Source organism: Variovorax xiamenensis (genome assembly GCF_050916385.1).
Classification (GTDB): domain Bacteria; phylum Pseudomonadota; class Gammaproteobacteria; order Burkholderiales; family Burkholderiaceae_C; genus Variovorax.
Window position 1 is genome coordinate 6,027,946 of record NZ_CP139038.1, and the last position, 53,647, is coordinate 6,081,592.

Sequence of the window (53,647 nt, forward strand, 5' to 3'; positions counted from 1 at the left end):
GGCCTTCCACCTCGACATCAGCATCACCGACGAGACCAACACCAAGGCCGAGAAGGCGCGCTACCTGCGCGAGGTGCATGCGGCCATGGCGAAGATCAGGCCGGACCTGCACGAGGTGTCGTACATCCACGTGATCGACGCGCGCGGCGCGGCCTACGGCTACGGTGGCAAGACTCAGGAGTACCGCCATCAACAAGCCGGGGTCTGAGCCGCGTCGTTGAAGCATCCCCGGGGGCATGGCACCATGCCGCCATGCCCTCCGGAAAATCTTCCGCCGACAGCCTCGGCAACCCGCTCACCCTCGACGATGCCGCCAGCCTGCCGCTGGTCGACGACTTCGTCATGGGCTTCATCTCCAGCGAGGCCCGCGCGGTCAATTTGCTCGCGGCCGCCGAAGCCGATGCGAGCCCCATCGTGCAGGCCTACTGCGCCACGCTGCACCTGTTCGCCGAATCGCGCGAGGCCGTGGCCAATGCGCGGCCGTTCCTTGCGAAGGCCCGCGCCGGAGCCTCGCGCGCAACGCCGCGCGAGCAGCGCTACATCGCGGCCGTCGAGGCATGGGCCGACGGCGACATCGCCCGCGCCATCGCACTGCACGCCGAGCAGGCGCGCGAGCATCCGCGCGACCTGGTGTCGGTCAAGCTCGGCCAGTACCACTGCTTCAACACCGGCGACTGTCCCGGCATGCTGAAGCTCGCGCTGGCGGTGCTGCCGCACGCGGCCGACGTGCCCTACGTGCACGGCATGGCGGCCTTCGGCTACGAGCAGTGCCACCTGATGCGAGAGGCCGAGGCGAGCGCGCGCTGCGCCATCGCGATGTGCCGCAAGGAGCCGTGGGCACACCATGCGCTGGCGCACGTGATGCTCACCGAGGGCCGGCTCGCCGAAGGGCTGGCGTTCATGGAAAGCGTGAGCGACACCTGGATCGGCCTCAACTCATTCATGGTCACGCACAACTGGTGGCACATGGCGCTGTTCCTGATCGACCTCGGCCGCGACGCCGAAGCGCTCGCGGTGTACGACGAGCACGCCTGGGGCGTGGTGAAGGACTACTCGCAGGACCAGATCGGCGCCGTTTCGCTGCTCGCGCGGCTGGAGCTTGCCGGCATCGACGTGGGCCGGCGCTGGGACGACGTGGCCGACCATCTGCGGCAGCGCCAGGCCGACCACGTGCTGCCCTTTCTCGACCTGCAGTACCTCTACGGACTGGCACGCGCCGGGCGTCCCGAAACCGAAGTGCTGCTGTGCAACATCGTGGCCTTCGCGCCGAACGCGCCGGCATCGACCCGCGCGGCATGGCAGCGCGTCTGCGTGCCGGCCGCGCACGGGCTGGTGGCGTACGCACAGGGCAATCTTCCGGCGGCCATCGAAGGCCTGGGCACGGCGTTGCCGCGCATGATCGAGATCGGCGGCAGCCACGCGCAGCGCGACCTGTTCGAGCAGGTGTACCTCGATGCGCTGGTGCGCAGCGGCACGGAGTCTTCGCTGTCGGCTGCCCAGGGCATCCTGCAACAGCAGCTCAACGGACAGCCCGAGTCGCTGCGCCTGCGCCGGCAGACGGCCGCGGTCTATGCCCGGCTCGGCCTCGGACAGCTGACCGGGGGAACCGCTGCGCACGCCTGACGCCTGAACAGGCCCGCGCAGGCCCGCGTAGTTGGAGGCAGCCCATGCCTTCAGGTCATGGGGCATGGTGCAAAAGGAATTGGCGACTGCATGCGAGCGGCTCCTAGACTGGTCGCTCCCTTCAGACACCACGCCCTCGCGGGCAGGCCTTCCATGCACAAGTCGCTCGTCACGCTGGCCGTTCTCTCGGCCCTCGCGCCCTTCTCTCCCGTCCTTCATGCCGCCGATGGCGCCCCGGTCGCGCTCGACCTGCTGCTGCGCGGCGGCACCGTCTACACGGGCGACTCGGATGCGCCGGTGGTCGGCGACGTGGGCATCGCGGGCGACCGGATCGTGTTCGCGGGCAAGGCGGCACCGGCGCAGTTCGCCGCGAAGCGCGTGATCGACGCCACGGGCATGGTGGTCGCGCCCGGCTTCATCGACGCGCACACGCATGCCGACGCCGACCTGCACTCCAACGACGCGAAGCGTCGGCTGAACATTCCCTTCGTCACGCAGGGCGTGACCACCGCGGTGATCGGCAACGACGGCTTCGGCGGCTTCGACATCGCGGCGCAGGCACAGAAGCTGCGCGCCGCGCCGGTGGGCACCAACGTGGCCATGTACGTGGGCTTCGGCCCGGTGCGCATGAGCGAGCTGGGCGAGGCCAACCGGGCACCGACGCCCGAACAGCTCGAGGCGATGAAGAAGCGCGTGAGCCAGGGCATGTGCGAAGGCGCGCTGGGCCTGTCGACGGGGCTCTTCTACACGCCGCAGAACTTCTCGAAGACCGAGGAGGTCATCGAGCTCGCGAAGGTGGCGGCGCGGCATGGCGGCCTTTACGACAGCCACATCCGCGACGAGTCCATGTACAACATCGGCCTGAAGGGCTCCATCGACGAGGTGATCCGCATCGGCCACGAAGCGAAGCTGCCGGTGCACGTGGCGCACATCAAGGCGCTGGGCGTCGACGTGCAGGGCCAGAGCGGCGACATCATCAGGCGCATCGAGAAGGAACGCGCGGGCGGGCTGGACATCACGGCAGACCACTATCCGTGGACCGCGTCGAGCACGCGCTTCTCGGCCGCGCTGTTGCCGCCCTGGGCCAATGAAGGCGGCCGCGCGGCAACGCTGCAGCGCTTCGACGACGCCTCGCAGCAGGAGCGCCTGCGCAAGGACATGCGCGAGAACCTGCGGCTGCGCGGCGGCCCCGAGGCCATCCTGTTCTCGGCCGGCAGCACGAAGTACGTGGGCAAGACGCTGGCCGACGTGGCGAAGGCGTCGAACGCCGGCCCGGTGGACGCCGCCATCGCGGTGCTGCGCGACGGCGACCTGATGATCGCCTCCTTCAACCAGAGCGACGACGACGTGCGCGCCTTCATGAAGCGGCCGTGGGTCATGACCTCGTCCGACTCCTCGCTGGGCCATCCGCGCGCCTACGGCACCTTCGCGCGCAAGTACGACCAGTACGTGGTGAAGGAGCACACGATCTCGCTGGCGCAGTTCATCCGCAGCAGCTCGTCGCTCACGGCCGACACGCTGGGGCTGAAGCAGCGCGGGCATCTGCGCCCGGGCTACTACGCGGACGTGGTGGTGTTCGATCCGGCGCGCTATGCGGCGAAGGCCACCTACACGCAGCCCGCGCTGCTGTCGGAAGGCGTGACCACGGTGCTGGTGAACGGGCAGCTCGCTGTGGACGGCGGCAAGCCCACGGGCGTGGGCGCCGGCCAGCCGCTGCTGCGCACGCCGAAGGCGGGTAGCTGCGGCTGAGACTGCTGCCTCAGTCCTTGTTCTTCAGGTGCCGCGTCTGGTCGTAGGTCGGCTGCGGCGGCAGGTCGGCCAGGTGGCGTGTGTCGGCCCACTCGACGATCTCGATGTCGTCGGGCCGCTGCGGATCGGCGATGCGGATGCGGTTGAAGCCCGCGTTGGGAATCTCGCTGCGGCGCGGCCCGCTCAGGCTCAGGCCCCTGGCGGTGCGCCACACCATGTCGAGCACGCCGCCGTGCGTGACGACGATCAGGTGCTGGCCCCGGTGCTCCGAGGCGATGCCGCCCAGCGCCGCGACGATGCGCGCGTGGAACTCGCGCGGCGTCTCGCCTTCGGGCATGGCGTGGTCTTCGCGGAACTCCAGCCATTCCTCCCAGGCGCGGGGGTGCAGGCTCTGGATCTCGTCGGAGCGCATGCCCTCGACCACGCCGAAGAACTGCTCGCGCAGCGCCGCCGAAGTGGCCACAGGCAGCGAAAGCTGCTGGGCACCGGGCGCGGCGGTCTGCTGCGCGCGCATGAGGTCGCTGCTCAGGATGTGCCGCACGGCGGTCTCGCTGGCCAGCCGCAGGCCGAGGCGGCGGGCCTGCTCGTGGCCCATGTCGTTGAGCGGCACATCGGCGTGCCCCTGGAAGCGGAGTTCGCGGTTCCAGGCGGTCTCGCCGTGGCGGATGAGGATCAGGTCGGTGGTGGTGTCGGGCTTGGGCGTTGGCATTGCCGCCCATTTTCCACCGTGCGCGTGACGCTCAGGCGTTTGTCCCCACTGCCTGTTGCACCACCGCCACCGCGGCATCGACGCCGGGCGCCGCGCCCAGTCGCATCGGCGACGGCGTGAGCAGCGCCAGCACCCAGGCGATCACCACGCCGCCGACGATGGCGCAGACCACAACCACGGCGGTGTAGGCGATGGCCTTGTCTGGCGGGCACTTCATGAGCACAGGCAGCCCGGTGTAGAGCAGGTAGACGCCATAGAGCGCCGCCAGCGCGCCAAGCGCCGACAGCGAAGGCAGCAGGCTGAAGACGCCGCCGACGAAGGCCGCCGTGCTCGCATAGGCCGAGAGCTTGAGCGCGCCGATCTGGCTCCTGGTGCCTTCGAAGGTGGGCGCCATCGCGTCGATGATGAGCGCGAGCACGAACACCATCACCAGCGACAGCACGTAGCCCACGACCATGTTCGCGAGCCCCGAGGCCAGCGGCACGCGAAAGTTCACGCCGAAGGCGCCGATGCCGATGAGCGACAGGCCGATGAAGCTGGCCACCGCGGGAATCAGCGCGAGGATCATCACGTAGTTCTTGTAGAGCGATGCGGCGTCGGCCGGCTCCGAGTCGATCTCGGGCCAGGTGGCCTTCGGCTTGAGCAGGATGGCTTGGACGCGTTCGACCAGGTTCATTGCGGGGTTCCTCGGCATGGGCTTTCGAGTATGTCGGCAGCAGTGCGAGATGGCTGCTGGCCATGAGGCCTATGCCGTGACCTGAGTCGCTGCGCCGCGGGCCGCAATCGCGCAGAATCCGTGCCCATGCCCAATCTGATCCTGCTGCCCGGCCTCGCCTGCGACGAGCGCATCTGGGAAGCCCAGCTGCCCGTCCTTCCCTCCGCCTTCGGCGCGCGCGTGAGCGACGTCCAGCGGCACAACGACACCATCGAGGGCATGGCCGCAGCCGTGCTGCGCGACAACGAGGGCCCGCTGGTGCTGTGCGGCGCCTCGATGGGCGGCATGGTCGCCATGGAGGCGGCCCGCCAGGCGCCCGGGCGCATCGCCGGGCTCGCGCTGCTCGGCACCAGCGCCCGGCCCGAGACGCCCGACATGTTCACGCTGCGCGAAGGCGCCATCGAGTACTTCGAGCGCGGCGAGCTGCGCGACGTGATCGAGCCGAACGTCTACTTCGCCTTTCACCCAACGCAGGCCGCCGACGAGGCGCTGGTGCAGCGCTACCTCGACATCGTGCTCGGCGCCGGCGCGCAGCAGCTCATCAGCCAGAACCGCGCAGTGATGCGCCGGCCCGACGCCCGCCTGCACCTCGCGTCGGTGCGCGCGCCCGTGCTGCTGGTGTGCGGCAACGAGGACAGGCTCGCACCGCCCGAATGCACGACCGAGATGGCGGCGCTGCTGCCGCAGGCCGAAGTGGTGTGGGTGCCCGACTGCGGCCACATGCTGACGATGGAGAAGCCCGACATCGTCAATGCCGCGCTCAACCGCTGGCTGGCCAAGAACTTCCCCGCCTGAGCCTGAACTCTCGCGGCCGCTCAGTGCAGCTGGCCGCCGGTCTCGGTGATGTCGTGCTCCACAGCGAGCGAGGTGGTCACCGCGATGCGCAAGGCCTTGACCATGGTTTCCAGCGACATGCTGGGCGCCCCCGGAAAGCGCGCCGCCTGCTCCGGCAGGTAGGGAATGTGGATGAAGCCGCCGCGCAGCCCCGCCACCGGATGCGTCGCGATGCGGTGCATCAGCCCGTAGAAGATGTGGTTGCACACGAAGGTGCCCGCGCTGTTCGACACCGAGGCCGGCACGCCGGCCGCGCGCAGCTCGCGCACCATGGCCTTGATCGGCAGCGTCGAGAAATACGCGGCGGGCGCGCCGGGCACCACCGGCACGTCGATGGGCTCCCGGCCCTTGTTGTCCGCCGTTCGGGCGTCGTCGATGTTGATGGCGACGCGCTCCGGCGTGAACTCCGTGCGCCCGCCGGCCTGGCCGATGCACAGCACCAGCTGCGGCCGGAGCTCGTCCATGGCGGCGAGCAGCGCGTCGATGGCATCGCCGAAGACGCAGGGGACCAGTCGCGCATGGACCGTCGCGCGCCCCACCTTCCAGCCGTCCAGCGAGCGCACCGCGTCCCACGAGGGGTTGAGCACCTCCTGCTCGAAGGGCTCGAAGCCGGTGAGCAGAACGCGCAGCGGCGGCTTCGATGATGGGGAAGGCGGCGGCGGTGCTTTGGTTTTCCTGGTCATGGCGATGTCCGGCAGTATCCCGAAAGGTACTTCCCGGAAGGTACTGCAAGACGCCGGCCGCCGCGCCTCCCGCTTTCTCTTCCTACTTCTTCGGCGCCAGGTCGAGCGGGTTGGCCGGCAGGTCGGTGCGCACGGGCTCAGGCTTCTGCTCGACCTTGCAGTCCTGGTCCCTGAACGGGCCAGCCACCCGGACCCAGTCGGGGCTGATCGGGTTCTGCGAGCACAGGACCTTGCCGCTTTCCTTGTTCTTCAGCAGATAGAAGCCGCCGCTGGGCTGGGCCAGCGCGGCGCCGCCGGCGGCCAGGCTGGCGAGGACAGCAGCGTGAAGCGCTTGTTTCATCATGTTCATGCTCCTGATTCGATTAGGGGGCCGGCGCCGCCACGAGGCTGTTCGCCAGCGCGATCACCAGGTTGCGGGCCTGCGCCACGATGGAGTCGCGTCGGCCCTCGAAGGTTGCGTCGGTGATCTTCCCGTCGCTGCCGCTGCCGAAGGCCGTCATGACGGGCGTGTGGATGTGCCCGGCCGGAATGGTGAGCTTGAAGGTGTCGCGCATCAGGGTGTTGCGATAGGCGCTGGCATTGGACAGGTAGTTGCCGCCGCCGCCCGTCAGCGCGCAGTTGGTTTCCAGCGGATTCGGCGGAGCCACCAGCGCCGCGGCGGCGACCGCGTCGGAGTAGTTCTTGTACGCCACGGTGAAATCCACCCCCGGCGCGCTGAATGCGTCGATCGCCGCCTGCACCGCCGCCTGGGCCTTGTCGTAGGCCGAAGCCGCATCCGAGGCCGCCTTCGTGCAGGGGCCCACGGTGTACGGGTCGTGGCGCACCACTGCCCAGCCGCCGGTCTGGCCGGTGTCGGTGTTGAGGATGCCCGCGCCGGTGTTGGCATCGATCAGCTTCTGGAACGGCAGGGTCGCGACCGTGAACTGCGGCGATGCGTCGCGTTGCCACGGCTTGGCCGAATAGCCCAGCCAGCGCTCGGGCGGGAAGATGTCGCACTCCAGCGAAGAGGGGAATCCTCCGGCGTCGGAGCACGGCGGGTTCAGGTTGTCGTTGCCCGGGAAGGCGGCGTAGTGGTAGCGGCCGTTGTAGTGCTCCAGGTCGAACTCGCCCCCGCCCTGGCTCATGCTCACGGACGCATCGACCCGCTTGGAGCCGGGCTTGAACCAGGGCCCCAGCGCGTCTTCCTGCATGCCGGCGATGAACGGGCCGTAGTTGACCGGCAGGATGAAGGTGCGGATGACCGCGGTGGTGCCGTCGGCCAAGGGCACGGTATTGCCGTCCAGCGACAGGATGGTCGCGCCGGACGGGTTGCCGATGCGGATGGAGAGGTTGCCGTTCGTGCCCGCCGCGCCCAGGGTGAACGGATCGAAGCCGCTCACGAGGATGCGCTTGTATTTCGGCCCCTCGGGAAAGTCGATGGCGTACTGGCCGCGCGAGGCCTTCTCGAACTCGACCTGCAGGGCCGCGCGCTGGTCGTCGGTCAGCGCGAAGTCGGGCTTCCACTGGCGCAGCGCCAGCGTCATGGTGAGGCGGGCCCAGTAGAGCATGCGGTCGTCGCTCCTGGGCAGGCTGCCTTGCACGACACGCCCCTGCACGCGGTCGAGTGCCGCCTGCCAGAGCTTCTGGCCCTCGGTGTGCAGCAGGGTCACGGCATCGCCGTAGGTCGAGGCGCCGGCCAGGCCGTTGCTGCACAGCTTCGCGGCGAAGTCGGGGCCGAACCTGTCGAAGCCGCTGGCCTGCAGCAGCTGCTGCGAGAAGCTCAGGGCGTCGCTGGCCGACAGCTTGTTGGGCAGGCGCTGTTCCTCGTAGGAGGCCTGCACGGTCGTATCCATGGCGCACCTGGCCTGGATCGCCGGCGGTGCGGGCGCCGGTGCCGGTGGAGCCGGCGGTGCCGCAGCGGGTGCCGGCCCGCCGGCGGCTGCGGCCGCTGCCGCCGCGGCGATGGCCGCCAACGTTGCCGGATCGGCGCCGCCTCCTCCTCCACCGCCTCCGCAACTCGCCAGTACCAGCGTGCAGACGCCAAGTGCGGCGCCGGTCTTCAGCTGCCTTGTGATGGTCGTGCGTTTCATCGTTCCCTTTTCCTGCTGAGGTGACTTGAAGCCCGCGGTGCGCACCCCGCCCTTGGCACGACTTCTGCGAAGCCGGCAGGAATCGACGGCGGCAAGAAGACGCCATCGCGGGGGCGGGTTGCACCTCTGTTTCGGTGTGACGGCTTTATGAAAACATGCGCCCCCGAGAGCTGTCGAACGAGTTTTTGTTGAACAAATTGATAACAAAAACTCAACAAGCACCGTAACCAGGGAAGAGATTCACCAATGAACACCCGCTTTCTCGAGACGCTGGTCATGCTCGACCGGCTCAAGAGCTTTCGCCAGACGGCGCAGGTCCTGTGCACCACCCAGGCGGCGGTGTCCAAGCGCATAGAGGCGCTGGAGGAAGAGCTGGGCGTTTCGCTCGTCGACCGCTCGCAGCGCGCGCTCAAGCTCACCATCATCGGAGAGCAGGTGGTCAGCCAGGCCGAGCAGATGCTCGTGCTGGAGCGCCAGCTCAAGCTCTCGGTCCACCCCGACGCGCCACCCTCGGGCCGGGTGCGCATCGGCGTCATCGAGACGGTGGTCCACACCTGGCTCACGCAGCTGATCCAGGCCTTGAGCGAGCGGCTGCCGGCCATCGAGCCCGACATCACGGTCGACACGGCCTACAACCTGCGCGAGCAGTTCCGCCAGCGCAGGTTCGACCTGCTGATCCAGAACGACGACATGACCGAGGCGGCCGGCGACGGCGACATGGCCGTCGCGCCGCTGTGCCGCTTTCCGATGCAGTGGATCGCGCGCCCCGCGATGCTGCCGAAGGAGCGCGACCTGCTGCTGGAAGACCTGGAGCGGGTGCCGGTGCTCACCTTCTCGCGCACCTCGGGGCCCAGGGCGCACGTGCGGGCGCTGTTCGCCGGCCGTGCCGCGGAGCCGCGCGTGTGCAGCTTTCCCTCGGTGCAGTCGATCATCCAGCTGACCAAGGGCGGCTTCGGCGTGGCGGCGATACCGCCGATCTTCGTGCGCGACGAGCTGGGCGCCGGCTACCTTGAAGTGCGCGAGGGCCCCGAGCTGCCGCCGATGACGATCACCGTGGCCCACCTGCGCGACACCGCCCCGGCCGCGAACGCGGTCGCCGGGCTGACGCGCGCCATCGTGGGCGAGTACTGCGCCGAAGCGGGAGAAAGCTGGGTCAGCAACCTGACCGCCTGACGATGCCCGTCATGACGACGGGCATCTGGCCCGGTCAGGCGCGCACGGCGATGCCCTCGGCCTCCAGCCGCTCGCGGATGCGGCGCGCGAAGGCCAGCGCGTGGGCGCCGTCGCCGTGCAGGCAGACGGTCTGCGCATTGACAGGCACGACGCTGCCGTCGATGGCGGTCACGCGGCGATCGCGCACGAGCGAGAGGGTCTGCGCGAGGGACTGCTCCTCGCTCTCGATCAGCGCGCCAGGCTGGCTGCGCGGCACGAGGCTGCCGTCGGGCATGTAGCCGCGGTCGGCGAACACTTCCTCCACGGGTTCGAGGCCGGCGCGGCGGGCCGCGTCGATCATGTTGCTGCCAGCGAGGCCGAAGAACTTGAGCGAGGGATCGAAGCGGCGCACGGCCTCGCACAGCGCGTCGGCCAGTTCGGGCTCCTTCACGGCCTGGTTGTAGAGCTGGCCATGGGCCTTCACGTGGGAAAGCCTGCCGCCCTCGGCCTTCACGATGGCCGCGAGCGCGCCCACCTGGTAGAGCACGTTGGCGACGATCTCCTCGGGCGGCAGGTGCATGGTGCTGCGGCCGAAGTTCTCGCGGTCGGGGAAACTGGGATGCGCGCCGATGGCCACGCCGTTTCGCATCGCCCAGCGCACGCACTGCTGCATGGTCTTCGCGTCGCCGGCGTGCCAGCCGCAGGCGATGTTGGCGGAGCTCACCAGCGCGAGCAGCGCTTCGTCGTTGCCGGCGCCTTCGCCGAGGTCGGCATTGAGGTCGATCTGCATGGTGGGGCGTCCTTTCTTTCTCTCGCTGTCTGTCCGCTCCGGCGCAGTCTATGCCGCGCCCGGCCAGCCTGTGGCCGCAAGGCCTTGCGCCACCTGCGAGAGGTAGCGCTGTTGGCCGGCCCACGCGGCCAGCGCCTGCGGCTGGTCGACCTGCACGAGGCGCAGCCTGCCGTTGAGCGGCGCCTGCGCGAGCTTCCAGAGATCGGCGCGGATGACCACGCCGATGCGCGGATAGCCGCCGGTGGTCTGCGCGTCGCCCATCAGGATGATCGGCTGGCCCGAGGGCGGCACCTGGATCGTGCCGGGGATCACGCCCGACGAAAGCATGTCGCCGCCACGCTTGCGCTTGAGCTCGGCGCCTTCGAGGCGGCTGCCCATGCGGTTGCTCTGCGGCGTGATGCGCCAGCGCTCGGCCCAGAGCTGCTCGCGCGCGGCCAGCGTGAACAGCTCGAACTCGGGGCCGGGCAGCACGCGCAGCGCGATGGCGCCGTCGTCCTCGGCCGGGCCCCAGTCGGGGCCGCGGATGCCGAAGGGGCGGCGTTCGCGTCGCGCGGCATCGAGCACCGAGGCGCCCACCGGCAGGCGGTCGCCCTTGCGCAACGGCCGGCCTTCGAGGCCGCCGAAGCCGGCCTTGAGATCGGTGCTGCGCGAACCAAGGACCTGCGGCACGTCGATGCCGCCCGCCACAGCGAGCCAGCTGCGCACGCCGGGCTTCTTCGTACCGGAGGCGTTGGCGCCCTCGAGCCTGAGCGTCTGGCCGGCCGCGACCGGCACGCTCCAGCAGGGCCACAACGGCACGCCGTCGAGGCTCGCGCCGAAGTCGTCGCCCGCGAGCGCGATGCGCGTGTCGGCCTCGAACTGCAGCTCGCAGCCGCCCATGGTGAGCTCCAGGCCCGCCGCGCGATCGGCATTGCCCACCAGCCGGTTGGCCAGCGTGAGCGCGAGCACGTCGAGCGCGCCGCCCGGGCAGATGCCGAGCTGGCGATGGCCGTGGCGGCCCAGGTCCTGCACCGACGCGAGCACGCCGGGCTTGCGGATGGCGATCATGTCTGCACGCTCTCCGCCACGAAACGCACGCGATCGCCGGGACGCAGCAGCGTCGGCGGCTCGGCCGCGGGGTCGAACAGCTCCAGCGGCGTGCGGCCGATCAGCTGCCAGCCGCCCGGCGACACCAGCGGGTAGATGCCGGTCTGCTCGCCGCCGATGCCGACCGAGCGCGCGGGCACCGCAAGACGCGGCTCGGCACGGCGCGGCGTGGCCAGCTCGGGCGGCAGTCCGCCCATGAAACTGAAGCCGGGCAGGAAGCCCAGCAGGTAGACGACGTATTCGGCGGCGGTATGGCGCCGCACCACCTCGGCCGGCGTGAAGCCGGTGTGGGCCGCGACGTCGGCCAGGTCGGGTCCGTGCTCGCCGCCATAGGCCACCGGGATCTCGACCAGCCTGCCCGCTACCGCACCGGCGGACAGCTTCGGCCATGCTTCGAGAACATGCGCGGTGAGCGTGTCGAGATCGATCGCGGTCGGATCGAAGGTGAGCGTGAGGTTGTTCATGCCCGGCAGCGTCTCGCCGACGCCGGGCCACTGCCGCGCATGCTCGGCCAGCGCCCAGATGCGCTGCTGCTGCGCCAGCGTGGCGGGCGCGGGCAGTTCGCACAGCAGTGCTGCATCGCCAAGCAGATGCAGGCGAGGCGGTGGGATGCCGCTCATTGCGGCTTATTCACGTCCGAGGCTGCGGACTTTTGCCGCGAGCTGCTGCTCCACGTTCGGAGAGACGAACTTGTGGACCTCGCCGCCGAGCATCGCGATCTCGCGCACGAAGGTGCTGGAGATGAACTGGTACTTGTCGCTCGGGGTCAGGAAGACGGTCTCGACGTCGGGCATGAGCGATCGGTTCATGCCGGCGAGCTGGAACTCGTAGTCGAAGTCGGTCACGGCGCGCAGGCCGCGCACCATGGCCTTGCCGCCGCGCGCGACGACGAAGTCGCGCAGCAGGCCCGAGAAGCTCTCGACGGAGACCTGGTCGCTGTAGGGCTTGACGGCCTCGCGGGCCATGTCCATGCGCTCGGAGAGCGTGAACAGCGCCTTCTTGTGATGGCCCGCCGCCACCGCGACGATCACCTTGGAAAAGAGCTGGGTGGCACGGCGCACCACGTCCTCGTGACCGAGGGTGATGGGGTCGAAAGTGCCGGGATAAACCGCGATGACGTTGCTGGCCATGGTTGCTTCTTCCTCATGCTGCCGGTGCGGCTTGTCCGGCGGATTATGCAGTCCCCTGCGCGGCCGGCCTCAGCAGGTGCGCGTGGACGGCACCGGCCTTGAGATGGCGGAACTCCGCGAGGCCGAGGGCCGCGAGCTCTTCACCGCTCCAGCGGCGCGGCGCCTCGAGGTACACCGAGCCCTCGGCGCGCAGCGCGCGCACGGCGGCGCGAAGTGCCGGCTCGTAGAGCGCGATGTTGTCGAAGGGCGGATCGAGGAACACGACGTCGAGGCTGCCGGCCGGCGCGCGTTCGAGCGCGGTGAGCCCGTTGCCGCGCTCGATGCGCACGGCTTCGGCTTCGAGCTTGGTCTTCACGGCCTGCATCTGGGCGACGAGCGCGGCGTCCTGCTCGCACAGCAGCACGCTGGCCGCGCCGCGCGATGCGGCCTCGAATCCCAGCGCGCCGGTGCCCGCGAAGGCATCCACGCACTGCCAGCCCGGCAGCTCGCCGCCACCGGCACCGGCCAGGCTCGCGAGCCAGTTGAAGAGCGTCTCGCGCACGCGGTCGGGCGTGGGGCGCAGGCCGGGCTTGTCGGCCACGGCGAGACGGGTGCGCTTCCATTCGCCGCCGATGATGCGCACCTCGCTGGGCTTCGACGGGCGCTTCACCGCGGGCTGCTTGGACTTGCCGGCTGGCGCGGAACGGGAGGCTGGGGCGGCTTTCTTCTGGGGCATGCGGCGAGCTTAACGCCGCCGCATGCGCGGACCTTTCTCAGGCCCCCGTCAGCGCGCGCCGCGCCAGCATCGCCGCCAGCACGAGCATGGTGCCGCCGACCAGCGCGTCGAGCATCTGCCAGGCGCGCGGCCTGGCGAACACCGGCGCGAGCAAACGTGCGCCGTAGCCCAGCGAGGTGAACCACAGCGCGCTCGCCATGGCGGCGCCCGCGACGAACCAGACCTTGAGCAGGCCCGCGTACTGCGCGCCGGCGCTGCCCACGAGCAGCACCGTGTCGAGGTACACATGCGGATTCAGCAGGGTGAAGCCGGCCGCCTGCGCCACCACGGTCGCGCGCGACAGCGACGAAGCCCCCTGCGCCGTGGCCTGCAGCGCCGCGGGCTGGCGCGAACGCCACAGCGCCCTGAGCCCGTAGGCGCACAGGAAGGCCGCGCCGAGCCCCGCGAGCACCGTGGCCAGCATCGGCCGTCCCTGGAGCACCTGCGCCATGCCGGCCACGCCGGCGCCGATCAGCACCGCGTCGCTGGCCGCGCAGAACAGCACGACCGCGCCCACATGCTCGCGACGCAAGCCCTGGCGCAGCACGTATGCGTTCTGCGCCCCGATGGCGACGATGAGGACCAGGCTCATGAAGAGCCCGTTGGCGAAGGCGGTGGTGACGTGTACGGCTTGCATGCTTCGAGGATGCCGCCCGCACCGGATTAATTCAAACTAAACTTTCTTAAGCAGATTCAGTTTCCCTTCATTTCATCAGGCCCGCCCATGCTCGACTACGCCGCCCTGAACGCCCTCGCCGCCGTGGTGCGCGAAGGCAGCTTCGAACGCGCCGCCCGCGCGCTGCACGTCACGCCATCGGCGGTGTCGCAGCGCATCAGGCAGCTGGAGGAACGCACCGGCGGCGCGCTGCTGGTTCGCGGCCAGCCCTGCGTCGCGACCGAGGCCGGCCAGCAGCTGTGCCGGCACGTCGAGCGCGTGGGCATGCTGGAACACGAACTGCGCGAGGCCCTGCCCGCCCTCGGCATGGGCGGCGGCGAGGCGGGCGACGAGCGCGTCACGATTCGGGTGGCCGTCAACGCCGACACGCTCGCGACCTGGTTCATCGCAGCCGCGTCGGCCTTCGCCGCGCAGGAGCCGGGCGCGCTGCTCGACCTCACGGTGGACGACCAGGACCACACAGCCGAGCGCCTGCGCAGCGGCGCGGTGCTCGCGGCGGTCACCGCCCTGGCCCAGCCGGTAGCCGGCTGCAACAGCGAGCCGCTCGGCACAACGCACTATGTGGCGGCGGCCAGCCCGGAGTTCGTGCGCGAGCATTTCGCGAAGGGCGTGGGCGCGCGCACGCTGGCGAGCGCGCCGAGCCTCGTGTTCGATCGCAAGGACAGGCTCCAGGCGCGCTGGGTGCGGCGCATCTGCCACCGCAACGTCGAGACGCCGAGGCACTGGATTCCCTCGCCCAGCGCCTTCGTCGAGGCGGCGTGCTTGGGGATGGGCTGGGGCATGCACCCGGTCAGCATGGTGGCCGGGGCGCTCAGGGAAGGAAGGCTGGTCGAGCTGGTGCCCGACTCGAAGCTGCCGGTGCCGCTCTACTGGCAGCACGCGCGCGCGGCGCCCAAGCTGCTGGAGCGGCTGGGGGCCGCGGTGCGCGCGGCCGCCACCAGCGGTCCGCACGCGCTGGAATAGGCTGCCGCTACTGCTGCGCCTTGGCGGTCTTGGCTTCCTTGCCGCCCACCACCACCGTCACCATGCGCTCGGGCTGCAGCTTGCGCTGGAAGGCGGCCTTCACGTCGGCGGCCGTGACCGCGTTCATGCGCGCGGTCCAGGTGTCGAGGTAGTCCAGCGGCAGGTCATGCCAGGCGATGTTGGCGACGTTGCCGATCAGCTTGCGGTTGCTGTCCAGCAGCAGCGGGAAGCCGCCGATCAGGTTGTCCTTGGCGGCCTTCAGCTCGCTGGCGGTGGGGCCTTCGGCCACGAACTTCGCGAGCACCTCGCGCGACACCTTGACGGCCTCCTCGGCCTGATCGGGCCGGGTCTGGAAGCCGACGCGGAACGCGCCCGCCTCGAGCCCCGGCGCGAAGCCGCTGTAGATGCTGTAGGTCAGGCCGCGCTTCTCGCGCACCTCGTTCATCAGGCGCGAGACGAAACCGCCGCCGCCCAGCACGTAGTTGCCCAGCGTGAGCGCGAAGTGGTCCGGGTCCTTGCGCGGATAGCCGGGCTGGCCGATGAGGACGTGGGCCTGCGCCGAGTCGAAGGCGATGCGCTCGTCCTTCGGCCCGGTCAGCGCGGCCACCGGCGCGATGGGCGGCAGCGGCGTGCAGGCCTCGGGGCCGGGCAGGCGCGACAGCAGCGTGGTGGCGATGGTCTCGGCCTCGGCGCGCGTGACGGCACCGACGATGCTGAGCTTGGCGCGGCACGGCACGATGAGCTGCTGGTAGCGCTGGCGCATGGCGGCGGTATCGATGCGCGCGAGCGTCTCCTCCGTCACTTCCTGGCCGTAGGGATGCACGCCGTAGACGTCGGCCGCGAATGTGCGGCCGGCAATGGTGGCGGGCTTGGTGTTGGCTTCCTTGATGGCCGCGTTGATGCGCTCGCGCTCGCGCTGCCACACATCGTCGGGGAAGGACGGCTCGCCGATCTCGCGCGCCGCCAGCGCCACCGCCTTGTTGAGCAGCGCCGGATCGGACAGCGAGCGCAGCGAATAGCTGGTGCGGTCGGTGCCGGCACTCGCGTCGAAGCTGGCGCCCAGGTCGGCCCAGGCTTCGCCCAGCGCATTCTGGTCGAGCGCGGGCTCGCCGTTCCTGCCGGCGCGCACGCCCTTCTCGACCATGGTGGCGGTGGTGCTGGCCAGGCCGGCCTGCGCGGCGGGGTCGCGGCGGCTGCCGGCGTCGAAATCGATCTGCACGTCGACGATCGGCAGCGCGTTGGTCGACACCAGGTAGATCTTTGCGCCGCTGGCCAGCGTCCAATGCTGGATGGGCAGCGCGGCCTGCGCGACGGTGATGCCCGCGATGGCGGCCGCGCCCGCGAACAGGGCGCGGCGCGCGATCTTCTTGATGAGAGTCTTCGTCATGGAATCGGGCCCTTTCAGCGCATTTCGCCGGCGGGCGCGGCAAAGCCGCGGCCACGGGGCTTGGCTTCGGGCGGCAGCGGACGCAGCGTGGCAACGGTGAGCTGGTCGTCGCCGAAGTACTTGGCGGCCACGGCCTGCACCTGCGCGGCCGTGACGGATTGCAGCCGCGCGACGATGCGCTCGCTGGCGTCGAGCGGCAGGCCCTGGATCCAGTTGCTGCCGAGTTCGCGCGCCTGCGCCATCACCGAGTCGCGCTTGTAGGTTTCGCTCGCGACCCACTGGGTCTTGACGCGTGCCAGTTCGGCTTCGCCCACGCCGTCCTTGGCGATGCGCGCCACTTGCGCACGCAGGGCGGCTTCCACCACCTCGGCGCTCTTGCCCGCGGCCGGAACGCCGTCGAGCACGAAGAGCTGCGGGCCGCGGCCGACGAAGCCCGAGTAGGCACCGGCCGAATCGGCGACGCGGTCGGGCCCCTGGGTCAGCGCGCGGTCGAGCCGGGCGCCGGCATAGCCGTCGAGCACGGCGGACAGCACCACCAGCGCCCAGGCGTCGCTGTTCACGTCGTCGATATTGGCGAGCTGCGGCACGCGGTAGGCGAGCGACACGTAGGCCTGCTCGGCCGGCGCCTTCAGCTCGATGCGGCGGATGCCGCGCTGGGCCGGCTCGATGCGCGGCTTGCGCGAAGGCACGGCGCGCGAGGGGATGCGGCCGTAGTACTTCTCGGCCATCGCGCGCACCTGGGCCACGTCGACGTCGCCGGCCACCACGAGCACGGCGTTGGCGGGCACGTACCACTGCTTGAAGAAGGCGCGGGCGTCCTCGGCCGTCATGGCGTCGAGGTCGCTCATCCAGCCCACCACGGGGCGGTGATAGGGAGAGGCGGTGAAGACGGCGGCGTTCTGCTGCTCGCCGAGCAGGGCGCGCGGCTGGTCTTCGGTGCGCAGGCGGCGCTCTTCCTTGACCACCTCGATCTCGCGCTTGAACTCGTCGTCGGGCCACTGGTTGTTGGCGAAGCGGTCCGATTCGAGCTTCATCACCTGCTCGAGGCTGCCGACCGGGATCTGCTGGTAGTAGCCGGTGTAGTCGCGGGTGGTGAAGGCGTTTTCCTGGCCGCCGAGGGCGGCCACGCGGCGCGAGAACTCGCCGGGCTTGATGTCCTTGGTGCCCTTGAACATCATGTGCTCGAGCGCATGGGCCACGCCGGAGGTGCCGTCGACCTCGTCGATGGAGCCGACGCGAACCCAGACCATCTGCACCGCCGTGGGCGAGCGCCGGTCGGGCTGCACGATCAGCGTCATGCCGTTGGCGAGCGTGAATTGCTGGGGGCCGGGCGCCGCGGCTGCTGCGGCGGCGGAAGGCGGGGCGGATTGGGCCTGGGCAGGCATGGCCCATGGCGCCAGGAGCGCCATCGCCAGCACCGCACCAGACGCAGCACGGCGTGGCGGGAGGTGTTTCATAGAATGGCTCGGATTGTAAAAAGCTCCTGATGTTCAGTTTCTTCAAGAAAAAACCGCCTGCCGAAACCCCCGATGCGCCGGCGTCCACCCCGCCGGCCCCGGCGGCGCCCGCTCCCGAGCCCGCACCGGCGCGCTCGGTGTTCTCGCCCTCGAGCTGGTTCGGCTCGAAGCCGGCGGCGGAAGAAACGCCTGCCCCGCCACCTGCACCCGCTCTCGCACCCGTTGCAGCACCGACACCGGCGCCAGTGCCTTCGCCAGCTCCTGCGCCGGCCCCCGCACCGGTTGCATCGCCCGCTCCAGCCCCTGTTTCCGCTCCCCCGGTTGCCGCCCCCGTTCCTGCGCCAGCGCCGGTCGTCGCGCCGATTGCCGAGCCCGTCATCGCCACCGAGCGCAAGGGCTGGTTCGACAAGCTCAAGACCGGCCTGCGCAAGACCGGCACCGGCATCCAGGCCGTGTTCGTCAACGCGAAGATCGACGAGGCGCTGTACGAAGAGCTCGAATCCGCCCTGCTGATGGCCGACACCGGCGTCAAGGCGACCGAATACCTGCTCGACGACCTGCGCGGCCGCGTCAAGCGCCAGATGGCTACCGACGCCTCGCAGGTCAAGGCGCTGCTGGCCGAGACGGTGGCCGACCTGCTGCGTCCGCTCGAGAAGCCCCTGGTCATCGGCCAGTTCACGCCCACCGTGATCATGGTGGCCGGCGTCAACGGCGCGGGCAAGACCACCTCCATCGGCAAGCTCACCAAGCACCTGGCCGACGAAGGCGCCTCGGTGCTGCTGGCAGCGGCCGACACCTTCCGTGCGGCGGCGCGCGAGCAGCTGCTGGTCTGGGCCGACCGCAACACGGTCGAGATCGTGAGCCAGGAAGGCGGCGACCCGTCGGCCGTGAGCTTCGACGCGGTGAACGCCGGCAAGGCGCGCGGCAAGGACGTGGTGCTGGTCGACACGGCCGGCCGCCTGCCGACGCAGCTGCACCTGATGGACGAGCTGAAGAAGATCAAGCGCGTCGTCACCAAGGCCGACGGCACCGCGCCGCACGAGGTGCTGCTGGTGATCGACGGCAACACCGGCCAGAACGCCCTGGCGCAAGTCAAGGCCTTCGACGAGACGCTGGGCCTCACGGGCCTGGTCGTGACCAAGCTCGACGGCACGGCCAAGGGCGGCGTGCTGTGCGCCATCGCGCGGGAAAGGCCGATTCCGGTCTACTTCATCGGCGTGGGCGAGAAGCTGGAAGACCTGGAAACCTTCAACGCCCGCGAGTTCGCGCAGGCGCTGCTCGGATAAGAAAGAAAAAAACGGCCCCGGCTTGCGCCGGGGCCGCTCACTTTTCTCTCTCCCCTACCTACTTCGCTCGCGAGAAACGCGATGCATGGAAGATAGGGCACGGAGCTTTTGCCCGCCAGTGTCGAAAGTCATGGGCGCCAGCGAAACCGGCTTCTACTCGCCTCATCTGGCGGCAAAAAGAATACAAATGCATTCAAATGCAGGGCTGGCGCGAGCCGCCGTCCACGTCATCTGGCGCCTGCCACCTCGGCCATCGCCCGCAGCAGCAGATCGGCCACTACCGGCTTGAAAAGCACCGGCACCTGGGATTCGCGCACACGCAGCAGCCGGTCGGGAGAGGTTTCGCCGGTAATGAGCAGCAGCGGTGTCGCCGCGCCCTCGGCCTGGCTGAGCCGCAGGCCGGCGTCGAGCCCGTCGACGCCGTCGGCCAGCCGGTAGTCGCAAAGCAGCAGATCGAAGGGCCGCCCCTCGCGGGCCGCCAGGCGCAACGCGGCCGCGGCGCCTGCCTCGTCCGCCACCGCATGGGCGTCGATGGCATGGGAGCGCAGCAGGCCGGTCATGGCTTCGCGGATTTCCAGTTCGTCGTCGAGCAGCAGGACACGGCCGGGCAACGCCAGCGTGGAGGCGCCGCGCTCTTCGATCAGGGAGGCCGTGGCGAGCGCTCCGGCCGGCGCCAGGGCCGGGGCACTCGCCACGGGCACCACCACGCGGAAATGCGTGCCCCGCCCCGGCCGTGAGTGCATCTGCACCGGGTGCCCCAGCAGCCGGGACAGACGCTGAACGATCGACAGCCCGATGCCCAGCCCCCGCGAGCGGTCGCGGCCCGGATTGTTGATCTGATAGAACTCCTCGAAGATCCGCCCCGACTGCTCGGCCGCGATGCCGATGCCGGTGTCGCGCACCTCGATCCACACCGTTTCGCCGCGCTCGCGCGCCGTGACCGTCACGCCGCCGCGCATCGTGTACTTGAGCGCGTTGTCCATCAGGTTCGACAGCATGCGATGCAGCAGTTGCGGGTCGCTGTGCACCCACAGGCCGCTGGCGCGCACGCGCAGCTGCAGCTGCTTGTGCTCGGCGCGCGCCGCGAAGGTGTGGTTCAGCGGCAGGAACAGCGCATCGAGCTGCACCGCACGGGGCTCCGGCGTGATCACGCCGGCGTCCAGGCGGGAGACGTCGAGCATGGTGTCGAGCGAGGCGCCCAGCGCGTTCACCGCGCGCATCAGGCGCTCGGCGTTGCGGCCCTCGGGCCGGTCGCGCAGTTCGTTCTCGAGCGCGGCGCCGAAGAGCGCGATGGCGTGCAGCGGCTGGCGCAGGTCGTGGCTGGCGGTGCCGAGGAAGCGCGTTTTCTCCTCGCTCGCGCGCTCGGTGGCGGCGATCTGCTCGCCCAGGCGCGCGGCCAGCGCCTCGTTCTCGAAGCGCAGCATGAGCGACTCGGTCAGCAGCTTGTGCTGGCCGATGCCCGCGTACAGCGTCAGCAGCAGGTAGGCCGCGCCGGCAGCCGCCAGGAACAGGTGCAGCCCGTCGCCCTGCCACGCCAGCGCGGTGATCATGCCCAGCGACATCGGCATGGTGTAGCCGAAGAGCGCCGGCTTCAGCGGCCAGAGCGACTGCGCCGCCCGCGCGCAGCTGCCGACGATCACCGCCATCAGCAGCGAGGTCATCGGCAGGTTGTCGTGCGGCACGATGAGCCAGGGCACCACCGCCGTGACCATGCTCACCAGCGTGACCATTCGCGAGATCTTTCGCGCCCAGTACGCGCTCTCGCGCACGGGCCGCGACGGATTCCAGCGCGGCGTGAAGAACACGTAGATGTCGGCCATCAGCAGGCCGGCGAGCCAGAACAGCAGGCTCGGGTCCTTCAGCTGCGAATAGATGATGCTGCCGAACACGACCACGAAGGCCATGTGCGTGAGCGTCGAGGCGCTGTAGGTGCTGTAGACGGAGGCGACGTGCTCGCGCAGCACCCGCTGGCCGAGCGCGTGGTCGGCGGACGGGGCGTTCGGCGCGGCGGGCTGCACGCTCAATGCAGGGTGCTGATCAGCTGGGCACGCGAACGCATGCCGAAGAGCAGCAGGATGGTCGAGACATGGTTCTTCACCGTGCCTTCGCTGAGGTTCGCGAGCTGGGCGATTTCCTTGTTCGCCTTGCCTTCGAGCACCCACTGCAGCACCTGCATCTGCCGGGGCGTGAGCTCCTGCCAGGCGCTGGCGTGGGCGAATTCGGCATACCCGCTGAGCGGCCTGCCGGGCGCGGGCGGAGCCGCCGATTGCTGCTGCGGCTGTTGAGAGGCATCGGTGCCGCCGTCGAGCAGGCCGCAGGCGCGGATGAAGCTCACGACTTCCTTCAGGTCGGCCGACTTCGGCAGGAAGGCAGCGGCGCCCAGCGCGAGCACGCCCTGCGCCAGCGTGCTGTTGCCGGTGCCCGAGAGCACCACGATCCGCGCTTCGGGAAAGCGCATCCGGAATTCGGCCAGGCCGCTCAGGCCGTGGGTGTCGGGCAGCGCCAGGTCGAGCAGCACGAGGCCGATGGACGCCTGATGGGCTTCGTACAGCCTGAGCGCGTCGGCGACGTTGCTGGCCTCGAAGACTTCGATGTTCGCGCCGGACGGATTGGCCTGGGCCTGGACCAGGGCACAGACACCCAGGCGCAGCAGGTCGTGATCGTCCACGACGAGGATCGCCCGCGGTGCGCGGACGGCCGTACCGGTCTCCGTGGCCGGCGACCGGGAAGCGGGTGGAGAGTCGAAGGGGGGCACCTGCCGATCTTAGCGATGTAACCTTCTTGTGACAGTGTAGAAAGTCACGGCAACAACCGTGGCTATAGTGCTTTATGCTACTTATTTGATAGCATTTTCACATGGCGTCCGCGCTTGCCATCGGGCTTCTCTGTGGGCACCATCGAAAGTCTCGCCGCATCGCACGGCGTCCCACGGAGACCTGCCATGACGCACACCGCCGCCGCCCCCCTCGAATCGAGCGACCGCAAGGTCGACCGCCTGCTCGCCCACTACGAGGAGAGCCACCGCAATCCGACCAACGAACTGATCCATTTCGTGGCCATCCCGGCCATCATGCTGAGCATCGTCGGGCTGCTGTTCGCCATCCATCCCTGGGTGGCCTACGTCTTCGTGGCCGCCAGCCTCGTCTACTACGTCCTGCTGCGGGCGCCGGCCTTCCTCGTGGCGATGCTCGCCCTGACCGCGCTGGCCCTGGTGCTGGTGCACGCGATGGGGGGACTTGTATTGCCGGTTTCCGCCGCTATCTTTGTTGTGGCCTGGATCTTCCAGTTCGTGGGCCACAAGATCGAGGGCAAGAAGCCTTCCTTCTTCGAAGACATCCAATATCTCTGGGTCGGTCCCCTGTTCGTCTTGTCCAAGCTCTTCCTAAGACTGGGCATCCGCTGGTAGCCATTGGCTATTCCAGCGATAGAAATTCAAGGGAACCCTTGGATTAGCACTCCCTCTAACCGAGTGCTAATATGGCCAACACAAAGGAGTTCCCCCTGATGACAACGCTGTCTGGAGTCTCTGCCAACCAGCTGGCCGTCGCCAACCCGTGGTCGATGGTTCCCCCGCTGGGCAACCTGGACGCCTATATTTCGGCCGCCAACCGCCTGCCCATGCTCACGCTCGAAGAAGAGCAAGGCTACGCACGCAAGCTGCGCGACCACAACGATCTCGAAGCCGCCGGAGCACTCGTGCTGTCGCACCTGCGCCTCGTGGTCTCCATTTCCCGCCAGTACCTGGGCTACGGGCTGCCGCACGGCGACCTGATCCAGGAAGGCAACGTCGGTCTCATGAAGGCCGTGAAGCGCTTCGACCCCGACCAGGGCGTGCGACTCGTGAGCTACGCCATGCACTGGATCAAGGCCGAGATCCACGAGTACATCCTGAAGAACTGGCGCATGGTCAAGGTCGCGACGACCAAGGCCCAGCGCAAGCTGTTCTTCAACCTGCGCTCGATGAAGCAGGGCTTCAAGGCCGACTCGGCCGCTGCCGACAACGGCACGCACCGCGAAACGCTGAGCCCCGACGAGGTCTCGCAGATGGCGAGCCGCCTGAACGTCAAGCCCGAAGAAGTGCTCGAGATGGAAACCCGCCTGTCCGGCGGCGACGTGATGCTCGACCCGGGCCCGACGGACGACGGCGACGAAGCCTTCGGCCCCATCGCCTACCTGGCCGACGCCTCGCAGGAACCCACCGCCCTGCTCGAATCGCAGCAGCGCGACCGCCTGTCGAGCGACGGCATCGCGACCGCGCTCGAGGCGCTGGACGACCGCAGCCGACGCATCGTCGAAGAGCGCTGGCTCAAGGTCAACGACGACGGTTCGGGCGGCATGACGCTGCACGACCTGGCTGCCGTGTATGGCGTGAGCGCCGAGCGCATCCGCCAGATCGAAGTGGCGGCCATGAAGAAGATGAAGAAGGCCCTCGCAGAATACGCGTAAGCCCCCTTCTTTCTTTCCTAAGACAAAGCCCGGCAACGCCGGGCTTTTTCATTCATTGTTTGGACAGCGTCCGCAGCGCCCGCTTCGCGATGTAGCGGGTTTCGGCTGCGTCCGACTCCGCCACCCACCGCGCGCAGACCTTGTCGACCCACTCGGGCTGGCTCTTGCTCGCATCGTTGAGCCAGTTCGCGACAGAGTTCTGCACATAGCGGCTGGAATCGGCGCGCAGCGGCTCGATCAGCGGCAGCGCGCGCCAGGGCTCGGCCTTGAGCGCCTCGATCTGCGCGCACCACACGCCGCGCGGTCGCGTGAGCTCGCTGGCGAAGCGGCGGACGTTGGGATCGGCGTCGAACACCCAGGGCAGCAGCAGCACGAGCGCCTCGTCGAGTGACGCATTCACCACGTCGCGCACCGCCATCCAGGCGATCTCGCGCACGCCGAAATGCGGGTCGGCAGCGAAGCGGCGCACCGACTCCAACTGCGCCTCGAGCGACAGGCCCGAGAGCGTGATCCACTGCGCCGCCCAGCAGCGGGCCACGTCGCTCGCGTGCGTGGCCAGCCTGTGCGCGACGGCGTCGCGCTCGTCGTGCAGCGCAGTCAGGTCGTAAAGCGCGCGCGCGATGTGCCCGTGCCGCTGCATCGGCTTGAAGGCGCCCAGCATCGCGATGGTGTCGGCCAACCGCTCGCTCTGCGCGTCGAGCCCGATGTGCCCAGCCACGCTGCGCGCCAGTCGCGGCAATTCCAGTGCGAGGAACTCGTTGAGATTGACCGTCTCGAGCAGCCCGTCGTTGAGGGCATCGAGCACTTCGGGCGGGATCAGCGCGATGCGGAAGGCGCCCTTGCGCCCCTTCAGGTGCGCGAGCGGATCGACGGCGGACATCGGACGGCGGCCCCTCTCAGGAAGCCAGCAGCGTCTTCAGGTCGGACACCATCGGCGCCACGCCCGCGCCATAGCGCGCGTAGAGCCGCAGCCGGCCCTGCGTGTCGTAGACGTAGCTGGCCGCCGAGTGGTCCATCGAATAGCTGGTCGGCGTCTTGCCATCGACCTTCTTGTAATAGACCTTGTAGTCCTTCGCGACCGCGGCCAGTTCATCGGCCGTGGGAATGAGCGCGACGAAGCTCGGGTCGAAAGCGCCCATGTAGGCCTTGAGCACCTCGGCCGTGTCCCGCGCGGGATCGACCGTGACGAACAGCACCTGCAGCTTGTCGCCGTCCTTGCCGAGCTGCTGCTTGACCTGCGCCATCTCGGTCATGGTGGTCGGGCAGACGTCCGGGCACTGCGCGTAGCCGAAGAACAGCACGACCAGCTTGCCCTTGAAGTCGGCCATGGTGCGGACCTTGCCGTCGGCGTCCTTCAGCGAGAAATTCTTGGCGTAGTCGGCGCCGGTGATGTCGACGGCATTGAAGCTCTGCCTGGTCTCGCTGCAGGCCGAAAGGCCCAGGCCGAGGGCGGCGCTGACGCCCACCCAGCCGGCGCCGGCGGCCATCAGTCGAAGAACGTTGCGCTTGTTCATGGAAACGTGATGCTCACTGGATGTAGTGATCCACGAGCAGCGCCAGGAACAGCACGCTCAGGTGGATCAGCGAGAAGCGGAAGGTCTTGCGAGCGAGCGTGTCGGAGTAGTTGCGCCACAGCGCGAACGCATAGCCGGTGAAGCCGATGCTCACCGCGACCGCCACGGCCAGGTACAGCCACCCGCTCATGCCGTGGATGAAGGGCATCAGGCAGGCCGCGAAGAGGATGAAGGTGTAGAGCAGCACCTGCAGCCGCGTGAACTCGTTGCCGTGCGTGACGGGCAGCATCGGGAGGCCTGCCTTGCGGTAGTCCTCCACGCGGTAGAGCGCCAGCGCCCAGAAGTGCGGCGGCGTCCACAGGAAGATGATGAGAAAGAGGATCCAAGCCCCCGGGTCGAGGCTGCCGGTCATCGCGGCCCAGCCCAGCACCGGCGGCATCGCGCCCGAGGCGCCGCCGATCACGATGTTCTGCGGCGTGAGCGGCTTGAGGATCACGGTGTAGATCACCGCATAGCCGACGAAGGTGGCGAAGGTCAGCCACATGGTGAGCGGGTTGACCATGAACCACAGCAGCGCGGAGCCCGCCACGCACAGCAGCGCCGAGAAGACCAGCGCCTGCCTGTCGCTGAGCTCGCCGCGCGCCGTGGGGCGCCAGGCGGTGCGCTTCATCTTCGCGTCGATGCCCTTCTCGACGAGGCAGTTGAACGCCGCGGCCGCACCGGCCACCAGCCAGATGCCGATGCAGGCGATGGCCGCGCGCTTCACCTCGGCCCACGAAGGCAGCCCGGGAATGGCCAGCACCATGCCGATCAGCGCGCAGAACACGATCAGCTGCACCACGCGCGGCTTGGTCAGCGCGTAGTACTGGCGCAGCACGTTGGCGCTGGCGGTTTGCTGAACGGGGATCGGGGTGCTCACGCGGTGGCCTTCCTCTGATTCTGGGTGTTGTTGTCGTGACCGGCCGTATTTTCGCCGGCATGCGCGATCCGCGCCGCCGGGGCGCGCCGGCTCTCGCACAGCGCCCAAGTGAGCACCACGGCGAGCGCCGCGGCGCCGCCGGTATGAAGCACGGCGGCGGCCAGCGGCCAGCCGAGCAACACGTTGCCCAGACCTGTAGCCAGCTGGAGCAGCGCGAGGCCCGCGAGCCATCGCGCCTGCGGGCGCAGCGCGTCGATGCGGCGCAGGTGCCACGCCAGCACGCCGAGCGCGACGAACACCGCATAGGCCATCAGCCGGTGCGCGTAGTGGATGGCGGTGAGCGCGGAGAAATCGAGCGGCTGGCCTTCGCCTGTCACGCCCAGGTGGCGCCAGATCTCGAAGCCCTGCGCGAAGTTCATGGGCGGCCACCAGCTGTCCTGGCAGGTCGGGAACTGCGTGCAGGCCAGCACCGCATAGTTGGTGCTGACCCAGCCGCCCAGCGCGATCTGCAGCACGAGCAGCACCGTGGTCGCGATGAGGCCATTGCGCAATGCGGGCGAGACAGGCGTGGGCAGCCGGTCGGCAGCCGCCTGCCGGTAGTGAACAGCCTGGATACACAGCAGCGCCAGCAGCACCACGGCGCCGAGCAGGTGCAGCGTGACGATCGCGGGGAACAGCTTCCAGGTCACCGTGAGCGCGCCGAACGCCCCCTGCAGGCACACCCAGACCAGCGTGAAGGCCGGCCACCATGCGCTCAGCGTGGCGTGGTGCCCGCTGCCATCCGTCGAGGACGGCGGAGCGCGGCGCTGCCGCCGGCGCACGATCCAGGTGGCCGCCGCGAGCGTGAGGATCAGCACCCCGACGCCGGTGGCCAGATAGCGGTGGACCATCTCGACCCAGGCTTTGCTGTGCGTGACCGGCCCCGTCGGCTGCGCCGACTGCGCCATCGCGATCTCGTGGCGCGCGCCGTGCGGGCTGGCGTTGCCGTAGCAGCCGGGCCAGTCGGGGCAACCGAGGCCTGAATCGGTGAGACGCGTGAAGGCGCCGAACAGCGTGAGGTCGAAGGTGAGGAACAGCGTGAGCACCGTCAACGCATGCAGCCGCCGCGCCGGGCCGGCGCCCGCGTTGCGGCGCCACACCCACACCAGCGGGCCGAGCGCGATCAGCACGCCGGCCGCCATGAGCCAGGCGATGGGCGTCAGATCGTAGAGCGAGCTCGTGGTGTCCATGCTGCGTGGCGTATCTCGTATCTCTTCAGCGGCCCGGCTCGTCCCACGAGGCGGAGGCGCGCAGCAGGCGGTCGAGGTCGCGCTTGGCGCGGCTCGCGCCGGCTGCGTCCATGCGGGCGGGGAAGCGCATCATCCAGTTGCCCATGGGGTCGACCACGTACAGGTGTTCGGCCAGCGAGTGCCCCTGCGCAGGCGCGAGCCACTTCGCCAGCTGGTCGGCCGGCACGCGCAGCACCGTGGCGCCGTGCAGGCCGTTGTTCAGTCGCTCGGGCACGGGAGCGGCGTCGCTCACGAGCCAGACGCGGTCCATGCGGTCCTTTTCGCGGCCGAGGCTTTCGCGCAGCTGCCGCGCCAGGTAGAGCTGCTGCTCGCACAGCGCGTCGCAGGCGGCATCGGCCACCGTCACCAGCAGCCACTGGCCCTTGAGCGTGGCGAGGTCGACCGGTGCGCCGTTGCGATCGGCGGCCACGAGCTTCGGCAGCTCGCGCTGCGGATCGATCAGCTCGCCGTAGACGCTGCGCCCCTCGGGCCGGATCACGTAATAGGTGAAGTACGAGGCGATGACCGGCGACGCACACATCAGCATCACCGCGATCATCTTCCAGCGCCCGACGACCGTGCGCCGGCCCTCCGCGCCGTCGAGCGCCTGGTTGGGCGATGGCATCGAATGCACCGTCAGGCCCAGCGGCTCGTCAGAAGCGGCCATCGCGTGCGCGGCGCCTTGCGCGGCGGAGGGGCGTGATGAATTGGAACCAGACATAGAGGATGACGACGAGGGCCGACAGGCCGAACCACTGGAATGCGTAACCGTAGTGCCTCTCGAGGCCCAGCGCCGGGGCCGGCCAGTCGCGCTGCAGGCCCTCGGAAGCCGGCCCGCCCTGCTGCAGCGACACGTCGGTGCGCAAGGGCAGCCTGGTTTCGGCTCGGAAGGCCTCCAGGTCGAGATTCTGCCGGATGGGCGAATACCCTTCGGCGGCCGGTGCCGCAGCGGTGGCGACCGCTGGGGCCGAGGCAGCCGTGGCGGGCGCGGAGGCCGCGGGCATGGGCGCCGGTGCAGCGGAGCCGAGTTCGAGCAGGTGACTCGGCGGCGGTTCGATCAGGCCCGTGACCTCGACGATGCCGGCCGGAGTCTCGACCGCGCCGAGCTGCGTGCGGTCGACGAAATTGCGCTGGATCCATCCGCGCTGGACCATCACCGTCTGCTCGGTGCCCTCGAGGGCGAAGGGCGTCAGCACGTAGAAGCCGGGCGTGCCGTGCATCTGGCGGTTGTCGAGGTACACGGTCTGCGGCGTGAGCCACAGGCCGCGCAGGCGCACCGCGCGATGCATCGCGTCGGAGGCCTTGCCCAGGGCAAGGAACTCGGCCTGCGTCATCGGCGGCTTCAGCTTCTCGGCGTCGATGCTGGCTTGCAGCGCTTCCTTCTGCGCAGCGCGCGAGAGCTGCCAGCGGCCGAGCGAAATGGTGGCCGACACGGTCAGTGCGGCGGCAATGGTCATCACCCAGAAGCGGCCCCGGCGGAGGCGTTTTTCGGGATACAGGGGTTCGGGAGTCACTGGAGGAGACGGGGCGTGCGGCCGATAATGCGGGTCATGAAATACTTCGTCGCCCTGGTGTTCGTGGGCATCTTCGCGAGCCTCGCGTTTGCCCTGTACTTCATGCTGAAGGACGGGCGCAACGGGCGCGCCAAGAGCGGCGGCATGGCGCGCGCTCTCACCGTTCGGATCGGCCTCTCGGTGTTTTTGTTCCTCTGCATGCTGCTCGCCTGGAAGTTCGGATACATCCAGCCAACCGGGCTCCCGCTCGGCAAGTAGATGGTGCTCGTGCCAGGAGAACCAAGAAAAAGGCGCCTTCCGGCGCCTTTTTTCTGGAATGCCGCGAGGGTCTTCGCTCAAAGCCAATAGACCAGCAGGTAAAGGCCCAGCCAGACCACGTCCACGAAGTGCCAGTACCAGGCGGCGCCCTCGAAGCCGAAGTGGCGCTCGGGCGTGAAGTGGCCCTTGCGCAGGCGCAGCGTGATGAACAGCAGCATCAGCATGCCGATGAACACGTGCAGGCCGTGGAAGCCGGTCAGCATGAAGAAGGTCGAACCGTAGGTGCCGGAGCTGAGCTTGAGGTTCAGTTCGGTGTACAGGTGGTGGTACTCGTAGCCCTGCACGCCCAGGAAGATCACGCCCAGCAGCACGGTGAGCCACATGAAGCGGATGGTCTGCGCACGATGGCCGGCGCGCAGCGCGTGGTGGGCGATGGTGAGCGTAACGCCCGAGCTCAGCAGCAGCGCGGTGTTGATCGTGGGCAGCCAGAACGGGCCGACGGTCTGGAAGGGCTCGACGATGCCGGCCGGCGAAGCGGTGGCGCCGGGCGCCACGCTGGGCCACACGGCCTTGAAGTCGGGCCAGAGGATCGCATTGTCCAGGCTGCCGAGCGTCGGCAGCGCATGGGTGCGTGCCCACCACAGCGCGGTGAAGAACGCGCCGAAGAACATCACTTCCGAGAAGATGAACCAGCTCATGCTCCAGCGGAACGAGAGATCCACCTTATGGCCGTACTGGCCGCTCTCGCTCTCGCCGATGGCCGCGCGGAACCACACGAAGAGCGTGCCGAGCCAGATCAGCATGCCGGCCAGCAGCGACCAGGCGCCCCACGCATGGCCGTTGATCCATTGCGCGGCACCCAGGATCACGAAGAACAGGCCGATCGCGGCCGAGACCGGATAGGACGAAGGTCCGGGCACGAAGTAGTAGGGCGTGGTTCCGTGGGTGGTTGAACTCATTTCTTCAGCTCCTGGCTTTCTTTCTTCTCTCGATTCAATGGATTCTGCTTGCCGTGGAAGGCTTTTCCCTCAGGCCCCGGCCGACGCGACCACATGGCGCACCACCAGCACGAGGGCGACCACGAAGACGACCACCGCCACGAACGCCACCGCGATGATGTGCAGCGGATTCAGCTTGCGCAGATCTTCCTGGTAGGCGCTGTTCTTGCGCACGCCGAAGAACGACCAGCCCACCGCCTTCACCGTGTCCCACAGCGAAGCCTTCGGCCGGTTCGATGGATCGGTCACGAGCGCGGCTCATTGGCGGTGCCGGAAACTGCCGCGACCGGAGCCGCGGGTGTCTTGCCGCCCACCTCGAAGAAGGTGTACGACAGCGTGATGGTCTTCACGTCCTTGGAAATCTTCGGGTCGATCACGAACGCGACCGGCCACTGCTTCTTCTCGCCCGGATCGAGCGTGTACTGGTTGAAGCAGAAGCACTCGAGCTTGTTGAAGTACGGCGCGGCCTGCTGCGGCGCGTAGCTCGGGATGGCCTGCGCGGCCATGCGGCGGTTCTGCACGTTCTGGAACTCGTACATCACCGTGTTGAGTTCGCCGGGGTGCACCTGGATGGTCCGCTCCGCGGGCTTGAAGTCCCAGAGGCCGCCGCGCACGTTGGAGTCGAACTCGACCGTGATGGTGCGGCTCGTGTCGACCTGCGTGTTGTCCGGCACGCGCACGTTCTTGCCGCCGCTGGCGCCGCCGGGCACCTCGAGCTCGGAGAGCGCGAGGATGTTGATGCCGGTCATCTCGCAGATGGCGCGGTACATCGGCACCAGCGCGTAGCCGAAGGCGAACATGCCGCAGGCCACGACGGCCAGCTTGCCGACCATGCGGACATTGGCGCGGCGGATGCGTGGACCGAGGCTCATGCGCTGTGCTCCCGTTCGTTGGCTGCCTGGATGCCCGGTTCAGCGGCCGCTGAACCAGACCATGCGGACGATGAAGCCGATGAAGAACACCACGGCGATGGAAGCCAGCGTGAGCCCCATGCGGCGGTTGTTCCTTTTCTGTTCGGGCGTCATCGTGCTGCGCGGACCGCTGGTGCGTTCAACCGATCACCTTGGTGGCGGTCGCATCGAGCTTCGGCGGGTTCTCGAAGGTGTGGAACGGCGCCGGCGAAGGCACTTCCCACTCGAGGCCCTCGGCGGCTTCCCACGGCTTCTGCGCGGCCTTCTCGCCCTTGCCGAGCATCGTGGGCAGCACGATGAACAGGAAGAAGTACAGCTGCGCGAAACCGAAGAAGAAAGCACCGACCGAGGCGATCGCGTTGAAGTCGGCGAACTGCATCGGGTAGTCGGCATAGCGTCGCGGCATGCCGGCCAGGCCCAGGAAGTGCATCGGGAAGAAGGTCACGTTGAACGAGATCAGCGACCACCAGAAGTGCACCTTGCCGCGCGTCTCGTTGTACATCACGCCGGTCCACTTGGGCACCCAGTAGTAGAAGCCCGAGAACATGGCGAACAGCGAGCCGGCCACCAGCACGTAGTGGAAGTGGGCCACGACGTAGTAGGTGTCCTGCAGCTGCGTGTCGATGGGGGCGACGGCCAGGATCAGGCCGGTGAAGCCGCCCATGGTGAACACGAAGATGAAGCCGACCGCGAACAGCATCGGCGTCTCGAAGGTCATCGAGCCCTGCCACATGGTCGCGATCCAGTTGAAGATCTTCACGGCCGTGGGCACCGCGATCAGCATGGTCGCGTACATGAAGAACAGCTGGCCCGTGAGCGGCATGCCGGTCGTGAACATGTGGTGCGCCCACACGATGAACGACAGGATGGCGATCGACGACGTGGCGTACACCATCGAGGCGTAGCCGAAGAGCTTCTTGCGGGCGAAGGCCGGCACCACCTGGCTGATGATGCCGAAGGCCGGCAGGATCATGATGTAGACCTCGGGGTGGCCGAAGAACCAGAAGATGTGCTGGTACATCACCGGGTCGCCGCCGCCGGCGGGGTTGAAGAAGCTGGTGCCGAAGTGGCGGTCGGTCAGCGTCATCGTGATGGCGCCTGCGAGCACGGGCATCACGGCGATCAGCAGGTAGGCGGTGATGAGCCAGGTCCAGCAGAACATCGGCATCTTCATCAGCGTCATGCCGGGGGCGCGCATGTTGAGGATGGTGACGATGATGTTGATCGAGCCCATGATCGACGAGGCGCCCATGATGTGCATCGCGAAGATGCCGGCGTCCATCGAGGGGCCCATCTGCAGCGTGAGCGGCGCGTACAGCGTCCAGCCCGCAGCCGGTGCGCCGCCGGGCATGAAGAACGAGCCCACCAGCATCAGCGCCGCCGGGATCAGCAGCCAGAAGCTGAAGTTGTTCATGCGCGCGAACGCCATGTCGGAGGCGCCCACTTGCAGCGGGATCATCCAGTTCGCGAAGCCCACGAAGGCCGGCATGATGGCGCCGAACACCATGATCAGGCCGTGCATGGTGGTGAACTGGTTGAAGAGTTCCGGGTTCACCAGTTGCAGGCCGGGCTGGAACAGCTCGGCACGGATCAGGAGCGCGAGCACGCCGCCCACCATCAGCATCGTGAAGCTGAACAGCAGGTAGAGCGTGCCGATGTCCTTGTGGTTGGTGGCGAACACCCAGCGGCGCCAGCCGGTGGGCGCATGGTGATCGTGGTGATCGTCGTGTGCGTGATCGCCGTGGCCTGCTGCGTGACCGTGGGGGTCGAGAACTGCGCTCATTTCGTGGTTCCTTGCAATTTCTTCGTCGCGGGGCGCTCGCGCATCACTTGGCGCGCAGGGCCAGCACTTCGGCCGGCTGCACCAGCTGGCCCGTCTTGTTCGACCAGCTGTTCTTGGTGTACGTGGCCACGGCCGCGAGGTCGGTATCGCTCAGTTGCTTCCAGGAGGGCATTGCGCCGTTGTTCTGACCGTTGAGCAGCACCGTCAGCTGGATCTTGTGGTCGGCATCGGTCACCTTGGCAGAGCCGTCCAGCGGCTTGATCGGCCCGGCGCCCTTGCCGTTGGCCTGGTGGCAGGCCGCGCAGTTGGCGGCATAGACCTTCTCGCCGCGCGTGAGCATGTCGGGCAGGGTCCAGACCTTGGTCGGGTCGTCGAGCTTGGCCGCGGCTTCCTTGCGCTTGGCGGCGACCCAGGTCGTGTAGTCGGCGGCGGAGACCACCTTCACATGGATCGGCATGTAGGCGTGTTCCTTGCCGCACAGTTCCTGGCACTGGCCGTAGTAGTCGCCCACGGTCTCGGCGCGGAACCAGGTGTCGCGCACGAAGCCGGGAATGGCGTCCTGCTTGAGGCCCAGCTGCGGCACGGCGAAGGCGTGGATCACGTCGTTCGCGGTGGTGATGATGCGGACCTTCTTGTTGACCGGCACCACCAGCGGGTTGTCGACCTTGAGCAGGTAGTCGTCGGGCATCTGGCCCTTGGCGCCTGCGTCGGACATGGCGCGCTGCGAGCTGTCGAGCGTGGAGATGAAGGCCAGGCCCTCGCCTTCACCGTTCAGGTAGTCGTAGCCCCACTTCCACTGGTAGCCCGTGGTCTTGATCGTGAGGTCGGCGTTGGTGGTGTCCTTCTGGGCCACCAGCACCTTGGTGGCGGGCAGCGCCATCACGATGACGATGAGGAAGGGCACGATGGTCCAGATGACCTCGACCACCACCGATTCATGGAAGTTGGCGGCCTTGTGGCCCACCGACTTGCGGTGCTTCCAGATGGAATAGAACATCACCGCGAACACGCCGACGAAGATGACCGTGCACAGGATCATCATGATCGTGTGGAGCAGATGCTGCTCCTGCGCGATCTTGGTCACGCCGACCGGAAGATTCAACTGGCGCACCGAAGGGCCGCCGGGCAGATCGTTGACTGCGTGCGCCGCGCTGCTGAAAGCCGCGCCGGCCGCCAGCAACAGATTCGCCGGCCTGTACTTATTGCGCCAAATGCTCTTCATCGTGTTCACGTTTCTTCAATTTTTCGACAAACCCAACCGTGCGGCACTGCGCGAGCCCCCTCAGGCGCCACGCAACGCCATTCGAATCTCGCGGGCCAAGGCCGCACGCAACTCCGGGCGTACATAGCGCCCCACCCTGACTGATCGACCCTGCCCCGAGACCTCGATCAGCGAGCGATCGCCGGTCTGGGGTTCGATCCGCACCTGGTGCGGAAGAAATTCCGTGCGCTCGTAGTGCCCGCCGTTTTCGAGCTCAACGACGAGTCGTCCCTCCTGCAATGCGATCTTCTCGCCGTCTGTCGCGTGCCGTGCGTAGACCATGAACGCAAACCCGACAGCGGCCAGTTCGAGCCAGGCAAAAGGCAGCACCATTGGCGCACCGTGAAGCCAGAACAGGGTGCCGATGCCGAGAGATACCACGCACAGCGAGGCGTAGAGCCAGCCCAGCTGGCTCGGCGTCACCGAGCAGTTGCGCTTCAGGAACCAGTGGATGCTCTGGCCTGAAACGGTGGCAAATCGAAACACGGAATTCGACACGGGCGAGTTCAGCAAATCGGTGCGTCGACGGCCGCCAAACCCTCTCGTACGAACAGGATCCGACACCCCTCGATCGCGGGACAATACCCGCGAGTTTCACGCAACGGCGGATTGTAGCGGGTAGATACCTGCGCCCGAGTGCCCTGTGGGACGCCTACGGGTCACTACTAGTAGGCAAGAAACGGCTCGTACGACAGGCGTTTTTGCCGCATCGCCGACGGTCGATCAGGCGCCCGGCCGCCCCCGTTGCAGCATCGACCGCATCTCGCGCAGCGACACCGCGCTTTCGGCCGAGAGCGACACGCGCGGCACCGGCTTGAACGCGTGGCCGTACACGACTTCGAAGGTCAGCGCGATGCGGCCGTCGCCGCCTTCGGCCGGCGCGAGTTCGGGCAGCGCCTTCTTCAGCTCCTGCAGCCAGCCCTTGCCGCGCAATGCCGGAAAGCGCGCCGGATGCAGGTTGCGGCCCAGCGTGCGCAGCTCGGCGAGCGCGGCCTCGGGCGTGGCCCAGGTCAGCACGATGCGCTCCATGTCCATCACCGGTTCGGCGAAGCCGGCATGCACCAGCATGTCGCCCCAGTCGTGCATGTCGGTGTACTCGTGGCCCGCGGCGGGCCAGCCGAGGCGGGCATGCAGCGCGCGCAGTTCGCGCACGGTGTCGGGGCCGAGGCAGGAGAACATGAGGAAGCCGTCGGTCGCCACCAGCTTGTGCCAGTGCGCGATCAGCGCCTCGGGGTCGGCCGCCATGTGCAGCGACATGTTGGCCCAGAGCAGGTCGACGCCGTCCTCGGGCGGCGCCTCGAAGCGTGCCTTGCCTGCCTGCCAGCGTCGCGCGCTCCACCAGGGCGCGGCCAGCGCCTGGCCGGTGGCCGCGGCGAGCGAGGGCTCGGGTTCGATCACGTAGGAGGCCGCGTCCTTGTAGCGGCGGGCGACGAGCTCATGGGCCTCGAGGCCGCCGCGCAGCGGCGCCCAGTCGGCCCAACTGCGGGGCTGGGCCTTGATCCATTGCAGCCGGTCTTCCATGCGGCGGCCGATTTCCTCGTGCAGCCAGGGCGATGCGCCGTCTGCGGGCGCGAGCCGGCGCCAGCGGGCGGCCGCCGCGGCATCGATGGTCGGCGGTCGTCTTGTGGGGTCGGTGGCCATGGGGCCGTGAGTATATTGAGGCGATGCTCAGCCACCGGGCCATGTGGCCTTTCCCGCTTTCGAGGCCAGCCGGCTTCTTCACTTCGCTGCTCGCGCGGCTGCCCAGCCAGTGCGCGGTCTGCCGCGCCTGGCCCTCGCGCCCGGTGTGCGACGCCTGCGTGGCCCGCTTCGCCCCGCCCACGGCACGCTGCGGCGGCTGCGCCCTGCCCGTGCCCGACGGCGTGAGCCGCTGCGGCGAGTGCGTGAAGAACCCGCCGCCGCTCGATGCCTGCCTCGCGGCCTGCACCTACGCATGGCCCTGGCCCGACGCCATCGCGTCCTTCAAGTTCCGTGGCGAGGCCGGCTGGGCCGGGCCCTTCGCCACGCTGCTGCGCAGCGCGCCCTGGGTGGAGCCTGCGCTGGAGGCCTGCGACATCGTGCTGCCGATGCCGCTGGCGCCCAGCCGTCTGCGCGAGCGCGGCTTCAACCAGGCGCACGAGCTGGCACGGCGCCTCGCGCCGACCAAGACCGACGTCGCTCTGCTCCTGCGCACCCGCGAGACGCCCGCCCAGAGCGGCCTGTCGCGCGCCGACCGGCTGCGCAACCTGCGCGGCGCCTTCGCGGTGGAGCCGCTTCGCGCCGACAGGCTGCGCGGCCGGCGCGTCGTGCTGGTCGACGACGTGATGACCAGCGGCGCCTCGCTTTTCGCTGCGGCCGAAACATTGCGGCAGGCCGGCGCCGTCCACGTCACTGCCATCGTGCTGGCCCGGACCGATCCGCCGCGCTGAGCCCGCGCGCCGGCCCGCCGACAATCGCCGCATGTTCAATATCGTTCTCGTCCACCCTGAAATCCCGCCGAACACCGGCAACGTGATCCGCCTCGCGGCCAATACCGGCTGCAAGCTGCACCTTGTCGAGCCGCTGGGCTTTTCGATGGACGACCGCCTGCTGCGCCGCGCCGGCCTCGACTATCACGAGTACGCCGAAGTGAAGCGCCACGCTGACTGGCAGGCCCTGCTCGCGTCAGAGCAGCCGGCCATCGACCGCATGTTTGCGCTCACCACGCGCGGCTCGCGCCCCGTGCACGACGTGCGCTTCCAGCCCGGCGACTGGCTGGTGTTCGGCTCGGAAACCAGCGGCCTGCCGCCCGCCCTGCGCGACGGCTTTGCCGAGCCGCAGCGCCTGCGGCTGCCGATGCGCGAAGGCCAGCGCAGCCTGAATCTCTCGAACGCGGTGGCGGTGACGGTGTTCGAGGCCTGGCGGCAGAACGGATTCAACTGAGGCGTCCGCCCCTTCGGGCAACAGGGACGCACACATCCGATCGGCGGGACGCGCCGTATGGAAGACATGCCGGCCGTCAACCGGTCCGGCATCCGCTCCATCCATCAACCTGTCCCAAGGAGTCCCGCCATGAACGCCAAGCCGATTGCCTTCGCCGCCTTCGCCACGCTCGCCCTTGCCAGCGGTGCGCAGGCTTTCCAGGGAGAACAGAACCCGCTGCCGCCCGCGCCGTTCCAGTCGACGCTGTCGCGCGCGCAGGTCCAGGCCGAGGCACGCCAGCCGCTGCAGATAAGCAATGGCGGCACCGGCGTGCAGCAGGCCAGGAGTGGAAACATCGACCGCGACGCGGTGCGCGCCAGCGCGCGGAGCATCACCCGCCAGGGCGCAGCCACCTACGGCGAAGTGACCGACCGCAGGATGTAAGAAGAAAGAAAAAAGGAAAGAGAGGCTGCCGCCGCCGCTTCAGCGGTAGCGCCGCACCACCGACTCGGCCACGCAGGCCGGCTTGGCGGCGCCCTCGAGCTCGATGGTGGTTTCCCAGGTCATCTGGAAACCATCATTGGCGATGGCCTCCGACGTCAGCAGCTTCATGCGCGCCCGCAGGCGCTTGCCCACCGGCACCGGCGACATGAAGCGCACCTTGTTCAGGCCGTAGTTCACGCCCATGCGCGACTCGACCACGTCGAGCGCCGTCTCGTAGAAGCGCGGCAGCAGCGACAGCGTGAGAAAACCGTGCGCAATCGGCCCGCCGAAGGGGCCGGCCTTGGCCCGCTCGATGTCGACATGGATCCACTGGTGGTCGCCCGTCGCCTCGGCGAACTGGTTGACCTGCTCCTGCGTGATCGTGATCCAGTCGCTCACGGCGACTTCCTGGCCGACGCAGGCGGCGAGATCCTGAAGGGTCTGGAATGTCTTTTTGGTCATGCGGGGCATTCTGGCGTCTGGGGCCGCCGCGCGGCTGTCGGCCTTGCGACAACCGGGCTCAGGGAAAACCGGGATCGGCTCAGGCGTCGAGCCATTCGCAGATCGGCTGCCACTGCTCCAGGTCGCGCTGCACGCGGCCGGGCGCGATGTCGAACAGCGTGAGCCCGCGCGCGGCGAGCTGCACGTAGTTCTGCGTGTCGCGCAGTTCGCCGATCACCGGCACGCCGAGCCCGGCGATGAACTCGTGGAGCCGGTCGGCCGCCAGCGTGCGGGCGTTCACCCGCATGCCGACGAGGCCGATCGACGTCTTCTCGGCGCGGCGGTTCTCCAGCAGCCGGTCGAGGAAATCGCGCGTCGCGTAGATGTCGAAGATGCTGGGCTGCAGCGGCACGATCACCCGGTCGGCCAGCGCCAGAACTTCCTTGAAGCGCCAGCCGTGCAGGCCGGCGGGCGTGTCGAGCACCGCGTGCGTGGTGCCGCGCGGCGGGCGCACCACGGTGCTTTCGCCGGTGGCTTCCCAGGTGGAGATGGGCCGGGCCATCGGCGGGCGCAGGCCCAGCCAGAGACGGGAGGACTGCTGGCGATCCACGTCGCCCAGCATCACCGCGTGGCCCCGGCTTGCGAAATAGCCCGCGACGTTCGTCGCGATCGTCGATTTGCCCACGCCTCCCTTGGGATTGGCGACCAGAACCACCGGCATAAAAGCACTCCTCCAGAACGGCAACAGCGCAAATGGTAGTCGCTGGGCGTTTTTGCCCGGCGAAATGCCTGCCAGCGTGCTCTTGCGATATGTTCGCGGGATGACGACAACAACACCCATGGGAAACCCCGCCGACAGCGCCCCAAGCGGCTCCGGCGGCATCTACGTGCTCGCCGCGCACCCCCACTGGCGCGACTCGCGCGTCAACCGACGGATGCTCGCCGCCGCGCGCGGCGTGCCGGGAATCGACGTCAACGACCTCTACGGCAGCTACCCCGACTTCGCCATCGACGTCGAGGCCGAGCAGGCCCGGCTCGCCAGGGCCAGCCTCGTGGTGCTGGTGCACCCGATCCAGTGGTATTCGATGCCCGCGCTGCAGAAGCTCTGGCTCGACGACGTCCTCGCCTACGGATGGGCCTATGGCCCCGGCGGCACGGCGCTGCAGGGCAAGGACCTGTGGCTGGTCGCCACTACGGGCAGCCCCGAGGCGAGCTACCACCCGCAGAACTACCACCGCTATTTCTTCGACGCCTTCCTGCCGCCCTACGAACAGACCGCCGCGCTGTGCGGCATGCGCTTCCTGCCGCCGATGATCTTCTACGGCGCGCGCAGCGCCAGCGAGGCGGCGGTGAAGGCCCACGTCGAGACCTTCGCGCAACGGCTGGGCAGCTACCCCGACTGGCCGGAGATCGAGGAGATCGACGCCTGCGTGGCCTGCCCCGTGCCCGAGAGCGACCGGCCGGCCGACAACGACGAAGTCGGCAAGGTGGTTTCCAACGCGTTCCGCGCGGCGATGGCCCACGGCCTGGCCACGACCAATGCCGCGGACAGCAGCGAAAAGGCGGCCTGAGCATGGAACACGCACCCGCCTGGCTGACCAACAGCCTGATCTACCTGAGCGCCGCCGTGCTGGTGGTGCCGCTGTCGAAGGCCCTGGGCCTCGGTTCCATCATCGGCTACCTCGTGGCCGGCATCGCCATCGGGCCCTGGGGACTGGGGCTGGTCTCCAGCGTCGAGGACGTTCTGCACTTCGCCGAGTTCGGCGTGGTGCTGATGCTGTTCCTGGTGGGCCTCGAGCTCGAGCCCAAGCGCCTGTGGAACCTGCGCCGCCCCATCTTCGGCTGGGGCACGGCGCAGGTGCTGAGCTGCGCCGCTGTGCTGTTCGCCGTGGGCTGGGCGGTGGGCGCCGAATGGCGCGTGGCGCTGGTCGCCGCGCTGGGCTTGGCGCTGTCGTCCACCGCCATCGCGCTGCAGGTGTTCGGCGAACGCAACCTGCTGAAGACGCCCAGCGGCCAGGCCGGCTTCTCGATCCTGCTGTTCCAGGACGTGGCGGCCATCCCGATCCTCGCGCTGCTGCCGCTGCTGGCCGGCGCCACCGCGGCCGAACAGTCGATCACCGGGCTGGAGCGCGCGCTGGAGGCCGCCAAGATCATCGGCGTGATCGGCGGCATCATCCTCGGCGGCCGGTTGCTGCTGCGCCCCATCTTGCGCTGGATCGCGCGCAGCGACACGCCCGAGATCTTCACCGCCGCCGCCTTGCTGCTGGTGGTGGCCATCGCGGCGCTGATGCAGCTGGTGGGCCTGTCGATGGCGCTGGGCGCCTTCCTCGCCGGCGTGCTGCTGGCGGAAAGCGAATACCGGCGCGAGCTCGAGACCGACATCGAGCCCTTCAAGGGCCTGCTGCTGGGCCTGTTCTTCATCGCGGTGGGCATGTCGATCAACTTCGGCGTGCTGGTCGCGAACCCGTGGATCATGGCGATGCTGGTGGTCGGCTTCGTGGCCATCAAGCTGGTGGTGATCTACGCGCTGGCCAAGGCCATGGGCATCGCCTACCAGGAGCGGCCAGTGTTCACGCTGCTGCTCGCGCAGGGTGGCGAATTCGCCTTCGTGGTGTTCCAGGCGGCGGGCCCCGACGTGCTGCCGCCGCAGGTCACCTCGCTGCTGATCGGCGCGGTGGCGCTGTCGATGCTGCTGTCGCCGCTGCTGCTGGTGCTGCTCGACAGGTTCGTGCTGCCGCGCTACAGCCGCAACACCGGCCCGCAGCTCGAGGAGATCTCGGAGCAGCAGGACGCCAAGGTGCTGATCTGCGGCTTCGGCCGCTACGGCCAGATCGTCGGTCGCATGCTGATGTCGCAGGGCCTGCGCGTGACGGTGCTCGACCACGACGCCGACACCGTCGAAGGCCTGCGGCAGTTCGGCTTTCGCGTGTTCTACGGCGACGCGACGCGGCTCGACCTGCTGCGCACCGCGGGCGCGGGCACGGCCAAGGTGATCGTGGTGGCGGTAGACGACATCGAGCAGTCGCTGGAAATCGTCGACCTCGTGAAGGAGAACTTTCCGCAGGCCCGCATCATCGCCAGGGCACGCAACGTGACGCACCTCTTCCAGCTGCGCGACCGCGGCGTGACGGAGGTGGAGCGCGAGGTGTTCGAGTCGTCGCTGCGCAGCGCGCGCTCCACGCTGGAGGCGCTCGGCTGGCCGGCGCACGAGGCGCGCGAATCGGCCATGCGCTTCCGCCGCCGGAATATCGAGCTCAGCAACGAGATCTACCCGCACTACAAGGACCGCGCCAAGCTCATCGCCGCCAACAAGGCAGGCCGCCAGCAGTTCGAGGAGCAGATGGCGCGCGAGCGCGAGGAGCGCCGCCGCCGGCTGGGCCGCGACTGGGGCGGGCTGGAAGAAGAAGCGGAAGCGCCGGTGCCCGAGCCGGAATCGCAGTCCGTGCCCTGAGCGCGTGCCGCTCGGCCGGCAGCCATCCCGGCCCGAGCGGCTAGAGCGGCACCGTCAGGTAGACGCCTTCGCGCCCCACCAGCGGCGCGCGCGTGGGCATGAAGATCGTGCAGTCGTCGCAGGGCGAGCGGATCTCCTGCCCCGCGTCGGTCGCGATCAGCTCGCCCTTGCGGAAGACCTCGAAGCCCAGCACCGGCCGCGCGAAGGCGAAGCTCTCGGTCTTCACCATGTGCACTTCGAGCAGGCGGAAGCGGCGCGCGGGAGCCTTCGCCGCCGCAGCCGGCAACGCATCGATCAGCCCCAGGTGCGCGAGGAAGCGCAGGGTCACGTCGGTGGCCAGGTCCGCCGCCGAATGGCTGAAATGCTGGCCGCATTCCACGACCACCGCGCCGCCGTCGACGCCCTCTTCGCCATGGCGTCCGTACGCCGTCACACCCGTGCCGGGGGCGCCGCCCACCGGCATCACCAGGTGCACCAGCGGATTGCCGACGGCCAGCGCCAGCCCGGCGTTGCGCCCGAACTCCGGGTACACCCAGAAGGGCTGCACGGGCGCGCGCGTGGAATGGATGTCGAGCACGTAGTCGGCCGCGTCCAGCACCGGTCGCAGCTCGCGCGCGCGGCGCAGCTCGGGGCTGTCTTCGCTGCCGTCGAGCATGGCCTTCGACCAGATGCGGTTGAGGTTGTGCACCAGCTGGCGGTTCTCGTAGGGCCGCTCGATGTCGAAGGCGTTGTAGGCCTCCACGTTCGCGAAGCTCACGGTGAGCGTGCCGGTCTTCGGGCGCACGCCGGTGTCCAGCAGGTGCGTGGCGGCGACCATGCCGCAGATTTCGTTGCCGTGGGTCAGCGCGTTGACCAGCACGTGCGGCCCCGGCCGGCCCGACTCGAAGCGGTGCACGTAGTCGATGCCGGTGTTGCCCTGCCGGTACGCGGAGATGTCGCGCGGCAGCACCTCCAGCGGCGCGGTGTCGGGTGCGAACGATGACTCGGTCATGCCGGCGCTCATTGGCCGCTCACTCGCCACGGATGCCGGCGCGCTTGACCAGGTCGCCGTAGACCGCGAGCCGCTCCGACATCATGGCGGTGAACTGCGCGGGCGACTGCGCCTCGGGCGGCAGCGAGCCGCGCGACTGCAGCGCCTCGACCATCGAGGGCTGGTCGGCCACCGAGCGCACCGCCTTGTGCAGCGCCTCGACGATCTCCGGCGGCGTCTTCGCGGGCGCGGCCAGGCCGATCCACGAGGTGGTGTTCAGCACCGGATAGCCCAGCTCCGCGAAGGTCGGGATGTCGGGCAGCGCCGCGACGCGGGTGGGCGCGGCCACGGCCAGCGCGCGCAGCTTGCCGGACTGGATCAGCGGCAGGAAGGGTGCGAGGTTGTCCAGGCCGAACTGCACTTCGTTCGAGATCAGCGCGGTGACCAGCGGGCCGCCGCCGCGGTACGGCACGTGCGTGGCGTTGAGCTGCAGCTGCGACTTCATCAGCTCCACGTTGAGCTGGCCCATGCTGCCCGGCCCCGCGCTGCAGAAGTTGAGCTCGCCGGGGCGCGACTTCACCAGCGCGACGAACTCTTTGAAGTTCTTCGCGGGCACCGCCGGGTTGACCAGCAGCACGTTGATCGAGCGCGCAAGCTGGCTGATCGAAGCGAAGTCCTTGATCGGGTCGTAGCCCGGGTTGGGCTGGGTGAGCGGGTTGGCCAGGTGCGAGCTCTGCGAGGAAGCAACCAGCGTGTAGCCGTCGGGCTTGGCGCGCGCCACCTGCGCGCTGGCGATGGAGCCGCCGGCGCCGGCGCGGTTGTCGATGACCACCGGCGTACCCAGCGCCTTGGCGAGCGGGTCGGCGTACAGCCGCGCGATCAGGTCCACGGAGCCGCCCGCGGGGAACGGCACCACCAGCGTGACCGGCCGCGAGGGCCAGGCCTGCGCCTTGGCGGCCAGCGGCAGCATCGAGGCGAGGCCGGCGGCGAGTAGCTCGCGGCGGCGCAGCGCCGCGGCGGTGAAGATGGGTTCCATGGGGCGTCCTGTCGTGCAATAAAAAGTGCGCGCATTGTTGCAAGACGATTTCAATTTTGCAATGACTATTGCAAAATCAGGCCCAACACGACTCCACGTGCAGAATGCGCGCGACCATGAACCTGAACCAACGCATCTCGGGCTACGGCAGGAAGCTCACCAGGAGCGAGCAGCGCCTGATCGACGAGCTGCAGACGCGCTACCCCCAGGGCCTGCTCGAATCTGCAACGAGCCTTGCAAAGAAGGTGGGCACCAGCGCCTCCACCGTGGTGCGGCTGCTGGCGAAGCTGGGCTATCCCAGCTATGCCGAGGCGCAGATCGAGGCCCGGTCGGAGGTGACCGCGCGGCTGTCGTCGCCGGCAACGCGCGCGGACGCCGTCATCGCCGACGACGCCTCGGTGCGCAGCTGCCTGGCCAACGCGCTGCTGCACGACCAGCACAACCTGGCCTCGACCTTCGCGGCGCTCGACGTCGCCGCCTTCGAGGGCGCGGTGCGGCTGCTCACGCAGCGCAAGGCGCGGGTGCACGTGACCGGCCAGCGGCACGCCGCCGCGCTGGCCGGCCACCTTTCGCTGCATCTGAACATGTGCCTGCCCGACGTGCGCCCCATGAGCGGCGGCGGCCCGCTGCTCATGGAAGACCAGCTGCTGTGGATCGGCGAAAACGACGTGCTGCTGGCCCTCACCTTCAGGCGCCACGCCCTCGCCACCGCTCGGGCGGCCAAGTACTTCAAGGAGAAGGGTGCGAAGGTCATCGTCATCACCGACGGCCCCTCGGTGGCCGCGGCGGCATCGGCCGACCACGTGATGCTGGCTCGCACGTCGAGCGCGTCGCCCTTCGATTCGTACACGGCGGCGTTCTCGCTGTGCAACGCGCTGGTCACCGCCGTCGTGCAGCGCCGCAGGAAGGAACTGGGCGCTGCGCTCGAACGCGGCGACGCCCTGTGGGAGCAGCACTGGAACGACGCGGCCGCGCAGGCCGGGCGTTCGCGCAGGAAGCCGTCGTCAGCCGCCTGAGGCCGCGTCCAGCTTCAGCAGCCGCATCGCGTTGCCCTTGAGGATGCCGGGCATCACCTCGGGCTTGAAGCCGGCGTTCTCGAAGTCGCGCATCCAGCGGTCGGGCGTGATCAGCGGGTAGTCGCTGCCGAAGAGCACGCGGTCCTTCAGCAGCGTGTTGGCGTATTGCACGAGCTGCTTCGGGAAGTACTTGGGGCTCCAGCCCGACAGGTCGATCCACACGTTGGGCTTGTGCGTGGCCACGCTGAGCGCCTCGTCCTGCCAGGGGAAGCTGGGGTGCGCCATCACGATCTGCATGTCGGGGAAGTCGATGGCCACGTCGTCCAGGTGCATCGGGTTGCTGTATTCCAGCCGCAGCCCGCCGCCGCAGCGCATGCCCGAGCCGATGCCGCTGTGGCCGGTGTGGAAGATGGCCGGCAGGCCGTATTCGGCGATCACCTCGTAGATGGGCCAGGCCATGCGGTCGTAGGGGTGGTAGCCCTGCACCGTGGGGTGGAACTTGAAGCCCTTCACGCCGTGCTCCTCGATGAGCCGGCGCGCCTCGCGCGCGCCCATCTTTCCCTTGTGCGGATCGACGCTGCCGAAGGCGATCATGACGTCGCTGTTGTTCTTCGCGGCCTCGGCGATCTCCTCGTTCGGGATGCGGCGGCGGCCCATGTTCGATTCGGCGTCGACCATGAACATCACCAGCCCGATCTTCCGTTCACGGTAGTACGCCACGCTCTCGGCGATGGTGGGCCTGCCGCTGGAGCCGAAGTACTTGTCGGCGGCGCGGTCGTATTCCTCGCCGTAGTTGTCGAACGGGTTCCAGCAGCTCACTTCTGCGTGGGTGTGGATGTCGATGGCGATCAGGTTCTGGTGGTCCATGCTTGTCTCCGGTACGGGTAAGTCCCTAGGCCCTGGGGGCTCCAAATTCCTTGAATTGATTATTTCCCATAACCATAATTCGACGCAACCCCGGACTCATCATGACCAATCCAGACCTCCAACTCGACATCCGCGACGAAGTCGCCATCGTCCGCCTGACGCGCGGTTCCAAGCGCAACGCGCTGTCCGACGGACTGATCCTCGCGCTGCGCGACACCTTCGAGAAGCTCCCCTCCAGCGTGCGCGCGGCGGTGATCGACGGCGAGGGCCCGCACTTCTGCGCCGGCCTCGACCTGAGCGAGCTGAAGGAGCGCGACGCGGGCCAGGGCATGCAGCACTCGCGCCTGTGGCACGCCGCGCTCGACCTGATCCAGCACGGCCCGGTGCCGGTGATCGCGGCGCTGCACGGCGCGGTGGTGGGTGGCGGGCTCGAGCTGGCCAGCGCCTGCCACATCCGCGTGGCCGACCGCTCCACCTTCTATGCGCTGCCCGAGGGCTCGCGCGGCATCTTCGTGGGCGGCGGCGGCTCGGTGCGCATTCCCAAGCTGATCGGCGTGGCCCGCATGACCGACATGATGATGACCGGCCGCGTCTACAACGCCGAGGACGGCGAGCGCGCCAACTTCGCGCAGTACCTCGTCGACGAGGGCCAGGCCTTCGACAAGGCCTTCGAGCTCGCGAAGCGCGTGGCCACCAACGCGCCGCTCACCAACTACGCGCTGATGCACGCGCTGCCGCGCATCGCAGAGCAGTCGGCCGACCACGGCTTCTTCACCGAGGCGCTGATCTCCGGCATCACACAGGCCGCGCCCGAGGCCAAGCAGCGCGTGCGCGACTTCCTCGAAGGGCGCGGCGCGAAAGTGAGCAAGGGATGAGCGCCGTCCGATACCGCCCGCTGGTCTTCGGCGTCACCCGCGCGGTTTTGCGCGATGGCGCTCCAGGCACGCAGTACCTGAGCGCCGAGACGCCGCTCGAGCCCTACCGCGAGCGCATGACCGACCGCCTCGCCCACTGGGCCGAGCGCACGCCCGAGCGCACCTTCATCGCCCGCCGCGAACGGCTGGCCGATGGCAGCACCGGCGACTGGCTGCGCGTGAGCTACGCGCAGGCGCTGGAGGAGGCACGCGGTATCGGACAAGCCCTGCTGGAGCGCGGCCTGAGCGCCGACCGCCCTGTCGCCATCCTCAGCGAGAACGGCATCGAGCACGCGCTGATGGCGCTGGGCTGCCTCTACGCCGGCGTGCCCTACTGCCCCGTGTCGCCGCCCTACTCGCTGGTGAGCCAGGACTTCGAGAAGCTGCGCCACGTCTTCGACACGCTGACGCCCGGCCTCGTGTTCGCGAGCGACGCCGCGCGCTTCGCCAAGGCCATCGCCGCCGTCGTGCCCGCCGGCACCGAGGTCGTGCTGGCCGAGGGCAGCCTCGAAGGCCGGCCCGTCACCGCGTTCAGCGCACTCGCCGCCACGCCGGCCACGCCCGCCATCGACGCGGCGATGCGTGCCACCGGCCCCGACACCATCACCAAGTTCCTCTTCACCTCGGGCTCGACCAAGATGCCCAAGGCCGTGATCAACACACACCGCATGTGGTGCGCCAACCAGCAGCAGCTGCGCCAGTCGATCCCTGCGCTGGGCGACGAGCCGCCGGTGCTGGTCGACTGGCTGCCGTGGAACCACACCTTCGGCGGCAACCACAACGTGGGCATCGTGCTGGACAACGGCGGCACGCTCTACATCGACGACGGCAAGCCCACGCCCGCCGGCATGGCCGAGACGCTGCGCAACCTGCGCGAGATCGCGCCCACCGTCTACTTCAACGTGCCCACCGGCTTCGAGGCCATCGCGCAGGCGATGGAGAGCGACGCGGTGCTGCGCGGAAACCTGCTGTCGCGCGTGAAGATGTTCTTCTACTCGGGCGCCGCGCTCTCGCAGCCCGTGTGGGACAGCCTGCACCGCACGCAGGAGGCCGAGGTGGGCGAGCGCATCGTCATGGGCACCGGCCTGGGAATGACCGAATCGGGCCCCTTCGCGCTCTACGTGACCGGCCCCGACGTGAAGTCGGGCGACGTGGGCCTGCCCGCCGCCGGCATCGAGCTCAAGCTGATCGAGGTCGACGGCAAGACCGAGGTGCGCTATCGCGGTCCCAACATCACGCCCGGCTACTGGCGCGCGCCCGAGGCGACGGCCGAGGCCTTCGACGAGGAAGGCTTCTTCTCCACCGGCGACGCCGTGACGTGGATAGCCGAAGACAACATCCATCGCGGCCTGCGCTTCGACGGCCGCATCGCCGAAGACTTCAAGCTCGCCACCGGCACCTTCGTGAGCGTGGGCCCGATGCGCGCGAAGATCATCGCGGCCGGCGCGCCTTACGTGCAGGACGCGGTGCTGACCGGCATCAACCTGAAGGAAGTCGGCGCGCTGATCTTCCCGACGCAGAAGGTGCGGCAGCTCGCCGGCCTGAGCGCCGACGCATCCATGCGCGAGGTGCTCGAGAGCGCCCCCGTGCAGGCGCACTTCCAGCAGGTCGTCGACACGCTGGCCGCCGGAGCCACCGGCAGCGCCAACCGCATCGCGCGGCTGCACCTGATGGCCGAGCCGCCATCCATCGACAAGGGCGAGGTCACCGACAAGGGCTCCATCAACCAGCGCGCCGTGCTCAAGCACCGCGCCACGCTGGCCGATGCGATGCACGACGGCAGCCTGCCCTTCACCCTCAAGCCCCGCTAGACATTCCAGGAGACGACACACCATGAAGATCGAAGGACAAGCCGCGCTGGTCACCGGCGGCGCATCGGGCCTGGGCGAAGCCACCGCGCGCGAGCTCGCGCGGCTGGGCGCCAAGGTCGCCGTGCTCGACCGCAACGCCGAACTCGCCGCGAAGGTGGCGGCCGACATCGGCGGCATCGCATGCGCCTGCGACATCACCGACACCGACAGCGTGGTCGCCGCGCTCGACAAGGCCGAGGCCGCGCACGGCCCCGCGCGCATCCTGATGAACGTGGCCGGCATCGGCAGCGCCAAGCGCATCGTCGGCAAGGACGGCAGCCCCGCGCCGCTCGAAGACTTCGTGCGCGTGGTCAACATCAACCTGATCGGCGGCTACAACATGGCGCGCCTGTTCGCCGCGCGCTGCGCGAAGCTGCCGGCACTCGACAACGGCGAGAAGGGCGTGATGCTCTTCACCGCCTCGGTCGCCGCCTTCGACGGCCAGGTGGGCCAGCAGGCCTACAGCGCATCGAAGGGCGGGCTGGTCGGCATGACGCTGCCGATGGCGCGCGACCTCGCGCAGCACGCCATCCGCGTGTGCACGGTGGCGCCGGGCATCTTCGCCACGCCGCTGCTGCTGGAGCTGCCCGAGCCGGTGCAGCAGTCGCTGGCCGCGTCGATCCCGTTCCCGCCGCGCCTGGGCAAGCCCTCGGAGTTCGCCGAGCTGGCCTGCCACATCGTCACCAACGGCCACCTCAACGGCGAGGTGATCCGCATCGACGGCGCCCTGCGCATGGCGCCGCGCTGATTCCGCTTTCAGTCAGCCACCGCAAACCAGGAGACAAGACCATGACCAACAGACGCCAGTTCGTGACGGCGCTCGGCGGCACTGCCGCCATCGCCGCGCTGCACCCCTTCGCCGCGCTCGCCCAGGCGGTGCAGCAGGTAGTGAAGATCTACTACGGCTTCCCGGCCGGCAGCGCCGGCGACAGCGTGGCGCGCCGCGTGGCCGAGAAGCTGGGCGACACGCCCTTCACGAAGGTCAATCCGGTGGTCGAGAACAAGCCGGGCGCCGGCGGGCGCATCGCGCTCGACACGCTCAAGGCCTCGGTGGCCGACGGTTCGGTGCTGTGCCTCGCGCAAGCTTCGGCGCTGTCGATCTATCCGCACATCTACACCAAGCTGGGCTACGGCATGGCCGACTTCGCGCCGATCTCCATCGGCGCCGTGATGACGCACGCACTGACCGTCGGCCCCGCCGTGCCCGCGAGCGTGAAGACGCTGAAGGACTTCGTCGCATGGGCCAAGGCCAACCCTGGCCAGGCCAGCTACGGCTCGCCGGGCGCGGGCTCCACGCCGCACTTCCTGGGCGCGCTGCTGGGCCTCAACAGCGGCGCCGACCTGCGCCACGTGCCCTATCGCGGCTCGCTGCCGGCGATCAACGACGTCGTGGGCGGCCAGATCGCCTCGAGCATGACGCCCGCCGGCGACGCCATTCCCTTTGCCAAGGCCGGCAAGCTGCGCGTGCTCGCGATGTCGGGCTCGCAGCGCGCGGCCTACCTGCCCGACGTGCCGACCTTCACCGAGCAGGGCTTCCCCGAGATCGTGGCCGACGAATGGTTCGGCTTCTTCGCGCCGGCGAAGACGCCCACGGCCGTCATCACGGCCGCGAGCACGGCGATCCAGACCGCGCTGAAGGACAAGAGCGTGGCCGACGGCCTGCTGTCGGTGGGCCTTCTCGCCCATGGCTCCTCGCCGGAAGACATGCGCAAGTCGCTGCAGTCCGAATACGAACGCTGGGGTCCGCTGGTCAAGAAGATCGGCTTCACCGCCGAGTCCTGAACCCTGTCGATCCACCGATGAGCTACAAGCCCCGCCCCGAAGACGTCCGGTTCATCCTGAACGAGGTGCTCGACGCGCCCGCTCGCCTTGCCGCGCTCGCGCCCTTTGCCGAGGTCGACGAGGCGCTGCAGTCGCAGGTGCTCGATGAGGCTGGGCGCTTCGTCGGCGAAGTGGTGACGCCCATCAACCGCGGCGGCGACGAGACCGGCTGCCGCTTCGCGGATGGAGAAGTCGTCTCGCCGCCGGGCTTTCGCGAGGCCTACCAGGCCTTCGTCGACGGCGGCTGGCCTGCTCTCTCCGCCGCGCCGGAAGACGGCGGCCAGGGCCTGCCCGCCGTACTAGAAGCCGTTCTCTACGAATGGCTGGCCGCCGCCAACCACGGCCTGACGATGGCACCCGGCCTGCTGCACGGCGCGTACGCCTGCCTCAAGCACCACGGCAGCGACGAACTGAAGCAGCGCTATCTGCAGAAGATCGCGACCGGCGAATGGCTCGCGACCATGTGCCTCACTGAAGCCCACGCGGGCAGCGACCTGGGACAGGTGCGCACGCGCGCCGTGCCTCAGGCCGACGGCAGCCTGCGCGTGAGCGGCGGCAAGATCTTCATTTCCGGCGGCGAGCACGACCTGACGCCCAACATCGTCCACCTCGTGCTGTGCCGCCTGCCCGATGCGCCGGCGGGGCCCAAGGGCCTGTCGCTGGCACTGGTGCCCAGGCTGCTGCCGGACGGCACGCGCAACGCGGTGCACTGCGAGCGCATCGAGGAAAAGATGGGCCTGCACGGCAGCCCCACCTGCACCATGCGCTTCGACGAGGCCACCGGCTGGCTGGTCGGCGAGCCCGGCCGCGGGCTGGCCGCGATGTTCGTGATGATGAATTCGGCGCGCCTGCACGTTGCGCTGCAGGGCATCGGCCTGCTCGACGCCGCCTGGCAGAAGGCCGACGCCTATGCCGCCGAGCGCCGCCAGATGCGCGCGCCCGGCCCGGTGCCCGCCAGCCGCGGCGGCGAGAGCGCCGACCTGATCGCCGAGCACCCGGCCGTGCGCCGCATCCTCGACACGCAGCGCGCCTGGATCGACGGCGCTCGCACCATCGCCTACCGCAGCGCGCTGATGCTCGACGTGGCCGCGCACGACGCCGACCCGAAGGCGCGCGAGCGCGCGCAGCGCTGGTGCTCCTTCGTTACGCCGGTGCTCAAGGCCGCGTGCACGCACCAGGCCTTCCATGGCGCGAGCGAATGCCTGCAGGTGTTCGGCGGCCACGGCTATGTACGCGAATGGGGCATCGAGCAGATCGTGCGCGACTCGCGCGTGACGATGATCTACGAGGGCACCAACGAGATCCAGGCCATCGACCTGCTGGTGCGCAAGGTGCTGCCCGACGGCGGCACCGGCATGTCGGCCGTGCTGCTGGAGCTGCGCGACACGCTGGACGCCTCGCGCGAGGCCGACGCCGACGTGCAGCGCCGGCTGGCTCAACTGCGCTACCTTGGCACCACCGTCGCGATGGCGGCTCATGCCAACCCGACGCTGCCGTACGAGGTGGCCGACGACTACCTGCGCGCGACCATGCTCGCGATGCTGGCGTGGGCCTGGGCCCGCATCGAGGCGGCTTCGCCCGGCGACGCCGAGAAGGCGCGCGTGGCGGGCGCCTTCAGGCGCTGGGTGCTGCCGGAGTTCGAGATGCGCATGGGCATCGTCAAGAAGGCCTGCGAGACGGTCGCGCTGACGCATGCGGCCGCGGCGCCCGCCGGCGCTGTCTCCAACTAGCCACTGAAACCGCTCGTTGCAGTGCGCCCGGGGTTACGCTCGGGCCATGGCCTCCACCCCGAAATCCGCTCCCGCCAAAGGCGAGCAGGCCGGCGCGCCGCAAGGCAGGCCGGACCGGCTCGACGCGCGCATGCTCGAAACCCTGGTCGGCTACAACGCCCGCCGGGCATGGCTGATCGTCAGCGCCTTCTTCGCGGAGCGCATGGCGCCCTACGGGCTCAAGCAGATCGATTTCTCGGTGCTTTCGCTGCTGGCGCACAACCCCGGCGCCACGTCGCGGCAGCTGTGCAATGCGCTGGACATCCTGCCGCCGAACCTCGTGAGCCTGGTGGCCACGCTGGACAGCCGGGGGCTGATCGAACGCCGCCCGCATCCGCACGACGGGCGCGCGGTGGGGCTGCATCTCACGGCTTCGGGCGAGGCGCTGATCCGCGAAGCCGAGCAGGCCGTGGTGCAGCTGGAGGCCGACGCCAGCGCCAAGCTCACCTCGCGGGAGCGCGAGACGCTGATACGGTTGCTGCAGAAGATCTATCTGTAGCGCAGGCCGCAGGCCTCAGAGGCCCCGCTCGACCATGTCGATGAGCTGCTGGCCCAGCTTGTAGGTCTGCTCGGCCGGCATCTCGCGCAACGGCCCGTCGATGATGAGCAGCGCCAGGCCGTGCACCGCGCTCCACGCGCAGTACTCGGCGTTCGGGCGCCGCGCCGGGTCGAGCACGCCGGCGTCCACCAGCCGATCGATGGCCTTGCCCAGGAGCTGGAACGAGTCCAGCCCGCTCGCGCCCGCCTTGCCGGGGCCCAGTTCGCCGCTGCCCTCGTCGGAAATGACGAAAGCCGTGCGGAACAGGCCGGGCTCCGCCTGGGCGAAGCGCAGGTAGGCCGTGCCGATGGCGCGCACCTGCCCGCGCGCGAAGTCCGCGGGAGGCTGGTCGCAGGGCTGCGCCGCCAGTTCCTTTTCCATCGCGACCGCCGCGGCGGCCAACGCCGCCTCGCGCACCGCCAGCAGCAGTTCGTGACGACTGCCGAAGTGCCGGTATGCCGCATTGGGCACCACGCCGGCGCGCCGGGTGGCCTCGCGCAACACCACCGCGTCGGGGCCGCCATCGCGGGCCAGCTCGATGCCTGCTTCCAGCAGCGCCCGGCGCAAATCGCCATGGCGATAAGTGCTGCGGGCGGGCGGCAGGCTGTCGGGGACGTTGTTGAGCTTCATTTCTTCATTCCCATGTGGACAGTGTCCATTATCCCTGTTATTCTTTGTGGACGGTGTACACAAAGTAATCCGATTGTTTGCGGCCCAAGACACCGGGGCCTCCGAGTCACCTCTTCAGTCCAAAGGAATCGTCATGAAAGTCCAGTCTTACCTCTCGTTCGAAGGCCGCTGCGACGAAGCGCTCGGCTTCTACAAGAAGGCGCTTGGCGCCGAAGTCACGCAGCTCATGCGCTACAAGGAAGCACCCGCGGGTGCGCCTTCGGAGAACGCCGAAGCCGGTTGCGCCGGTGGCACGCCCGATGCCGAGAAAGTGATGCACGCGGTGTTCCGCATCGGCGAGACCGAGCTGATGGCCTCCGACGGCCGCTGCTCGGGCCAGGCCGAGTTCAAGGGCGTCATGCTCGCGCTCACCGCCAACACCGACACCGAGGTCGTCAAGTGGTTCAACGCGCTGGCCGAAGGCGGCCAGGTCATGCAGCCGCTGATCCCGACCTTCTTCACTTCCAACTTCGGCATGCTGACCGACCGCTTCGGCGTGGGCTGGCTGCTGGTCGTCGCGCACCCGAGCTGATCCCCGCGCACAGCCGGTCTCCAGGATCTCCATAGACAGAAAGCCCCGCCATGCTCAAGAAAATCGCCCTCGTCGTCGTGCTCGCGATCGCCGCGCTGCTGATCTTCGCGGCCACCCGGCCCGACACCTTCCGCGTCGAACGCACCGCCCGCATCGAGGCGCCGGCCGAGAAGATCTTTCCGCTGATCGACGACTTCCACCGCTGGGGCACATGGTCGCCCTACGAGAAGCTCGACCCCGCCATGAAGCGCAGCTTCGGCGGCACGGCCAGCGGCAAGGGCGCGACCTACGCCTGGGAGGGCAACGACAAGGCGGGCGCCGGCCGCATGGAGATCGTGGAGTCGGCGCCTTCGTCGAAGGTCGCGATCAAGCTCGACTTCATCAAACCCTTCGAAGGCCACAACACGGCCGAATTCACGCTGCAGCCCCAGGGCAACGCAACGCAGGTCACCTGGGCCATGTACGGCCCGAGCCC

The 53,647-nt window shown here is 68.9% G+C and carries 59 protein-coding genes (2 of these 59 running past the window's edge); 24 read left to right on the top strand and 35 right to left on the bottom strand.

Annotated elements, in window-relative coordinates; genetic code table 11:
- From SFB74_RS27590 to SFB74_RS27600, 3 genes are all read left to right on the top strand, one after another.
- On the top strand, positions 1-208 hold the 3' portion of the coding sequence (locus SFB74_RS27590; RefSeq protein ID WP_432727598.1) for a tautomerase family protein. The gene continues 191 nt to the left of window position 1, outside the view; the window shows 208 of its 399 coding nt (coding positions 192-399); its start codon lies off the left edge, out of view; its stop codon occupies positions 206-208.
- A gap of 44 nt (positions 209-252) precedes the next feature.
- Positions 253-1,623 (top strand): tetratricopeptide repeat protein, encoded by a 1,371-nt coding sequence (locus SFB74_RS27595; protein ID WP_432727599.1) that lies wholly within the window; start codon positions 253-255, stop codon positions 1,621-1,623.
- 153 nt (positions 1,624-1,776) lie between these two features.
- Complete coding sequence (locus SFB74_RS27600) at positions 1,777-3,372, top strand: N-acyl-D-amino-acid deacylase family protein (RefSeq protein WP_432727600.1); 1,596 nt, start codon at positions 1,777-1,779, stop codon at positions 3,370-3,372.
- A 10-nt stretch (positions 3,373-3,382) separates the two neighbouring features.
- On the opposite strand, the gene SFB74_RS27605 is transcribed toward SFB74_RS27600, so the two are convergent.
- Both SFB74_RS27605 and SFB74_RS27610 read right to left on the bottom strand, forming a co-directional pair.
- On the bottom strand, positions 3,383-4,081 hold the full coding sequence (locus SFB74_RS27605) for a histidine phosphatase family protein (RefSeq protein ID WP_432727601.1): 699 nt from the start codon (positions 4,079-4,081) through the stop codon (positions 3,383-3,385).
- Positions 4,082-4,112: 31 nt separating this feature from the next.
- Positions 4,113-4,757, bottom strand: a complete 645-nt coding sequence (locus SFB74_RS27610; RefSeq protein ID WP_432727602.1) for a Yip1 family protein — start codon at positions 4,755-4,757, stop codon at positions 4,113-4,115.
- Positions 4,758-4,883: 126 nt separating this feature from the next.
- Between SFB74_RS27610 and SFB74_RS27615 the strand changes: the two genes are divergently transcribed.
- Positions 4,884-5,591, top strand: coding sequence for an alpha/beta fold hydrolase (locus tag SFB74_RS27615; protein WP_432727603.1), 708 nt, complete (start codon positions 4,884-4,886; stop codon positions 5,589-5,591).
- Between the two features lie 20 nt (positions 5,592-5,611).
- Here SFB74_RS27615 and pcp read toward each other — a convergent pair whose 3' ends face one another.
- The 3 genes from pcp to SFB74_RS27630 form a co-directional block, all read right to left on the bottom strand.
- Positions 5,612-6,313 carry a pyroglutamyl-peptidase I gene (pcp, locus tag SFB74_RS27620; protein ID WP_432727604.1) on the bottom strand — a complete coding sequence of 234 codons (702 nt, stop codon included), beginning with the start codon at positions 6,311-6,313 and terminating at the stop codon, positions 5,612-5,614.
- Between the two features lie 82 nt (positions 6,314-6,395).
- Positions 6,396-6,656, bottom strand: coding sequence for a hypothetical protein (locus SFB74_RS27625; protein WP_432727605.1), 261 nt, complete (start codon positions 6,654-6,656; stop codon positions 6,396-6,398).
- A 19-nt stretch (positions 6,657-6,675) separates the two neighbouring features.
- Complete coding sequence (locus SFB74_RS27630; protein ID WP_432727607.1) at positions 6,676-8,382, bottom strand: hypothetical protein; 1,707 nt, start codon at positions 8,380-8,382, stop codon at positions 6,676-6,678.
- Between the two features lie 246 nt (positions 8,383-8,628).
- On the opposite strand from SFB74_RS27630, the gene SFB74_RS27635 reads away from it, so the two are divergent.
- Positions 8,629-9,555 carry a LysR family transcriptional regulator gene (locus SFB74_RS27635; RefSeq protein WP_432727608.1) on the top strand — a complete coding sequence of 309 codons (927 nt, stop codon included), beginning with the start codon at positions 8,629-8,631 and terminating at the stop codon, positions 9,553-9,555.
- Positions 9,556-9,589: 34 nt separating this feature from the next.
- Here the strand turns inward: SFB74_RS27635 and pxpA are convergent, their stop codons facing one another.
- From pxpA to SFB74_RS27665, 6 genes are read right to left on the bottom strand one after another with little or no spacing between them, the layout of a single operon-like run.
- On the bottom strand, positions 9,590-10,324 hold the full coding sequence (pxpA, locus tag SFB74_RS27640; RefSeq protein ID WP_019658575.1) for a 5-oxoprolinase subunit PxpA: 735 nt from the start codon (positions 10,322-10,324) through the stop codon (positions 9,590-9,592).
- A 48-nt stretch (positions 10,325-10,372) separates the two neighbouring features.
- Complete coding sequence (locus SFB74_RS27645; RefSeq protein ID WP_432727609.1) at positions 10,373-11,371, bottom strand: biotin-dependent carboxyltransferase family protein; 999 nt, start codon at positions 11,369-11,371, stop codon at positions 10,373-10,375.
- On the bottom strand, positions 11,368-12,030 hold the full coding sequence (gene pxpB / locus SFB74_RS27650; protein ID WP_432727611.1) for a 5-oxoprolinase subunit PxpB: 663 nt from the start codon (positions 12,028-12,030) through the stop codon (positions 11,368-11,370). The genes SFB74_RS27645 and pxpB overlap by 4 nt, the downstream gene beginning before the upstream one ends.
- 6 nt (positions 12,031-12,036) lie before the next feature.
- Positions 12,037-12,540 (bottom strand): pantetheine-phosphate adenylyltransferase, encoded by a 504-nt coding sequence (gene coaD / locus SFB74_RS27655; RefSeq protein WP_126025542.1) that lies wholly within the window; start codon positions 12,538-12,540, stop codon positions 12,037-12,039.
- 43 nt (positions 12,541-12,583) lie between these two features.
- The gene (locus tag SFB74_RS27660; protein ID WP_432727613.1) at positions 12,584-13,255 is read right to left on the bottom strand and encodes an RsmD family RNA methyltransferase; all 672 of its coding nucleotides are present in this window, start codon (positions 13,253-13,255) and stop codon (positions 12,584-12,586) included.
- A 37-nt stretch (positions 13,256-13,292) separates the two neighbouring features.
- Positions 13,293-13,931 carry a LysE/ArgO family amino acid transporter gene (locus SFB74_RS27665; RefSeq protein WP_432727614.1) on the bottom strand — a complete coding sequence of 213 codons (639 nt, stop codon included), beginning with the start codon at positions 13,929-13,931 and terminating at the stop codon, positions 13,293-13,295.
- An 87-nt stretch (positions 13,932-14,018) separates the two neighbouring features.
- On the opposite strand from SFB74_RS27665, the gene SFB74_RS27670 reads away from it, so the two are divergent.
- On the top strand, positions 14,019-14,933 hold the full coding sequence (locus SFB74_RS27670) for a LysR family transcriptional regulator ArgP (RefSeq protein ID WP_432727615.1): 915 nt from the start codon (positions 14,019-14,021) through the stop codon (positions 14,931-14,933).
- 7 nt (positions 14,934-14,940) lie between these two features.
- On the opposite strand, the gene SFB74_RS27675 is transcribed toward SFB74_RS27670, so the two are convergent.
- Positions 14,941-16,320, bottom strand: a complete 1,380-nt coding sequence (locus SFB74_RS27675) for a M16 family metallopeptidase (RefSeq protein ID WP_432727616.1) — start codon at positions 16,318-16,320, stop codon at positions 14,941-14,943.
- A gap of 14 nt (positions 16,321-16,334) precedes the next feature.
- Positions 16,335-17,777, bottom strand: coding sequence for a M16 family metallopeptidase (locus tag SFB74_RS27680; RefSeq protein WP_432727617.1), 1,443 nt, complete (start codon positions 17,775-17,777; stop codon positions 16,335-16,337).
- Positions 17,778-17,806: 29 nt separating this feature from the next.
- Here SFB74_RS27680 and ftsY point away from each other — a divergent pair, with 29 nt between their 5' ends.
- Positions 17,807-19,063 (top strand): signal recognition particle-docking protein FtsY, encoded by a 1,257-nt coding sequence (gene ftsY / locus SFB74_RS27685; RefSeq protein WP_432727618.1) that lies wholly within the window; start codon positions 17,807-17,809, stop codon positions 19,061-19,063.
- A 227-nt stretch (positions 19,064-19,290) separates the two neighbouring features.
- On the opposite strand, the gene SFB74_RS27690 is transcribed toward ftsY, so the two are convergent.
- Complete coding sequence (locus tag SFB74_RS27690; protein WP_432727619.1) at positions 19,291-21,087, bottom strand: ATP-binding protein; 1,797 nt, start codon at positions 21,085-21,087, stop codon at positions 19,291-19,293.
- Entirely contained in the window at positions 21,084-21,818 is a 735-nt protein-coding gene (locus SFB74_RS27695; protein ID WP_432727620.1) for a response regulator transcription factor, read from the bottom strand. Before SFB74_RS27695 ends, SFB74_RS27690 begins: the two co-directional genes overlap by 4 nt.
- 186 nt (positions 21,819-22,004) lie before the next feature.
- Here SFB74_RS27695 and SFB74_RS27700 point away from each other — a divergent pair, with 186 nt between their 5' ends.
- The gene (locus SFB74_RS27700; RefSeq protein WP_432727621.1) at positions 22,005-22,469 is read left to right on the top strand and encodes a DUF962 domain-containing protein; all 465 of its coding nucleotides are present in this window, start codon (positions 22,005-22,007) and stop codon (positions 22,467-22,469) included.
- Between the two features lie 98 nt (positions 22,470-22,567).
- Entirely contained in the window at positions 22,568-23,509 is a 942-nt protein-coding gene (gene rpoH / locus SFB74_RS27705) for an RNA polymerase sigma factor RpoH (RefSeq protein ID WP_432727623.1), read from the top strand.
- 52 nt (positions 23,510-23,561) lie between these two features.
- Here rpoH and SFB74_RS27710 read toward each other — a convergent pair whose 3' ends face one another.
- From SFB74_RS27710 to SFB74_RS27735, 6 genes are read right to left on the bottom strand one after another with little or no spacing between them, the layout of a single operon-like run.
- A complete protein-coding gene (locus SFB74_RS27710) occupies positions 23,562-24,389 on the bottom strand; it encodes a DNA alkylation repair protein (protein WP_432727625.1) in 828 nt (275 codons plus the stop codon).
- Positions 24,390-24,405: 16 nt separating this feature from the next.
- Entirely contained in the window at positions 24,406-25,023 is a 618-nt protein-coding gene (locus SFB74_RS27715) for an SCO family protein (protein ID WP_432727626.1), read from the bottom strand.
- 13 nt (positions 25,024-25,036) lie between these two features.
- Positions 25,037-25,942: a heme o synthase gene (cyoE, locus tag SFB74_RS27720; protein ID WP_432727627.1), complete on the bottom strand. Its 906-nt coding sequence runs from the start codon at positions 25,940-25,942 to the stop codon at positions 25,037-25,039.
- Complete coding sequence (locus SFB74_RS27725) at positions 25,939-27,171, bottom strand: COX15/CtaA family protein (RefSeq protein WP_432727628.1); 1,233 nt, start codon at positions 27,169-27,171, stop codon at positions 25,939-25,941. Before SFB74_RS27725 ends, cyoE begins: the two co-directional genes overlap by 4 nt.
- A gap of 25 nt (positions 27,172-27,196) precedes the next feature.
- Positions 27,197-27,877: an SCO family protein gene (locus tag SFB74_RS27730; protein ID WP_432727629.1), complete on the bottom strand. Its 681-nt coding sequence runs from the start codon at positions 27,875-27,877 to the stop codon at positions 27,197-27,199.
- Positions 27,864-28,724, bottom strand: a complete 861-nt coding sequence (locus SFB74_RS27735; protein ID WP_432727630.1) for an SURF1 family protein — start codon at positions 28,722-28,724, stop codon at positions 27,864-27,866. The genes SFB74_RS27730 and SFB74_RS27735 overlap by 14 nt, the downstream gene beginning before the upstream one ends.
- Positions 28,725-28,751: 27 nt before the next feature.
- Here SFB74_RS27735 and SFB74_RS27740 point away from each other — a divergent pair, with 27 nt between their 5' ends.
- Positions 28,752-28,982 carry a twin transmembrane helix small protein gene (locus tag SFB74_RS27740; protein WP_093206674.1) on the top strand — a complete coding sequence of 77 codons (231 nt, stop codon included), beginning with the start codon at positions 28,752-28,754 and terminating at the stop codon, positions 28,980-28,982.
- A 77-nt stretch (positions 28,983-29,059) separates the two neighbouring features.
- Here the strand turns inward: SFB74_RS27740 and SFB74_RS27745 are convergent, their stop codons facing one another.
- From SFB74_RS27745 to SFB74_RS27780, 8 genes are all read right to left on the bottom strand, one after another.
- On the bottom strand, positions 29,060-29,941 hold the full coding sequence (locus tag SFB74_RS27745; RefSeq protein ID WP_432727631.1) for a cytochrome c oxidase subunit 3: 882 nt from the start codon (positions 29,939-29,941) through the stop codon (positions 29,060-29,062).
- Positions 29,942-30,010: 69 nt separating this feature from the next.
- Positions 30,011-30,229 (bottom strand): DUF2970 domain-containing protein, encoded by a 219-nt coding sequence (locus tag SFB74_RS27750; RefSeq protein ID WP_126025558.1) that lies wholly within the window; start codon positions 30,227-30,229, stop codon positions 30,011-30,013.
- Positions 30,226-30,852 carry a cytochrome c oxidase assembly protein gene (locus SFB74_RS27755; protein WP_432727632.1) on the bottom strand — a complete coding sequence of 209 codons (627 nt, stop codon included), beginning with the start codon at positions 30,850-30,852 and terminating at the stop codon, positions 30,226-30,228. Before SFB74_RS27755 ends, SFB74_RS27750 begins: the two co-directional genes overlap by 4 nt.
- Positions 30,853-30,891: 39 nt before the next feature.
- A complete protein-coding gene (locus SFB74_RS27760) occupies positions 30,892-31,005 on the bottom strand; it encodes a cytochrome oxidase small assembly protein (protein ID WP_019656111.1) in 114 nt (37 codons plus the stop codon).
- Positions 31,006-31,030: 25 nt separating this feature from the next.
- A complete protein-coding gene (gene ctaD / locus SFB74_RS27765) occupies positions 31,031-32,674 on the bottom strand; it encodes a cytochrome c oxidase subunit I (protein WP_432727633.1) in 1,644 nt (547 codons plus the stop codon).
- Positions 32,675-32,717: 43 nt separating this feature from the next.
- Positions 32,718-33,896, bottom strand: a complete 1,179-nt coding sequence (gene coxB, locus SFB74_RS27770) for a cytochrome c oxidase subunit II (RefSeq protein ID WP_432727635.1) — start codon at positions 33,894-33,896, stop codon at positions 32,718-32,720.
- A gap of 60 nt (positions 33,897-33,956) precedes the next feature.
- Entirely contained in the window at positions 33,957-34,433 is a 477-nt protein-coding gene (locus tag SFB74_RS27775) for a DUF2244 domain-containing protein (RefSeq protein WP_126025562.1), read from the bottom strand.
- Positions 34,434-34,658: 225 nt separating this feature from the next.
- Positions 34,659-35,576, bottom strand: a complete 918-nt coding sequence (locus SFB74_RS27780) for a biotin synthase (protein ID WP_432727637.1) — start codon at positions 35,574-35,576, stop codon at positions 34,659-34,661.
- A gap of 41 nt (positions 35,577-35,617) precedes the next feature.
- On the opposite strand from SFB74_RS27780, the gene SFB74_RS27785 reads away from it, so the two are divergent.
- The 3 genes from SFB74_RS27785 to SFB74_RS27795 all read left to right on the top strand — a co-directional run bounded on the left by SFB74_RS27785 (position 35,618) and on the right by SFB74_RS27795 (position 37,259).
- A complete protein-coding gene (locus tag SFB74_RS27785) occupies positions 35,618-36,343 on the top strand; it encodes a phosphoribosyltransferase family protein (RefSeq protein WP_432727638.1) in 726 nt (241 codons plus the stop codon).
- A 31-nt stretch (positions 36,344-36,374) separates the two neighbouring features.
- Positions 36,375-36,836 (top strand): tRNA (uridine(34)/cytosine(34)/5-carboxymethylaminomethyluridine(34)-2'-O)-methyltransferase TrmL, encoded by a 462-nt coding sequence (gene trmL / locus SFB74_RS27790; protein ID WP_432727640.1) that lies wholly within the window; start codon positions 36,375-36,377, stop codon positions 36,834-36,836.
- Between the two features lie 129 nt (positions 36,837-36,965).
- A complete protein-coding gene (locus SFB74_RS27795; RefSeq protein ID WP_432727642.1) occupies positions 36,966-37,259 on the top strand; it encodes a DUF4148 domain-containing protein in 294 nt (97 codons plus the stop codon).
- 39 nt (positions 37,260-37,298) lie between these two features.
- Here the strand turns inward: SFB74_RS27795 and SFB74_RS27800 are convergent, their stop codons facing one another.
- Complete coding sequence (locus SFB74_RS27800) at positions 37,299-37,769, bottom strand: MaoC family dehydratase (RefSeq protein WP_093057622.1); 471 nt, start codon at positions 37,767-37,769, stop codon at positions 37,299-37,301.
- Positions 37,770-37,839: 70 nt separating this feature from the next.
- Complete coding sequence (locus tag SFB74_RS27805; RefSeq protein ID WP_432727643.1) at positions 37,840-38,460, bottom strand: ParA family protein; 621 nt, start codon at positions 38,458-38,460, stop codon at positions 37,840-37,842.
- A gap of 100 nt (positions 38,461-38,560) precedes the next feature.
- Here SFB74_RS27805 and SFB74_RS27810 point away from each other — a divergent pair, with 100 nt between their 5' ends.
- Positions 38,561-39,310: an NAD(P)H-dependent oxidoreductase gene (locus tag SFB74_RS27810; protein WP_432727644.1), complete on the top strand. Its 750-nt coding sequence runs from the start codon at positions 38,561-38,563 to the stop codon at positions 39,308-39,310.
- A 2-nt stretch (positions 39,311-39,312) separates the two neighbouring features.
- Positions 39,313-41,190, top strand: a complete 1,878-nt coding sequence (kefC, locus tag SFB74_RS27815) for a glutathione-regulated potassium-efflux system protein KefC (RefSeq protein WP_432727646.1) — start codon at positions 39,313-39,315, stop codon at positions 41,188-41,190.
- A gap of 40 nt (positions 41,191-41,230) precedes the next feature.
- Here kefC and SFB74_RS27820 read toward each other — a convergent pair whose 3' ends face one another.
- Together SFB74_RS27820 and SFB74_RS27825 are read right to left on the bottom strand one after the other, a co-directional pair.
- The gene (locus tag SFB74_RS27820; protein WP_432727647.1) at positions 41,231-42,181 is read right to left on the bottom strand and encodes a succinylglutamate desuccinylase; all 951 of its coding nucleotides are present in this window, start codon (positions 42,179-42,181) and stop codon (positions 41,231-41,233) included.
- A 19-nt stretch (positions 42,182-42,200) separates the two neighbouring features.
- A complete protein-coding gene (locus SFB74_RS27825; RefSeq protein WP_432727648.1) occupies positions 42,201-43,196 on the bottom strand; it encodes a Bug family tripartite tricarboxylate transporter substrate binding protein in 996 nt (331 codons plus the stop codon).
- 116 nt (positions 43,197-43,312) lie between these two features.
- Between SFB74_RS27825 and SFB74_RS27830 the strand changes: the two genes are divergently transcribed.
- Positions 43,313-44,212 carry a MurR/RpiR family transcriptional regulator gene (locus SFB74_RS27830; RefSeq protein WP_432727649.1) on the top strand — a complete coding sequence of 300 codons (900 nt, stop codon included), beginning with the start codon at positions 43,313-43,315 and terminating at the stop codon, positions 44,210-44,212.
- Here SFB74_RS27830 and SFB74_RS27835 read toward each other — a convergent pair.
- On the bottom strand, positions 44,201-45,079 hold the full coding sequence (locus tag SFB74_RS27835; RefSeq protein WP_093206659.1) for an amidohydrolase family protein: 879 nt from the start codon (positions 45,077-45,079) through the stop codon (positions 44,201-44,203). The genes SFB74_RS27830 and SFB74_RS27835 overlap by 12 nt on opposite strands.
- A 101-nt stretch (positions 45,080-45,180) precedes the next feature.
- Here SFB74_RS27835 and SFB74_RS27840 point away from each other — a divergent pair, with 101 nt between their 5' ends.
- The 6 genes from SFB74_RS27840 to SFB74_RS27865 are packed head-to-tail and all read left to right on the top strand — an operon-like array spanning position 45,181 to position 51,932.
- Entirely contained in the window at positions 45,181-45,954 is a 774-nt protein-coding gene (locus tag SFB74_RS27840; protein ID WP_432727651.1) for a crotonase/enoyl-CoA hydratase family protein, read from the top strand.
- Positions 45,951-47,804, top strand: a complete 1,854-nt coding sequence (locus tag SFB74_RS27845) for a feruloyl-CoA synthase (RefSeq protein WP_432727652.1) — start codon at positions 45,951-45,953, stop codon at positions 47,802-47,804. Before SFB74_RS27840 ends, SFB74_RS27845 begins: the two co-directional genes overlap by 4 nt.
- A 22-nt stretch (positions 47,805-47,826) precedes the next feature.
- Positions 47,827-48,591, top strand: coding sequence for an SDR family NAD(P)-dependent oxidoreductase (locus SFB74_RS27850; protein WP_432727653.1), 765 nt, complete (start codon positions 47,827-47,829; stop codon positions 48,589-48,591).
- 41 nt (positions 48,592-48,632) lie between these two features.
- A complete protein-coding gene (locus SFB74_RS27855; RefSeq protein ID WP_432727654.1) occupies positions 48,633-49,625 on the top strand; it encodes a Bug family tripartite tricarboxylate transporter substrate binding protein in 993 nt (330 codons plus the stop codon).
- Positions 49,626-49,642: 17 nt separating this feature from the next.
- Positions 49,643-51,394: an acyl-CoA dehydrogenase family protein gene (locus SFB74_RS27860; protein WP_432727655.1), complete on the top strand. Its 1,752-nt coding sequence runs from the start codon at positions 49,643-49,645 to the stop codon at positions 51,392-51,394.
- A gap of 46 nt (positions 51,395-51,440) precedes the next feature.
- Positions 51,441-51,932, top strand: a complete 492-nt coding sequence (locus SFB74_RS27865; protein ID WP_432727656.1) for a MarR family winged helix-turn-helix transcriptional regulator — start codon at positions 51,441-51,443, stop codon at positions 51,930-51,932.
- Between the two features lie 15 nt (positions 51,933-51,947).
- Here the strand turns inward: SFB74_RS27865 and SFB74_RS27870 are convergent, their stop codons facing one another.
- A complete protein-coding gene (locus SFB74_RS27870; protein WP_432727658.1) occupies positions 51,948-52,601 on the bottom strand; it encodes a TetR/AcrR family transcriptional regulator in 654 nt (217 codons plus the stop codon).
- Between the two features lie 133 nt (positions 52,602-52,734).
- On the opposite strand from SFB74_RS27870, the gene SFB74_RS27875 reads away from it, so the two are divergent.
- Together SFB74_RS27875 and SFB74_RS27880 are read left to right on the top strand one after the other, a co-directional pair.
- On the top strand, positions 52,735-53,172 hold the full coding sequence (locus tag SFB74_RS27875) for a VOC family protein (RefSeq protein ID WP_432727660.1): 438 nt from the start codon (positions 52,735-52,737) through the stop codon (positions 53,170-53,172).
- A gap of 50 nt (positions 53,173-53,222) precedes the next feature.
- Positions 53,223-53,647, top strand: the 5' portion of a protein-coding gene (locus tag SFB74_RS27880; protein ID WP_432727661.1) for an SRPBCC family protein. It continues 103 nt past the right edge of the window; the window shows 425 of its 528 coding nt (coding positions 1-425); the start codon lies at positions 53,223-53,225; its stop codon lies off the right edge, out of view.

Coding starts and splice junctions, on each gene's coding strand:
- trmL (WP_432727640.1), top strand. CDS start 36,375: ATGTTCAATATCGTTCTCGTCCACCCTGAAATCCCGCCGAACACCGGC.
- SFB74_RS27805 (WP_432727643.1), bottom strand. CDS start 38,460: ATGCCGGTGGTTCTGGTCGCCAATCCCAAGGGAGGCGTGGGCAAATCG.
- SFB74_RS27760 (WP_019656111.1), bottom strand. CDS start 31,005: ATGACGCCCGAACAGAAAAGGAACAACCGCCGCATGGGGCTCACGCTG.
- SFB74_RS27625 (WP_432727605.1), bottom strand. CDS start 6,656: ATGATGAAACAAGCGCTTCACGCTGCTGTCCTCGCCAGCCTGGCCGCC.
- SFB74_RS27610 (WP_432727602.1), bottom strand. CDS start 4,757: ATGAACCTGGTCGAACGCGTCCAAGCCATCCTGCTCAAGCCGAAGGCC.
- coxB (WP_432727635.1), bottom strand. CDS start 33,896: ATGAAGAGCATTTGGCGCAATAAGTACAGGCCGGCGAATCTGTTGCTG.
- pxpB (WP_432727611.1), bottom strand. CDS start 12,030: ATGAGCGGCATCCCACCGCCTCGCCTGCATCTGCTTGGCGATGCAGCA.
- pcp (WP_432727604.1), bottom strand. CDS start 6,313: ATGACCAGGAAAACCAAAGCACCGCCGCCGCCTTCCCCATCATCGAAG.
- ftsY (WP_432727618.1), top strand. CDS start 17,807: ATGTTCAGTTTCTTCAAGAAAAAACCGCCTGCCGAAACCCCCGATGCG.
- SFB74_RS27845 (WP_432727652.1), top strand. CDS start 45,951: ATGAGCGCCGTCCGATACCGCCCGCTGGTCTTCGGCGTCACCCGCGCG.
- ctaD (WP_432727633.1), bottom strand. CDS start 32,674: ATGAGCGCAGTTCTCGACCCCCACGGTCACGCAGCAGGCCACGGCGAT.
- SFB74_RS27835 (WP_093206659.1), bottom strand. CDS start 45,079: ATGGACCACCAGAACCTGATCGCCATCGACATCCACACCCACGCAGAA.
- SFB74_RS27605 (WP_432727601.1), bottom strand. CDS start 4,081: ATGCCAACGCCCAAGCCCGACACCACCACCGACCTGATCCTCATCCGC.
- SFB74_RS27635 (WP_432727608.1), top strand. CDS start 8,629: ATGAACACCCGCTTTCTCGAGACGCTGGTCATGCTCGACCGGCTCAAG.
- SFB74_RS27595 (WP_432727599.1), top strand. CDS start 253: ATGCCCTCCGGAAAATCTTCCGCCGACAGCCTCGGCAACCCGCTCACC.
- coaD (WP_126025542.1), bottom strand. CDS start 12,540: ATGGCCAGCAACGTCATCGCGGTTTATCCCGGCACTTTCGACCCCATC.
- SFB74_RS27645 (WP_432727609.1), bottom strand. CDS start 11,371: ATGATCGCCATCCGCAAGCCCGGCGTGCTCGCGTCGGTGCAGGACCTG.
- SFB74_RS27855 (WP_432727654.1), top strand. CDS start 48,633: ATGACCAACAGACGCCAGTTCGTGACGGCGCTCGGCGGCACTGCCGCC.
- SFB74_RS27820 (WP_432727647.1), bottom strand. CDS start 42,181: ATGACCGAGTCATCGTTCGCACCCGACACCGCGCCGCTGGAGGTGCTG.
- SFB74_RS27785 (WP_432727638.1), top strand. CDS start 35,618: ATGTGGCCTTTCCCGCTTTCGAGGCCAGCCGGCTTCTTCACTTCGCTG.
- SFB74_RS27665 (WP_432727614.1), bottom strand. CDS start 13,931: ATGCAAGCCGTACACGTCACCACCGCCTTCGCCAACGGGCTCTTCATG.
- rpoH (WP_432727623.1), top strand. CDS start 22,568: ATGACAACGCTGTCTGGAGTCTCTGCCAACCAGCTGGCCGTCGCCAAC.
- SFB74_RS27875 (WP_432727660.1), top strand. CDS start 52,735: ATGAAAGTCCAGTCTTACCTCTCGTTCGAAGGCCGCTGCGACGAAGCG.
- SFB74_RS27715 (WP_432727626.1), bottom strand. CDS start 25,023: ATGAACAAGCGCAACGTTCTTCGACTGATGGCCGCCGGCGCCGGCTGG.
- SFB74_RS27600 (WP_432727600.1), top strand. CDS start 1,777: ATGCACAAGTCGCTCGTCACGCTGGCCGTTCTCTCGGCCCTCGCGCCC.
- SFB74_RS27725 (WP_432727628.1), bottom strand. CDS start 27,171: ATGGACACCACGAGCTCGCTCTACGATCTGACGCCCATCGCCTGGCTC.
- SFB74_RS27800 (WP_093057622.1), bottom strand. CDS start 37,769: ATGCCCCGCATGACCAAAAAGACATTCCAGACCCTTCAGGATCTCGCC.
- SFB74_RS27745 (WP_432727631.1), bottom strand. CDS start 29,941: ATGAGTTCAACCACCCACGGAACCACGCCCTACTACTTCGTGCCCGGA.
- SFB74_RS27865 (WP_432727656.1), top strand. CDS start 51,441: ATGGCCTCCACCCCGAAATCCGCTCCCGCCAAAGGCGAGCAGGCCGGC.
- SFB74_RS27615 (WP_432727603.1), top strand. CDS start 4,884: ATGCCCAATCTGATCCTGCTGCCCGGCCTCGCCTGCGACGAGCGCATC.
- pxpA (WP_019658575.1), bottom strand. CDS start 10,324: ATGCAGATCGACCTCAATGCCGACCTCGGCGAAGGCGCCGGCAACGAC.
- SFB74_RS27830 (WP_432727649.1), top strand. CDS start 43,313: ATGAACCTGAACCAACGCATCTCGGGCTACGGCAGGAAGCTCACCAGG.
- SFB74_RS27675 (WP_432727616.1), bottom strand. CDS start 16,320: ATGACGAAGACTCTCATCAAGAAGATCGCGCGCCGCGCCCTGTTCGCG.
- SFB74_RS27660 (WP_432727613.1), bottom strand. CDS start 13,255: ATGCCCCAGAAGAAAGCCGCCCCAGCCTCCCGTTCCGCGCCAGCCGGC.
- SFB74_RS27700 (WP_432727621.1), top strand. CDS start 22,005: ATGACGCACACCGCCGCCGCCCCCCTCGAATCGAGCGACCGCAAGGTC.
- SFB74_RS27710 (WP_432727625.1), bottom strand. CDS start 24,389: ATGTCCGCCGTCGATCCGCTCGCGCACCTGAAGGGGCGCAAGGGCGCC.
- SFB74_RS27850 (WP_432727653.1), top strand. CDS start 47,827: ATGAAGATCGAAGGACAAGCCGCGCTGGTCACCGGCGGCGCATCGGGC.
- SFB74_RS27860 (WP_432727655.1), top strand. CDS start 49,643: ATGAGCTACAAGCCCCGCCCCGAAGACGTCCGGTTCATCCTGAACGAG.
- SFB74_RS27780 (WP_432727637.1), bottom strand. CDS start 35,576: ATGGCCACCGACCCCACAAGACGACCGCCGACCATCGATGCCGCGGCG.
- SFB74_RS27825 (WP_432727648.1), bottom strand. CDS start 43,196: ATGGAACCCATCTTCACCGCCGCGGCGCTGCGCCGCCGCGAGCTACTC.
- SFB74_RS27870 (WP_432727658.1), bottom strand. CDS start 52,601: ATGAAGCTCAACAACGTCCCCGACAGCCTGCCGCCCGCCCGCAGCACT.
- SFB74_RS27810 (WP_432727644.1), top strand. CDS start 38,561: ATGACGACAACAACACCCATGGGAAACCCCGCCGACAGCGCCCCAAGC.
- SFB74_RS27630 (WP_432727607.1), bottom strand. CDS start 8,382: ATGAAACGCACGACCATCACAAGGCAGCTGAAGACCGGCGCCGCACTT.
- SFB74_RS27670 (WP_432727615.1), top strand. CDS start 14,019: ATGCTCGACTACGCCGCCCTGAACGCCCTCGCCGCCGTGGTGCGCGAA.
- SFB74_RS27755 (WP_432727632.1), bottom strand. CDS start 30,852: ATGAGCCTCGGTCCACGCATCCGCCGCGCCAATGTCCGCATGGTCGGC.
- SFB74_RS27680 (WP_432727617.1), bottom strand. CDS start 17,777: ATGAAACACCTCCCGCCACGCCGTGCTGCGTCTGGTGCGGTGCTGGCG.
- SFB74_RS27795 (WP_432727642.1), top strand. CDS start 36,966: ATGAACGCCAAGCCGATTGCCTTCGCCGCCTTCGCCACGCTCGCCCTT.
- kefC (WP_432727646.1), top strand. CDS start 39,313: ATGGAACACGCACCCGCCTGGCTGACCAACAGCCTGATCTACCTGAGC.
- SFB74_RS27730 (WP_432727629.1), bottom strand. CDS start 27,877: ATGGCCGCTTCTGACGAGCCGCTGGGCCTGACGGTGCATTCGATGCCA.
- SFB74_RS27840 (WP_432727651.1), top strand. CDS start 45,181: ATGACCAATCCAGACCTCCAACTCGACATCCGCGACGAAGTCGCCATC.
- SFB74_RS27740 (WP_093206674.1), top strand. CDS start 28,752: ATGCGGGTCATGAAATACTTCGTCGCCCTGGTGTTCGTGGGCATCTTC.